Origin of the sequence: Epilithonimonas zeae, assembly GCF_900141765.1 — a bacterium.
Lineage (GTDB): Bacteria > Bacteroidota > Bacteroidia > Flavobacteriales > Weeksellaceae > Epilithonimonas > Epilithonimonas zeae.
Genome location: NZ_FSRK01000001.1, coordinates 1,730,143 through 1,787,813, shown reverse-complemented (window position 1 = coordinate 1,787,813; position 57,671 = coordinate 1,730,143). Strand labels below are relative to the sequence as shown.

General features: G+C 34.6%; 62 protein-coding genes (2 of these 62 only partly in view). 30 read left to right on the top strand and 32 right to left on the bottom strand.

Annotation, left to right across the window (positions count from 1 at the left end; translation table 11 throughout):
* A protein-coding gene (locus BUR19_RS08235) for an NUDIX domain-containing protein (protein ID WP_074234691.1) crosses the window boundary here: on the bottom strand, positions 1-400 show its 5' portion. The gene continues 17 nt to the left of window position 1, outside the view; the window shows 400 of its 417 coding nt (coding positions 1-400); its start codon is at positions 398-400; its stop codon lies off the left edge, out of view.
* Between the two features lie 33 nt (positions 401-433).
* Positions 434-1,108 (bottom strand): tRNA (5-methylaminomethyl-2-thiouridine)(34)-methyltransferase MnmD, encoded by a 675-nt coding sequence (gene mnmD, locus BUR19_RS08230; protein ID WP_074235603.1) that lies wholly within the window; start codon positions 1,106-1,108, stop codon positions 434-436.
* Between the two features lie 83 nt (positions 1,109-1,191).
* On the opposite strand from mnmD, the gene BUR19_RS08225 reads away from it, so the two are divergent.
* From BUR19_RS08225 to BUR19_RS08215, 3 genes are all read left to right on the top strand, one after another.
* The gene (locus BUR19_RS08225) at positions 1,192-2,262 is read left to right on the top strand and encodes a branched-chain amino acid aminotransferase (RefSeq protein ID WP_074234689.1); all 1,071 of its coding nucleotides are present in this window, start codon (positions 1,192-1,194) and stop codon (positions 2,260-2,262) included.
* A gap of 134 nt (positions 2,263-2,396) precedes the next feature.
* Positions 2,397-2,909 carry an FKBP-type peptidyl-prolyl cis-trans isomerase gene (locus BUR19_RS08220; RefSeq protein ID WP_074234687.1) on the top strand — a complete coding sequence of 171 codons (513 nt, stop codon included), beginning with the start codon at positions 2,397-2,399 and terminating at the stop codon, positions 2,907-2,909.
* A gap of 18 nt (positions 2,910-2,927) precedes the next feature.
* Positions 2,928-4,025: a peptidylprolyl isomerase gene (locus BUR19_RS08215; protein WP_074234685.1), complete on the top strand. Its 1,098-nt coding sequence runs from the start codon at positions 2,928-2,930 to the stop codon at positions 4,023-4,025.
* A 51-nt stretch (positions 4,026-4,076) separates the two neighbouring features.
* On the opposite strand, the gene BUR19_RS08210 is transcribed toward BUR19_RS08215, so the two are convergent.
* From BUR19_RS08210 to BUR19_RS08185, 6 genes are all read right to left on the bottom strand, one after another.
* A complete protein-coding gene (locus BUR19_RS08210) occupies positions 4,077-4,613 on the bottom strand; it encodes a biliverdin-producing heme oxygenase (protein ID WP_074234684.1) in 537 nt (178 codons plus the stop codon).
* On the bottom strand, positions 4,594-6,795 hold the full coding sequence (locus BUR19_RS08205; protein WP_074234682.1) for an ATP-binding protein: 2,202 nt from the start codon (positions 6,793-6,795) through the stop codon (positions 4,594-4,596). The genes BUR19_RS08210 and BUR19_RS08205 overlap by 20 nt, the downstream gene beginning before the upstream one ends.
* A 212-nt stretch (positions 6,796-7,007) precedes the next feature.
* Entirely contained in the window at positions 7,008-8,249 is a 1,242-nt protein-coding gene (locus BUR19_RS08200; RefSeq protein ID WP_074234679.1) for a DUF1015 domain-containing protein, read from the bottom strand.
* A gap of 3 nt (positions 8,250-8,252) precedes the next feature.
* Positions 8,253-9,209, bottom strand: coding sequence for a D-2-hydroxyacid dehydrogenase (locus BUR19_RS08195; RefSeq protein ID WP_074234677.1), 957 nt, complete (start codon positions 9,207-9,209; stop codon positions 8,253-8,255).
* 162 nt (positions 9,210-9,371) lie between these two features.
* Entirely contained in the window at positions 9,372-10,427 is a 1,056-nt protein-coding gene (gene serC / locus BUR19_RS08190) for a 3-phosphoserine/phosphohydroxythreonine transaminase (RefSeq protein ID WP_074234674.1), read from the bottom strand.
* 71 nt (positions 10,428-10,498) lie between these two features.
* Positions 10,499-10,849: a 4Fe-4S dicluster domain-containing protein gene (locus BUR19_RS08185; protein ID WP_074234673.1), complete on the bottom strand. Its 351-nt coding sequence runs from the start codon at positions 10,847-10,849 to the stop codon at positions 10,499-10,501.
* A gap of 49 nt (positions 10,850-10,898) precedes the next feature.
* Here BUR19_RS08185 and BUR19_RS08180 point away from each other — a divergent pair, with 49 nt between their 5' ends.
* Both BUR19_RS08180 and BUR19_RS08175 read left to right on the top strand, forming a co-directional pair.
* Positions 10,899-11,933 (top strand): acyl-CoA reductase, encoded by a 1,035-nt coding sequence (locus tag BUR19_RS08180; protein WP_074234671.1) that lies wholly within the window; start codon positions 10,899-10,901, stop codon positions 11,931-11,933.
* A 53-nt stretch (positions 11,934-11,986) separates the two neighbouring features.
* A complete protein-coding gene (locus BUR19_RS08175; protein WP_175565885.1) occupies positions 11,987-12,424 on the top strand; it encodes a lipocalin-like domain-containing protein in 438 nt (145 codons plus the stop codon).
* 45 nt (positions 12,425-12,469) lie between these two features.
* Here the strand turns inward: BUR19_RS08175 and BUR19_RS08170 are convergent, their stop codons facing one another.
* Together BUR19_RS08170 and BUR19_RS08165 are read right to left on the bottom strand one after the other, a co-directional pair.
* Positions 12,470-12,784, bottom strand: coding sequence for a DUF3817 domain-containing protein (locus BUR19_RS08170; protein WP_074234666.1), 315 nt, complete (start codon positions 12,782-12,784; stop codon positions 12,470-12,472).
* Positions 12,785-12,910: 126 nt separating this feature from the next.
* Positions 12,911-13,465, bottom strand: coding sequence for a hypothetical protein (locus BUR19_RS08165; protein ID WP_074234665.1), 555 nt, complete (start codon positions 13,463-13,465; stop codon positions 12,911-12,913).
* Positions 13,466-13,738: 273 nt separating this feature from the next.
* Here BUR19_RS08165 and BUR19_RS18945 point away from each other — a divergent pair, with 273 nt between their 5' ends.
* From BUR19_RS18945 to BUR19_RS08130, 8 genes are all read left to right on the top strand, one after another.
* Positions 13,739-13,879, top strand: coding sequence for a hypothetical protein (locus BUR19_RS18945; RefSeq protein WP_175565884.1), 141 nt, complete (start codon positions 13,739-13,741; stop codon positions 13,877-13,879).
* A 106-nt stretch (positions 13,880-13,985) separates the two neighbouring features.
* Entirely contained in the window at positions 13,986-14,474 is a 489-nt protein-coding gene (locus tag BUR19_RS08160) for a hypothetical protein (protein WP_074234663.1), read from the top strand.
* Between the two features lie 374 nt (positions 14,475-14,848).
* Positions 14,849-15,790 (top strand): AlbA family DNA-binding domain-containing protein, encoded by a 942-nt coding sequence (locus tag BUR19_RS08155; protein ID WP_074234661.1) that lies wholly within the window; start codon positions 14,849-14,851, stop codon positions 15,788-15,790.
* A gap of 117 nt (positions 15,791-15,907) precedes the next feature.
* Entirely contained in the window at positions 15,908-16,135 is a 228-nt protein-coding gene (locus BUR19_RS08150) for a hypothetical protein (RefSeq protein ID WP_074234659.1), read from the top strand.
* Between the two features lies 1 nt (position 16,136).
* Positions 16,137-16,514: a hypothetical protein gene (locus tag BUR19_RS08145; protein WP_074234657.1), complete on the top strand. Its 378-nt coding sequence runs from the start codon at positions 16,137-16,139 to the stop codon at positions 16,512-16,514.
* A 96-nt stretch (positions 16,515-16,610) separates the two neighbouring features.
* Complete coding sequence (locus BUR19_RS08140; protein WP_074234656.1) at positions 16,611-17,177, top strand: Crp/Fnr family transcriptional regulator; 567 nt, start codon at positions 16,611-16,613, stop codon at positions 17,175-17,177.
* A 93-nt stretch (positions 17,178-17,270) separates the two neighbouring features.
* On the top strand, positions 17,271-17,948 hold the full coding sequence (locus BUR19_RS08135; protein ID WP_083600767.1) for a type 1 glutamine amidotransferase domain-containing protein: 678 nt from the start codon (positions 17,271-17,273) through the stop codon (positions 17,946-17,948).
* A 135-nt stretch (positions 17,949-18,083) separates the two neighbouring features.
* Positions 18,084-20,996, top strand: coding sequence for a M16 family metallopeptidase (locus tag BUR19_RS08130; protein WP_074234651.1), 2,913 nt, complete (start codon positions 18,084-18,086; stop codon positions 20,994-20,996).
* 62 nt (positions 20,997-21,058) lie between these two features.
* Here BUR19_RS08130 and BUR19_RS08125 read toward each other — a convergent pair whose 3' ends face one another.
* From BUR19_RS08125 to BUR19_RS08095, 7 genes are all read right to left on the bottom strand, one after another.
* The gene (locus BUR19_RS08125) at positions 21,059-21,655 is read right to left on the bottom strand and encodes a hypothetical protein (protein ID WP_221407774.1); all 597 of its coding nucleotides are present in this window, start codon (positions 21,653-21,655) and stop codon (positions 21,059-21,061) included.
* Between the two features lie 22 nt (positions 21,656-21,677).
* Positions 21,678-22,274, bottom strand: a complete 597-nt coding sequence (locus BUR19_RS08120) for a hypothetical protein (RefSeq protein WP_139297289.1) — start codon at positions 22,272-22,274, stop codon at positions 21,678-21,680.
* Between the two features lie 82 nt (positions 22,275-22,356).
* Entirely contained in the window at positions 22,357-23,076 is a 720-nt protein-coding gene (locus BUR19_RS08115) for a DUF2071 domain-containing protein (protein ID WP_074234645.1), read from the bottom strand.
* Between the two features lie 107 nt (positions 23,077-23,183).
* Entirely contained in the window at positions 23,184-23,876 is a 693-nt protein-coding gene (locus BUR19_RS08110; RefSeq protein WP_074234642.1) for a T9SS type A sorting domain-containing protein, read from the bottom strand.
* A gap of 11 nt (positions 23,877-23,887) precedes the next feature.
* Entirely contained in the window at positions 23,888-24,472 is a 585-nt protein-coding gene (locus BUR19_RS08105; protein ID WP_083600706.1) for a phage tail protein, read from the bottom strand.
* Positions 24,473-24,488: 16 nt separating this feature from the next.
* Positions 24,489-25,076 (bottom strand): phage tail protein, encoded by a 588-nt coding sequence (locus BUR19_RS08100; protein WP_221407773.1) that lies wholly within the window; start codon positions 25,074-25,076, stop codon positions 24,489-24,491.
* 5 nt (positions 25,077-25,081) lie between these two features.
* Positions 25,082-25,663 (bottom strand): phage tail protein, encoded by a 582-nt coding sequence (locus BUR19_RS08095; protein ID WP_083600704.1) that lies wholly within the window; start codon positions 25,661-25,663, stop codon positions 25,082-25,084.
* A gap of 270 nt (positions 25,664-25,933) precedes the next feature.
* Between BUR19_RS08095 and BUR19_RS08090 the strand changes: the two genes are divergently transcribed.
* Complete coding sequence (locus BUR19_RS08090; protein ID WP_074234640.1) at positions 25,934-27,385, top strand: DUF5723 family protein; 1,452 nt, start codon at positions 25,934-25,936, stop codon at positions 27,383-27,385.
* A 4-nt stretch (positions 27,386-27,389) separates the two neighbouring features.
* Here the strand turns inward: BUR19_RS08090 and BUR19_RS08085 are convergent, their stop codons facing one another.
* From BUR19_RS08085 to BUR19_RS08075, 3 genes are all read right to left on the bottom strand, one after another.
* A complete protein-coding gene (locus BUR19_RS08085) occupies positions 27,390-27,887 on the bottom strand; it encodes a MepB family protein (RefSeq protein WP_074234638.1) in 498 nt (165 codons plus the stop codon).
* 58 nt (positions 27,888-27,945) lie between these two features.
* Positions 27,946-30,081 carry a S46 family peptidase gene (locus BUR19_RS08080; protein ID WP_074234635.1) on the bottom strand — a complete coding sequence of 712 codons (2,136 nt, stop codon included), beginning with the start codon at positions 30,079-30,081 and terminating at the stop codon, positions 27,946-27,948.
* A gap of 104 nt (positions 30,082-30,185) precedes the next feature.
* The gene (locus BUR19_RS08075) at positions 30,186-30,596 is read right to left on the bottom strand and encodes an acyl-CoA thioesterase (protein ID WP_074235599.1); all 411 of its coding nucleotides are present in this window, start codon (positions 30,594-30,596) and stop codon (positions 30,186-30,188) included.
* A 178-nt stretch (positions 30,597-30,774) separates the two neighbouring features.
* Here BUR19_RS08075 and BUR19_RS08070 point away from each other — a divergent pair, with 178 nt between their 5' ends.
* The 7 genes from BUR19_RS08070 (at position 30,775) to purU (ending at position 39,851) form a co-directional block, all read left to right on the top strand.
* Complete coding sequence (locus tag BUR19_RS08070) at positions 30,775-31,650, top strand: carbon-nitrogen hydrolase (protein WP_074234633.1); 876 nt, start codon at positions 30,775-30,777, stop codon at positions 31,648-31,650.
* Positions 31,650-32,708 carry an agmatine deiminase family protein gene (locus tag BUR19_RS08065; RefSeq protein WP_074234630.1) on the top strand — a complete coding sequence of 353 codons (1,059 nt, stop codon included), beginning with the start codon at positions 31,650-31,652 and terminating at the stop codon, positions 32,706-32,708. The genes BUR19_RS08070 and BUR19_RS08065 overlap by 1 nt, the downstream gene beginning before the upstream one ends.
* 41 nt (positions 32,709-32,749) lie before the next feature.
* Entirely contained in the window at positions 32,750-34,147 is a 1,398-nt protein-coding gene (locus tag BUR19_RS08060; RefSeq protein WP_074234628.1) for an MFS transporter, read from the top strand.
* An 84-nt stretch (positions 34,148-34,231) separates the two neighbouring features.
* The gene (locus tag BUR19_RS08055; protein WP_074234625.1) at positions 34,232-35,416 is read left to right on the top strand and encodes a class I SAM-dependent methyltransferase; all 1,185 of its coding nucleotides are present in this window, start codon (positions 34,232-34,234) and stop codon (positions 35,414-35,416) included.
* A 124-nt stretch (positions 35,417-35,540) separates the two neighbouring features.
* A complete protein-coding gene (gene typA, locus BUR19_RS08050; RefSeq protein WP_074235598.1) occupies positions 35,541-37,349 on the top strand; it encodes a translational GTPase TypA in 1,809 nt (602 codons plus the stop codon).
* 83 nt (positions 37,350-37,432) lie between these two features.
* Positions 37,433-38,998, top strand: coding sequence for a glycoside hydrolase family 10 protein (locus BUR19_RS08045; RefSeq protein WP_074234623.1), 1,566 nt, complete (start codon positions 37,433-37,435; stop codon positions 38,996-38,998).
* Between the two features lie 19 nt (positions 38,999-39,017).
* Positions 39,018-39,851: a formyltetrahydrofolate deformylase gene (purU, locus tag BUR19_RS08040; RefSeq protein WP_074234621.1), complete on the top strand. Its 834-nt coding sequence runs from the start codon at positions 39,018-39,020 to the stop codon at positions 39,849-39,851.
* A 15-nt stretch (positions 39,852-39,866) separates the two neighbouring features.
* Here purU and BUR19_RS08035 read toward each other — a convergent pair whose 3' ends face one another.
* From BUR19_RS08035 to BUR19_RS08015, 5 genes are read right to left on the bottom strand one after another with little or no spacing between them, the layout of a single operon-like run.
* Positions 39,867-40,247, bottom strand: a complete 381-nt coding sequence (locus tag BUR19_RS08035; protein WP_074234619.1) for a hypothetical protein — start codon at positions 40,245-40,247, stop codon at positions 39,867-39,869.
* A 21-nt stretch (positions 40,248-40,268) separates the two neighbouring features.
* The gene (locus tag BUR19_RS08030) at positions 40,269-40,976 is read right to left on the bottom strand and encodes a LytR/AlgR family response regulator transcription factor (RefSeq protein ID WP_074234617.1); all 708 of its coding nucleotides are present in this window, start codon (positions 40,974-40,976) and stop codon (positions 40,269-40,271) included.
* Positions 40,977-40,978: 2 nt separating this feature from the next.
* Positions 40,979-42,160 carry a sensor histidine kinase gene (locus BUR19_RS08025; RefSeq protein ID WP_245799043.1) on the bottom strand — a complete coding sequence of 394 codons (1,182 nt, stop codon included), beginning with the start codon at positions 42,158-42,160 and terminating at the stop codon, positions 40,979-40,981.
* 49 nt (positions 42,161-42,209) lie between these two features.
* Positions 42,210-43,052: a DUF5694 domain-containing protein gene (locus BUR19_RS08020; RefSeq protein ID WP_074234614.1), complete on the bottom strand. Its 843-nt coding sequence runs from the start codon at positions 43,050-43,052 to the stop codon at positions 42,210-42,212.
* Positions 43,053-43,071: 19 nt separating this feature from the next.
* Entirely contained in the window at positions 43,072-43,803 is a 732-nt protein-coding gene (locus BUR19_RS08015) for a CPBP family intramembrane glutamic endopeptidase (protein WP_074234611.1), read from the bottom strand.
* A gap of 168 nt (positions 43,804-43,971) precedes the next feature.
* Here BUR19_RS08015 and BUR19_RS08010 point away from each other — a divergent pair, with 168 nt between their 5' ends.
* A complete protein-coding gene (locus BUR19_RS08010; protein ID WP_074234609.1) occupies positions 43,972-45,075 on the top strand; it encodes a pyridoxal phosphate-dependent aminotransferase in 1,104 nt (367 codons plus the stop codon).
* Between the two features lie 17 nt (positions 45,076-45,092).
* Positions 45,093-45,431, top strand: a complete 339-nt coding sequence (locus BUR19_RS08005) for a hypothetical protein (RefSeq protein WP_074234606.1) — start codon at positions 45,093-45,095, stop codon at positions 45,429-45,431.
* Positions 45,432-45,437: 6 nt separating this feature from the next.
* Here the strand turns inward: BUR19_RS08005 and BUR19_RS08000 are convergent, their stop codons facing one another.
* Positions 45,438-46,310: an AraC family transcriptional regulator gene (locus BUR19_RS08000; protein WP_074235597.1), complete on the bottom strand. Its 873-nt coding sequence runs from the start codon at positions 46,308-46,310 to the stop codon at positions 45,438-45,440.
* Between the two features lie 201 nt (positions 46,311-46,511).
* Here BUR19_RS08000 and BUR19_RS07995 point away from each other — a divergent pair, with 201 nt between their 5' ends.
* Complete coding sequence (locus tag BUR19_RS07995; RefSeq protein WP_074234604.1) at positions 46,512-47,105, top strand: DUF3244 domain-containing protein; 594 nt, start codon at positions 46,512-46,514, stop codon at positions 47,103-47,105.
* Between the two features lie 110 nt (positions 47,106-47,215).
* Here the strand turns inward: BUR19_RS07995 and BUR19_RS07990 are convergent, their stop codons facing one another.
* The 4 genes from BUR19_RS07990 to BUR19_RS19205 all read right to left on the bottom strand — a co-directional run bounded on the left by BUR19_RS07990 (position 47,216) and on the right by BUR19_RS19205 (position 51,713).
* The gene (locus BUR19_RS07990; protein ID WP_074234601.1) at positions 47,216-48,952 is read right to left on the bottom strand and encodes a thiamine pyrophosphate-dependent enzyme; all 1,737 of its coding nucleotides are present in this window, start codon (positions 48,950-48,952) and stop codon (positions 47,216-47,218) included.
* Positions 48,953-49,035: 83 nt separating this feature from the next.
* Positions 49,036-50,031: a glycosyltransferase gene (locus BUR19_RS07985; protein ID WP_074234599.1), complete on the bottom strand. Its 996-nt coding sequence runs from the start codon at positions 50,029-50,031 to the stop codon at positions 49,036-49,038.
* A gap of 406 nt (positions 50,032-50,437) precedes the next feature.
* Entirely contained in the window at positions 50,438-51,604 is a 1,167-nt protein-coding gene (locus BUR19_RS07975; RefSeq protein WP_074234595.1) for a THUMP domain-containing class I SAM-dependent RNA methyltransferase, read from the bottom strand.
* Positions 51,591-51,713 carry a hypothetical protein gene (locus tag BUR19_RS19205; RefSeq protein WP_262494429.1) on the bottom strand — a complete coding sequence of 41 codons (123 nt, stop codon included), beginning with the start codon at positions 51,711-51,713 and terminating at the stop codon, positions 51,591-51,593. Before BUR19_RS19205 ends, BUR19_RS07975 begins: the two co-directional genes overlap by 14 nt.
* Before the next feature lie 12 nt (positions 51,714-51,725).
* On the opposite strand from BUR19_RS19205, the gene BUR19_RS07970 reads away from it, so the two are divergent.
* Genes BUR19_RS07970 through BUR19_RS07945 form a run of 6 tightly spaced genes read left to right on the top strand, consistent with a single transcriptional unit; the run spans position 51,726 to position 55,172 of the window.
* Entirely contained in the window at positions 51,726-52,454 is a 729-nt protein-coding gene (locus tag BUR19_RS07970) for a class I SAM-dependent methyltransferase (protein ID WP_074234593.1), read from the top strand.
* A 14-nt stretch (positions 52,455-52,468) separates the two neighbouring features.
* Positions 52,469-53,164, top strand: coding sequence for a ZIP family metal transporter (locus BUR19_RS07965; RefSeq protein WP_074234591.1), 696 nt, complete (start codon positions 52,469-52,471; stop codon positions 53,162-53,164).
* A gap of 55 nt (positions 53,165-53,219) precedes the next feature.
* Positions 53,220-53,597 (top strand): bacillithiol system redox-active protein YtxJ, encoded by a 378-nt coding sequence (gene ytxJ / locus BUR19_RS07960; RefSeq protein WP_074234588.1) that lies wholly within the window; start codon positions 53,220-53,222, stop codon positions 53,595-53,597.
* Positions 53,598-53,629: 32 nt separating this feature from the next.
* Positions 53,630-54,223, top strand: coding sequence for a Crp/Fnr family transcriptional regulator (locus BUR19_RS07955; protein ID WP_074234586.1), 594 nt, complete (start codon positions 53,630-53,632; stop codon positions 54,221-54,223).
* A gap of 5 nt (positions 54,224-54,228) precedes the next feature.
* A complete protein-coding gene (locus BUR19_RS07950) occupies positions 54,229-54,729 on the top strand; it encodes a thermonuclease family protein (protein ID WP_245799042.1) in 501 nt (166 codons plus the stop codon).
* Positions 54,726-55,172, top strand: coding sequence for a GNAT family N-acetyltransferase (locus BUR19_RS07945; RefSeq protein WP_074234582.1), 447 nt, complete (start codon positions 54,726-54,728; stop codon positions 55,170-55,172). The genes BUR19_RS07950 and BUR19_RS07945 overlap by 4 nt, the downstream gene beginning before the upstream one ends.
* Positions 55,173-55,430: 258 nt before the next feature.
* On the opposite strand, the gene BUR19_RS07940 is transcribed toward BUR19_RS07945, so the two are convergent.
* On the bottom strand, positions 55,431-57,416 hold the full coding sequence (locus BUR19_RS07940) for a PAS domain-containing sensor histidine kinase (RefSeq protein ID WP_074234580.1): 1,986 nt from the start codon (positions 57,414-57,416) through the stop codon (positions 55,431-55,433).
* Between the two features lie 82 nt (positions 57,417-57,498).
* Positions 57,499-57,671, bottom strand: the 3' end of a protein-coding gene (locus tag BUR19_RS07935; protein WP_074234577.1) for a glycosyltransferase family 39 protein. The gene runs 1,342 nt beyond the window's last position; only the last 173 of its 1,515 coding nucleotides appear in the window; its start codon lies off the right edge, out of view — the gene reads right to left on this strand; the stop codon is at positions 57,499-57,501.

Sequence of the window (57,671 nt, the reverse complement as noted above, 5' to 3'; positions counted from 1 at the left end):
GTTTTGCTATATCGAAAACGCGCTTGTCAATTGGTAAAGGAAAAGGATTTTCGCGTTCTAAAGGAATCCATTCTGTCTTTTCTATACAAGGATCAAGTATTAAAAGATCTTCTTCATTTAAGATTTCAGCAAGATAATAAATTGTAATCAGTTGCTCATTATCCCGGAATCTGGAAATCAGAAAGTCGTCTTGTGTGTAAAAATGGTCTTTAATTTCAATTTCAAGATTCAGTTCTTCCTGAAACTCTCTTTTAAGGCATTCCAAAGTACTTTCTCCAAACTCTAATCCGCCGCCAGGTAATTTTAGGAGGTGATCTCCGGCATATTCTTCATGAAGTGCAAGAACTTTGTTGTCTTTTATACAAAGTGCATACACCCGAATGTTGATTTTGTCTATCATATATTGTGATTTGCAGTGCCTAATTTAGGGAAATTATTTCTTCCAGGCATTGATCATTTCTCTTTTTCCGGGAGGACCTTGTTTTTTTTCAACTTCGAAACCTAATTCTATCAAAGTTCTTCTCACACTGCCTTTTGATGAATAAGTTGTTAATAAGCCTCCGGTTTTCATTTTATCAGCAACTATTTCAAATATCTCTTTTTCCCAGAGATCAGGCTGAACTCTAGCTCCGAAACAATCGAAATAAACTAGATCGATAGGAGGTAAATCCATATTTTTTATGTTGAAAAAGTCATCTTTAATTTTTTTAAGATGAAAATTAGAATCCAATTCAACTAATTTTTCCCATTGCTTTTCATGAATTTTTAGAGACAAATCTTTAACAATTTGGTTCGGAAATAATTCAGAATAAGACAATTCTGAAGCTTCATTAAAAAATATCGGATATTTTTCGACCCCAAAATAATTGATTTTATGATTTTTATCATTTCGCAAATATGCATCAAATGTTACCAAAACGTTAAGACCTGTTCCAAAACCTAACTCTAAAATATTAATTTCGTAACTATTTGTTAAATCCAGTCCATTTTTGATAAATACATGATTAGCTTCCTGTAAAGCACCGTGTTTGGAATGGTAAGTTTCTTCTAATTCGTTGATTAGTAAAGTTTTACTCCCGTCACTTGTCCTAATTAATTCTCTTTTCAAAGTATTTTTTTTCAAATTTAACATAAATTTTGATTATTAAAAAATTATTATATATTTGTAATACCTCAACAAAAAATTAAAAAATGATAATTCAAAAATCTACCAACCCAAGAATCTCAACCTTCGATCCTAATAATTTTTCATTCGGCAACACTTTCATAGATCATATGATTATTTGTGAGTATGAGAATGGAAAATGGGGGGATGTACAACTTGTTCCTTATGGTCCAATCGGTTTTACCCCAGCAATGATGGGGGTGAATTACGGACAAGCTTGTTTTGAGGGTATGAAAGCTTATAAAGATAATAACGGTCAAGTATTCCTTTTCCGTCCTGAAAAGAACTTCCAGAGGATTAACAAATCCGCAAAAAGATTGGCAATTCCTGAGATTTCCGAAGAGATCTTTATGGAAGGGTTGAAAGCCTTAGTTGATATCGATAGAGACTGGATTCCGCAAGGAGAAGGAACCTCACTTTATATAAGACCATTGTTGTTTGCAACAGAAGAGGCTCTTAAAGCTAGAATCTCTGAAAAATATATGTTTGCAATTGTAGCAACACCTGCAAAAAGTTATTACACTGCTCCGGTATCAGTTAAAATTTCTGATCATTATTCCAGAGCGGCAAGTGGAGGTGTAGGTGCTGCAAAAGCGGCTGGTAATTATGCTGCTTCTTTCTATCCAACTCAGTTGGCTATAGAAGAAGGTTATGAGCAAATCATCTGGACAGACGATTGTTCTCACGAATATTTTGAAGAAAGTGGAACAATGAACGTTTTTGTTAGAATCAACGATACTATTTATACCCCTAAAACATCGGATAAGATTTTGGATGGTGTTACCAGAGATAGTTTTATCCAGCTGGCTAAGAAAAGAGGAATTGAAGTGGTAATTGGAGATGTAAAAGTTTCTGATGTTATCGAAGCTCAGAAAAACGGAACTTTGAAAGAAGTTTGGGGCGTAGGGACAGCTGTTGTTACAAGTATCTTTGAAGCCCTAGGCTACCAAGGTGAACATCTTACTTTACCTAAACTGTCTGATGAAGAAAGTTTTGCTGCACAATTGAAGGCAGATCTTGTCAATATCCAAACTAATAATTCTGAAGATCCTTTCGGATGGAGATATTTGGTTGAAGAAAATGTATACAGTGTATAGAATTAAATAAAAAGTAAATTGAAAAGTGAAAACCGGAAATAATTTTCCGGTTTTTATTTTAATATCAATTAAGTCTTTGAAAATTCTTAATTTTGCAAAAGTTTTTTGAGATATTTCAAAGAACAATATTGGAAATGAAACAACTATTTTACATCTCAATTTTCGCATTAGCTGCATCTTGCGCAAAACAGGCACCTGCCCATCATTCGGAGGAGCAATATATGTCTGAAAGCGAAATGGAAGTTTCTAAGAACAGGACGAAAGAACTGAACAGTTTGGAAAGAGCTCAGATAGAAGACTGGATCAAAGCTCAGGATGTAAAATATTATCCAATGGGAATGAATTATTGGGTGAATATTGGAGATTTGGAAAAACAACCTCGCAAGAATAACGGTGAAAAGATTTCTTATCAATACGATATCTATGATTTTGACAGAACCAAATTGTATAATACTCCAATTCAAAATATGAATGTGGAATTCGGACATTTTGTAGAAATGGATGCTGTGGAAGATGTTATTCGGTATTTGAAAAAAGGCGAGGAAGCAGAGATCCTAGTACCTTCGGTTTTAGCTTATGGAACCTATGGCGATAACAAAAAAATAACCAACGATATGCCTTTAATCATTAAAGTAAAAGTATTATAACCAACGATATTATAAACTATGAAGAAAATTATAGCACTTTCTATAACATTATTAACACTATTAAATTGTAAAACATTGGAAATAGACAAAGAAGTTTATAAAAGCTTGCCAGACGGGCTTTATGGTAATTTTGTAACAAGTAAAGGTGATATCCTTGTAAAATTCGAAGATGAAAAATCTCCGGTAACTGTTGCTAATTTTGTTGGTCTTGCAGAAGGTAAGATCGAGAACAAATCTAAGAAAAAAGGAGAACCTTTCTATGACGGAACTATTTTCCACAGAGTGATCAAAGATTTTATGATCCAAGGTGGAGATCCGCAAGGAACAGGAATGGGAGATCCTGGATATAAATTTGCTGATGAGAAAAACGACCTTCAACACACTGGAAAAGGGATTTTGTCTATGGCGAATTCCGGACCTAACACCAACGGTTCTCAGTTCTTCATTACAGAGGTTGCAACACCTTGGTTAGATGGGAGACATACAATCTTTGGAAAAGTTGTGGGTGGTTTACCGGTTATCGATTCTATTGCTAATGTAGAAAAAGGTGCTCAGGACAAACCAAAAACTGATGTTGTTTTGACAAAGGTAGCAGTTTTCAGTAAAGGTGATGCATACAAGCATTACGATGCTGCAAAAATCTTCTCTGAAGGAAAAGAAAAAATCGAAGAAAAAAACAAAGCCTATTTGGCAAAAGCTGAAGAAGAGAAAGCTAAGAAATTGGCAGAGTTCGCAGCAAACCAAGAGAAGTTAGTCAACGAAATGAAAGCTGGAATGCAATCTACGCCTTCTGGTCTTTTTTACAAGATTACTAAAACTTCTACTGGCGTCAACCCAACTCCGGGACAAACAGTTGCTGTACATTATGCAGGGAAACTGATCAATGGAGAAGAGTTTGATAACTCTTTCAAAAGAGGACAGCCTATCGATATTCCAATTGGAGTTGGTCAGGTAATCAAAGGTTGGGATGAAGGTATTCTTTTACTGAAAGAAGGAGAAACTGCAACATTGTTGATTCCGCCAGCTTTAGGATATGGAGAGAGAGGAGCAGGAGGTGTTATTCCACCAAATTCTTGGTTAGTTTTCGATGTAGAATTAGTGAAAATCGAGAAATAATTTCGAAACAAATAAAAAGAAAACGGAGCGAATTAATTTCGCTCCGTTTTTTTATGCTAATAACTGATAAGCTTTCTTCGCTCCGGTAACACAATCATTGTATTGTTCTTCAGTAATTTTATCATCAATAATAGATTTGAATTCCTGCCAGTAAGGTCCCGTATTCTCACCATAAACTCCAAAATAATTGAATTCTACATTCTCAAATTCCGGATTCTTTTTAAGTTGTTTTGCAATGACATTTCCTCCAAGCGTAGAACCTTCCATTACGTACAAAGCACCAAACGCTTCTGCTTCGTTTTCCAGATTTTGAGTTGGATTTTCGTTTTCAGTTTCGATATTCAAATTGTTTAAATCAACTTTAAGTGCACCTATTTTACTTCTTAATTCCAATTTCAGCTCTGGATAAGCTTTCAATTGTTCCTGAATTTGAGGTTCGTATCTGCTGATTAATTTATAATTATGAATCAAAAGCGTTTTATAATCATCTAAAGTATAAGACTTATCAAAAATCTTTTGGGATTGCAATTTTGCTTCTGTGTCGTCGTGTTGCTGTTTCGTCTGTTCTTTAAGAAATACTGAAATCATAATTGGGTTTTTGAAAATTTAATATAAATGTTGTTCCTTTTCCGCTTTCACTTTCATAGCTTATTTTTCCGCCCATTTTTTCCATAAGATGATGAACGATACTTAAACCAACACCATTTCCTTTGAATTCCTTCGCATTATTCATTCTGCTGAAAATCTTGAACATTTTACTTGACTCTTTATTATCAATCCCAATTCCGTTATCTGTGATTTTGTAAGTTACTGTATCTTCATAGACTTCACCAACTATTTTCACTAATGGCTTTTCTGATCTGGAAGAATATTTCACCGCATTGCCGATGACATTGCCGAAGACTTGATAAATCATTGTTTTGTCACCCAAAACTTCCGGCGTATTTTCGATAATGATTTCTGTGTGAGGCGAGTTGAAACTTAGTTTAGAATCTTCTGCCAGAGTATTGATTAAGGCATCAACTTCAATACTTTTCAGTTCAATTTCAGATTTTTTGATTCTGCTTAATTCCAAAACATTTCGGATCATCTCGCTCATCATATCAACCTGAGTAATAATACTATCCAAAGATTTCTGAATATTCTCAGGATCAGGAATCTTTTTTGCCACTTGCGCATTGAGTTTGATGACAGTAAGCGGCGTATTGAGATCGTGCGAAATCGTATGAGAAAAAGAATCTAATTCCTGGTTCAGTTCTTTTAATTGATTGTTAAGGTCAACAATTTGGGAAGATTTGGTATGTGATGCTTTTAGAATCACAGAAGTAATCCATCTTGCAGATTCTATTTCTTTGATTTTCCAGGGCAGGGAAGTTCCTTTTACATATTCTTTCCAAACTTCAAAAGATTTTCTTGGCGAGAATTTGATGATTTCCACACCATCTTTGATTTCGGAAACTGTTCCTTTTTCAGGTTTTCCGGCCCATTTGATTTTCTGACCTTGTTCTTTTCTCAGCCAGATCAACATATCAGACGTGTTGCTTCCTAAAACACTAGTGATAATTCCACAACTGATTTCCGGATTGTCCAATTCTACATTGATATCTTGGCAAAGTGTGTTGGTGATGAAAATATTCTCTTCAAAATTATGATTGTTCTCTCTGCTCCAAATGATAATTTTCTCAATATCAGAATGATTGGGAACGTTACCGGCAGTTAAGATTTCATTATTTATTTTAATAATCATTCCGTCCGCGGCACAGCTGTCCATAATATCTTTGATATTAGTCTCCAGAGCTTTTCCAAAATCTTCCTCACTCAAAAGATTTTGACGAAGTGAAATATTATTAAGATTAATTCTCTGATATTCTTTCAGAGTCTCAAGAGATTTATAGGAAGCAAAAGCATTAGCAGAAGTTCTAGTCAATGTTTCTGCCAATAATCTGGATTGCAGATCAAGATGTTTGGGGGCTGCATTTTGACAGGCTACCATTCCCCACAATTCTCCATTCACAATAATTGATGTGCTGAAGCTTGATTCTACGTGTGCATTTTTGAGATATTCTCTGTGAACAGGAGAGGACGAACGTGTTACACTGTAAGTCAAATCCATTTGTTCTCTTGGAATCACACCAACTATTGGAAAGGTTTTTCCGGAAACGTGAGAAGTGATTCTTACCGGATTTTTAAGATATAGAGCTCTTGCCTGAGCGGGAATATCAGATTCCGGATAATGTAAATGCAGATAGCTTTCAAGATTTGGTTTTACCAACTCTTCTATAACCTGACCGCTGCCATCGTACAAGAATTGATAAATCATTGCTCTGTCAAAGTCAATAATATCCTGAATTTCTTTCAGAAGAACTTTCCAGATATTCTCGTCATTCGAGTTTCTAAGAATATGTTGAATTGCCGCATATTCTTTATTGATTTTATGAGTTGGGATTACCTTTTCTATCTCAAAAAAAGTGATTTCATTATTGGTGTGAATACTTAAAGTATATTCTTCATCTTTGAAATCAAAATGTTGAATAGCCAATTCTTGGTTATTGGAATAATTATTCCAATTGATATCAAGATTTAGTTCACTTAACAAAACTTTGATGTCTCTGCCAAGTATAGAAGAGTCGAGAGAAAAGAACGCTAGAATATTCTCGCTGTAGGAAACTATTTTAGAGTTTTGGGTACCTATCAGATAACCGTATTCCTGCACTTCTCCGCAGATATGAATAGGCTCTTGATCACAATTGATATATTCTTTTGGGTACATATTTGATTATTAATTAGATATACCTTTTGTGTTTTAAGAAGTAAAGATAAAGATAAAAATTAACAATTGTTAATTATATTTACATGTTGAGATTTTCATTAAAAATATATTGTTTAAGATATTGAATTTCAATTTAAAAAAGTTAAATTAACTAATATGAGCAAATAAAAAAGGTAACAAAACTGTCACCTTTATATTGATATAGTAGAAATCTATTTCATATCATACATCACTAGAGCCGTAATCAACTTTGGTTCAATCAAAGTACATTTTGGTGGCATTTTTATTTCCTTGTCAGAAATTTTCAGAAGGTCTGAGAAACTAATAGGATAGATTCCAAAACCTACTTTATAATCGCCACTGTCTACTTTATCTTTTAGTTCAGAAATTCCTGCTGTATCAGAGGTTCCTTTTAGATAAGTAATTTTATCGGTATGCTTCGCATTTTCGATTCCGATTATATTTTCGAAAATATATTTGTCAACCAGATGATGGTCTAGGTCATTACCATCTTTGTTTTCCTCACGGATATTGTGCTTCACGTGCAAACTGTAAAATTTGCCGCCAAGATACATACTGATGTGGAATTTTTGAGAAGGGAAATAAGGTGTTTCGCCTTTTTCGTGAATCTGGAAATCTTCTCTTAGTTTCTCAAGGAATTCTTCATCAGACAAACCATTGATATCCTTAAGAAGACGATTGTAATCGTTGATTTTTATAGATTGGTTGGAAACGATAAAACTGTAAACAAAGTTATAATGTTCCGTACCGTGAGACCTTTTGTACTTGTCTCTTTGCTTTTTAGCGTACTCTGCAACAGACCCAATTCTGTGGTGTCCATCGGCAATATAAAATGAATCGATTGGGTCTAGAACTTCTTTGAACTGTTGAAGCTTCAATCTGTTATCGATTCTCCAAATCTTGTGTCTTACTTTTTTGTCGTCGGTATAATTGATGATTGGAACATTCTTCTGTTCGTGATTCATCAATAATTCGACTTTGGAATTGGAATGATAAGTTAAAAGAACGGGCTCGGCTTGTACACCCACTTTTTCAAGGTAATGTGCCATTTTCATTCTTCTTTCTGTAATTGTAGATTCGTGCTTTTTGATTTTTCCTTCCCAGAAATCATCTACACTTACCAATCCCATCAATCCTCTGAAACTTGTTTTATCCGGCAGCGTCTGCTCGTATAAATAATAAGCAGAATCATCTTGAGTTAATTTTTTATCATCCAATAATTCTTCGAAGTTAGACCTTATCTTTCTCAGATTTCTATCAACATCTTTGGATTTACTTACGACCGCAGGCTTTATCATCTGGATATAAGAATCATCCTGCTGTGCTTTTTTATTGATTTCTTCCTGCGTAAAATTATCCAAAGAATAAGTAGGAAAGACATCAATAAAATCAGGATTTGGTCTGATTCCTCTAAATGGTTTAAATACTGGCATATATTATAGTTGAGCTTTTATTTTTATAATTTGTTGTGCTAATTCTTCTCCAATTCTGTTTTGGGCATCCATTGTGTTGCCACCAACGTGAGGGGAAAGGGATAGAGCAGGATTCATTAGGATTAATACTTCCGGAGTGGGTTCTTTTTCAAAAACATCCAATGCAGCGCCATAGACTTTTCCACTTTCAATAGCATCCAAAAGTGCTACTTCATTGATAACACCACCTCTTGCAGTATTAGCAATGAAAACACCTTCTTTCATTAGTTCCAATTCTTCAGAATCTATCAAATATTCATCTGTAAGACCTGTATTGAGGCTGATGAAATCCGAATTTTTTAAAACTTCATCTAAATTTACAGATTTAATTTCGAAATCCAAAGATTGACCATCGAAAAAGCTAAGCTGAATATTCTCAGTTTTTGGTGTTCTGTTGTAAGCTAAGATTTTCATTCCGAGAGAAATACCCATCTTAATCACTTCAATTCCGATATTTCCCATTCCGATTACGCCTAAAGTTTTACCCGAAAGTTCTGTCGCATTATTGAATGATTTTTTCAGTGCATTGAAGTTGGTTTCTCCTTCCAAGGGCATCAATCTGTTACTCTCGTGAAGGAATCTTGCTAATGAAAAGAAATGAGCGAAAACCAATTCTGCAACAGATTTGCAAGACGCTTTTGGTGTATTGATGATGTAGATACCTTTATCAATTGCATATTCTACATCAATGTTGTCCATCCCAATTCCGCCACGTCCGATAATCTTAAGATTGGGACATTTGTCAATCAGGTCTTTTCTAACCTGTGTGGCACTTCTTACCAAAAGAACATCAACTTGGTTGTCATTGATGAATTCGCTTAGATGTTCAGGAGATACTCTGGCTTCCAAAACCGAAATATCTGCTTCTTTCAAAAGTTGAATTCCCGTTTCGGAGAGTCCATCATTAGCTAATACAATCATTGTTTAATTCAAAAATCCTTTAGTTACTGAGTTTCCTTAACTTGTTTGAGTTAAAAATCAAGGTTGGCTAAGATACGACTTTTTCTTCTGATTAACATTATTTTAACAAAAAAACGTCCTGAATTAACAAGGACGTTTCTGATTTATAATGAGAAAAGTTGATTAAATACTTTTCATCACATCTACTAAAACCTGTACGCTTTCGATTGGCATTGCGTTGTAAATACTTGCTCTGTAACCGCCAACACTTCTGTGCCCATTCAGTCCGCTGATTCCTGCTGCTTTCCAAGCTGTATCAAAAGCTTCTTGCTTAGACTCGTCTGTCAAAGTGAAAGTCACATTCATAAAAGAACGGTCTTCTATAGCTGCTACACCTTTGAAGTTAGGATTGTTATCAATCTCGTCATAAAGCAATTTAGCTTTTGCATTATTTTTAGCTTCAGCAGCTGCAATTCCGCCGTTTTCTTCCAAATGTTTTAGAGTTAAATACGAAGCATAAACTGCAAAGACAGGAGGCGTATTAGACATAGATTCTTTATCGATATGAACCAAATAATCCAAATAAGTTGGAATCGTTCTTCCTGTTTTTCCAAGAATTGATTTTTTAACCACAACCAAAGTTGCTCCAGCCGGACCCATGTTTTTCTGAGCACCTGCATAAATCAAATCAAATTGAGAAAAATCCAACTCTCTGCTGAAAATATCGGAAGACATATCGCAAACCAAAAGCGTATCTACTTTTGGGAAAGATTTCATCTGAGTTCCAAAAATCGTATTGTTAGAAGTACAGTGGAAATAATCATATTCTGAACCAACAGTAAAATCTTTTGGAATATAATTATAATTAGATTCTTTGGAAGAAGCCACCACATCTACATTACCAATCATTTTAGCTTCCTTGATCGCACCAGATGCCCAAGTTCCTGTATTGGTATAAGCTGCTTTTCCGTCAACAGACAAAAGATTGTAAGGAACCATCAGGAATTGAAGACTTGCTCCACCTTGTAGATATAGAACTTCGTAATCATCACCAAGATTCATCAATCTTTTTACAATAGCACGAGCCTCGTCCATCACAGCAACAAAATCTTTGCTTCTATGTGAAATTTCCAAAAGAGACAAACCAATTCCGTTGAAATCAAGGATGGCTTCTGATGCTTTTTGAAAAACTTCCTGAGGAAGAATACTAGGGCCTGCGCTAAAATTATGTTTTTTCATTTATTATAAGTAATTAGGTGTTAGTGTATTTAATTTTAAAAAGCCACAAGCTTAGAGCTAATGGCTTTGATTTATTCATTATGAAGGAAAGCTTTCTTCGCCAACAATTCTTCTTCTGTTTCTACATTGTCTTCATCTGGAACACAACAGTCAACAGGACAAACAGCTGCACATTGAGGCTCCTCGTGGAAACCTTTACACTCGGTACATTTGTCGGTTACGATGAAGTAATAATCGTCTTCTACAGGCTGTTGTGCAGCATCTGCATTCACAGAAAGTCCGGAAGATAAAACCACCATACCTTTCAGTTCCGTCCCTTCGGACGCTTTCCAATCTACTGCTCCTTCATAGATGGCGGTGTTCGGACATTCCGGTTCACAAGCGCCACAATTGATACATTCGTCAGTTATCTTGATAGCCATTGCTATTTTATTTTTAATTTTGCACAAAATTACAAAAAAAAAGCCAGCTATGCTGAACGAATACAAAATTTCAGGACTTGAAAAGTTAGGAGAATTCATCCGAAATTTCCTTAAAAATGATGATGAGCATTACAATGAAAAAGAAGAGCGATTGGCTTATCTGATGAAGCGTTCTGAAATCGAAAACCCGTGGTTCACACAAGAGAATCAAAGATATAACTTACAACAATGGGCAAGTCTCTTTACTAAAGAAAATATTGAAAACTGGTTGTCCAAATATCAGTTATCAAATACATCTAAAAGAGTAGGATTGATATTAGCTGGGAACATCCCGCTGGTTGGGTTTCACGATATTATTTCTGTGGTTCTGAGTAATCATATTCCGGTTATCAAATTATCTTCAAAAGACCGATTGATGCTGCCTTATTTATTAGAATTGTGGAATGATTTTTCTAACAATGAAATCGAATATCATATTGTTGAAAGATTAGAAAAATATGACGCTGTGATTGCCACAGGGAGTAACAATACTGCAAGATATTTGGAATATTATTTCAAAAACAGTTTGAGTATCATCAGAAAAAACAGAACGTCTGTTGCAGTTTTGAAAGGCGATGAAACTAATGAAGAATTACAATTGTTAGCCGATGATATTTTCCGATATTATGGACTGGGCTGCAGAAATGTAACCCGAATCTTGATTCCAAAAGAAATGAAACTGGATGGTCTGTTTGAGAATTTTATCAATTATAAAGATATCATCAATCATAACAAATATGCGAATAATTACGATTATAACAGAGCTATTTATCTGTTGAATCAAGACCAGTTCTGGGATAATAATTTTGTAATGCTGAAAGAAGATGAGAAGTTGTTCAGTCCGTTGTCTGTGATCAATTTTTCACGTTATGAAACTTTGGAAGAAGTGAAGCAATTTGTAGAAACCAACAAAGACGAAATCCAAACGATTGTGGCTAAGCAAGAATTAGGTTTAGAATCTATTGGTTTTGGAGAAACGCAAAATCCTTCTTTGGACACTTATGCGGATAATGTGGATACGATGGCTTTTTTGAGTGTGATTTAAAATAATAATTTTATCAAAGAAAAAATCTTTATTTTAGTAAAAAAGTTATGAAAATGAAAAAGAATATCTTATTAGCATTGTGTTTCATAGGTCTTTTAGCAAGTTCTTGCTCTAAAGATGATGAGAATACTCAGGAGTTTTCCCTTGTTGGTATTTGGAATCCATCTAGGAAAATTGTAGTTGGCAGCAATGGTGTAACCATCTCTAATACAGCTTATTCTGATTGTTATAAAGCCAGTACTTTTGATTTCGGGTCTGACAATAAAATGACATCACACATTTATGATTTTGATTCAGCGGGAGACTGTAAAAATTATGGTATTGTAACAGTTCCGTACACTTATAATCATAATGAAAAGAAAATGACGATTGATGGAGAGAATGTAGAAATTGTCAGCAGAACCAACAATGAGTTTCAATTCGTATCGGATTATGATGATGTAGATGGCGATGGTAAAGATGATAAGATTATTACCGTTTTGGTCAAATAAAATCCAAATAAAAAAAAGACCAGCTTTATTGAAGCTGGTCTTTTTTTATTGAGCTGTCAGAGATTCCTGCTTCAATTTCTTATCAATCAGGAAAGGGAGAAAAGGAAGTACCGATGCTATAAGATAATAGACAATTCTTAAAATACTCCAACGGTATTTGAAAGCTGCAACAATCAGAACTGCAAAGTAGAAAAGAAACAACCAACCGTGTATCCATCCAAAATACTTGACAGCTTCCGGAATATCCCAAATATATTTTAAAGGCATCGCAATAAACAACAGTATCAAATAGGAGATGGCTTCCACCAAAGCCGTATGACGATATAAATTGATTAGTTTAAATGTTTTCCTTTCAGACATTGTATATTGATTTGAAGTAAATTGATATTAAAAAGACAAAGAAACGAATTACATCTTAGAATCTAAAGGCAAAATCCTGTTTCGAAGTTAATTTCCATCAATATTCATAAGCGCTTTCAAATTCTGTTAGTTCCCCCAATTAACATTAAGATTGTTTTCTTTGGCAAATGCTTTCCCGTCATCCATCAGATCGATATACATCTGTTCGAATTTCGTCGCATATTTTTGTTCAATAACACTGATGATTTCGTCTTTCTTGGCTTGGTCTGCTTTGCTGTCGCAGAGTTTAGCATAATTGGTGTATTCGTTTTTATAAACCGGGATGACGTATTTATACAGCGCTACAGACTTTTCTTTGATAGCTTTTCTATCATCAGAATTAGCATTCAGTGCTTTGATATCGTTCAAAGATTTTTCCAGATAAGCGATTTTGTTATTGACCATTGTTATGGCTTCGTCGCCTTTCTTCTTACTGGAAGGGATATCAGCAAATTCTACCGTTTCGTCATTGATATGTTTTGCCAAAGTTGGGGTTGCAAAATCATTGATGATATTGGTATTCAGAACTGCAATGCCAAAAAATTGGTCTGGAGATTCTGAACAAGATTGAAGAGAAAGCGAAAAGATAGCAACCATTGCCGCGGCAGAATACTTGGTAATAGTTTGTGTAATGTTTTGCATAATGATATATTTAAAATTTTAATTAATGAAGAATATTATTCAATTGAGACAATTATATCCAAAAAGCCGATGCCTACTGATAAAAGTCTCAACTTTCACAGCCCAGTCAGGTAGCAAATTTCAGACCCTTTAAAACAATTCAGATACAACATTGGCGTAAGGCTTTCATTCTCTGTTTCTTTAAATTTTTCTGGGATTGATAATATTTTTGATCCAATTATTGCTGAATTAATATTTTAAATATATTTGTCTTACACACAAATGATATTAAAAATGATTACAAAATCTCCTTTTTGCCGAGCTTTCACTTTGGTAAAATCTGCAAGAGCAAAACAATTCAACCTCAACATTACATCTCAGACAATCTTTGGAATATTTTCAAGGATTAATGATTTGATTAATGACAAGAATTAATTTCCCAATTACACTCTAGATAATTGATATACCTGCAAGCATTGTCACTTGGCTGTATATTCTTTATAATTCACTTTAATATTAATTTTTAAAAACAAAAAGACAAATGGCACTAGAAAATTTAATCAGTGTAGAGTTCACGAATGCTGAACTTACAAAACTAGACGACGCTATTAGCATTATCGAATCTGTATTGCTGGGCAAAACCATCAATCTGACGCCAGAACAGCGCCAGCAGTACGGCAGTATCGCCGAGCAGAACAAACTCTTTGTGAACAAAGCCAAAGGCTATATGGAGCAGTACCCACAGTATGTTCCGCCGTTTCTGGACAAGGCAGAGTATGACAAAGATTATGATGCGAGACAACAGATGGAAAGCCGTATGCAAAGACTTAACTCGCTGACCGAGCAGTTCTCTGACACCAAGATTCTGCTGGATTTTGACAACTACCACAACTCGCTCACGTTTTACCGAAATGTAAAATATGTGTCCAGCGAAAACGTTCCTGGCACCAATGTCATCTATGACGATATGAAGCAGTTTTTTATTGCGCCAACATCCACCATTCCTGGAGAATCTGAAAAACAAGATTAGTCCAGAGGGGGTGGTTCGGGAGGGGGTACCCCCGGTTCTCAACCACCCTTTACCCGGTTCGGAAATGGTCGCCACCGGTCTCGAAGTACCTGCGACCGGTTGTACAAGTGGTCACACCCACTTACCTAACCACCTTTGGGCAGTCAACAACCGCCCTAGACCACTTAGGTAACCACCTGCAACCGGTTATGGAAATCGTTACAGCCGGTTCTTAACCTGTTACAACCACTTGACCAACCACCTTTAGCCACTTGTGAAGTGGGTGAAGGTGGTTTTTTTGTGAATTATCTCACTAATAATTGTATTTTTAAAACAAGAAATGATGTAAATACTTTATTAATAATTAACCCAATAACTAGATTTAAAAAAAGCATATGGATAATTTTTATTTAAAAGAAGAATATACTTTTGAAGATATAGAAAATTTAATTTTAAATGAAGTTGAAGAATCTATTTATTTAGATTTTAAAGATGCCCCTGCTTTAGATAAATCTGATGGAAAAAGAAAAGAGATTGCTAAAGATATTTCCGCATTTGCAAATTCTGAAGGAGGCATAATAATTTATGGAATTCAAGAAAATAATCATAAAGCAAGTGCCATAAATTTTATTGATGGAAATATCTATACTAAAGAATGGATAGAACAAGTAATCAATTCTTCAATACAAAGAAGAATTTCAAATATAAATATATATCCAATTAGAAAATCCCAAAATATAAATGAAACGATTTACTTGATAAAAATTCCAAAGAGTTTGGATGCACCTCATTTATCTAAAGATAAACGATTCTATAAACGATTTAATTTTGAATCTGTTATGATGGAAGAATATGAAATTAGGAATTCATATGGTAGAAAACTTAAATCCAAACTACAAATCGATGATATTAAATTCCAACTTTTAGATCAAAACGAATCAGTTTTTACTTTACAAATCGAAATTTTCGCAGGAAATGATGGTGATATGGTCGAAAAGGATTATAAATTAAATTTATATTTTATAAATTGTCCTGATGTAAATCTTCATTGGGACATAAGAGATCCCAATAATTATCATTATACTGAAATAAATGATACGAAAATTAAAGTCTCTAGTAATTCAATATCGCCGATTTATCCTAATGAATCTGTCACTATACTGCGTATAAAATGGAAGATAAATAAATCCAATCTTGTAGAAATATTTGAAAAATTAAAGATTGAGACAATTCTTTATTTTAGTGCAGGTGAATTTAGAAAGGAAGTTGATGAGAATTACAAAATGAATATTTATGAATACCTCTGTAAAAATAATGAAAGTATTAATGGAAATTAAGATATAATAGAATTCAAAGCATTAAAAGTCGACACATTATTCTACGAAATTTAAGTTTTTAATATGTGAAATTAAAATTTATAATATTTACTTAAAAATTTTTAAACAAATATAAATATGGGAAAAACAACATCTAACATTATCGAAATTGTAAATACTGGTACAAATGTGATTATTGATGCAAAAGAAAAGACAACATCTAATATTATTGAAATAGTTAAAATTGTTGTAAAAAAGGGGATGCACATTACTTTAAAAAACGCATCATCAAAAACTACAACCAATCTAATTGAGATTGCGAAGATAGGTGGGAAAAATATAACAATTGATTTGACCGAAATTTAAAATGAGCTTTCAGACTGATCCAAAAAAAATACTAGGGTTTTGGGAAAATATCAATTTTCCACCTTTTGCATATAATGATGAAAAGATCATTACATTAAATCTTAAGGATGAACAGCATCTCTCAATGATAACAATTAAGAAGGGACAAGAGATTTCCAATTATGTTCTTAGATTTTCACGATTCGATTTTAATATGATAGATAAACTAACAATATTTTTCACTTTAGAAAATGGCGATAATATTGATTTTTCTAGAATTGGTGAAGAAATTTTTATTGATTGTTCTGGGTATTTCACAAGTGAAAATATTAAGGATAATATCATTTGCGAATGCGAACTATTTGAGAGAAGACTTTTTCAGAAATACGATAACAATTGAAAATATAATGTAAAAAGCACAGGTTTTAAGTCTGTGCTTTTTTCATATCAAACACAAACAATCCCTATCTTTGGCTATAAGCCTAAAACAATACTAATGAGTTTGGAACTAAGGAAACATTTTGAGGAATTGATAACGTTATCAGACGAGGAGTTTGCTACGCTTACTTCTTATTTTAAGTTGAGAAAACTGAAGAAACATCAATATCTAATTCAGGAGAACGAACCTATTACCAACATTTATTTTGTTACCAAAGGTTTGCTGAAAGCTTCTTATATTGATACTCACGGAAAAGAACATATCATCCAATTTGCGATGGAAAACTGGTGGATTTCGGATTTTCAGGCGTTTTATACGGGCGTGCCGTCGGTTACTAGCATCCATTGTCTGGAAGATGTTGAGCTGTATTCACTTTCCAAAGATGATTTGGAAAAGATTTGTTTAGAAAATCACAAAGTGGAGCATTTTTTCAGAGTCAAAAACAGTCTGGGGTATGTGGCTTTGCAGAAAAGAATTTTGTCTTTACTAATGACCGATGCCAAAGAACGGTTTGAACAGTTCTCGGCGCAATATCCAACGCTTATCCAACGGGTTCCTAAAACCATCATAGCCTCTTATCTAGGTGTTTCCAGAGAAACATTAAGCCGGATTACCCGAAAATAGTGACGTGTGTCACTATGATTTTGTGACTTATGTCCTGTGTTTTTAATGACGATTGGCTCAATTTTGTATTATCAAATTTTAAAAATCATCAAAATGAACAAGAAAATATTAATCGTGCTTACGAGCCACGAAGATCTGGGAAACACAGGTAAGAAAACAGGATTCTGGACAGAAGAATTAGCAGCACCTTATTACGCTTTACTTGATGAAGGCGCAGAAATCACATTAGCATCACCAAAAGGCGGACAGCCGCCCATCGACCCAAAAAGTGAAGATCCATCAGCACAAACGGATGCAACTCGCAGAATGGCGGAAGATAGAGAGTTATTGGCGCAACTGAGCAACACAAAAAAATTGTCAGAAATCAACCCTGCAGATTATGATGCGGTTTTCTATCCAGGTGGTCACGGACCATTGTGGGATTTGGCAGAAGATGAAACTTCTCAGCAATTAATCATAGATTTTTATAAGGCGGATAAGCCTGTAGCATTTGTATGCCACGCGCCAGGAGTTTTAAGACACGTAAAAATCGATGGAGAATATCTGGTTAAAGGTAAGAATGTAACGGGCTTTACCAATACAGAGGAAGATGCTGTACAATTGACTGACATTGTTCCGTTCCTTGTAGAAGATATGCTGAAAGAAAATGGAGGCGTGTACAGCAAAATAGAGGACTGGCATCCATACGCTGTGGTTGATGGCAAACTGATTACAGGGCAAAACCCGGCATCCTCCGAAAAAGTAGCGGAGGAATTGTTGAAGATGTTGTAAAGTTTTAAATAATTAAGTAGTAAAGCACAGATTAGTCTGTGCTTTTTTTGATTTCATCCAAAGTAACAAACCCCAACAATTGGCAACTAATAAAATGTTGCGTAAATTACGCTCCGAAAAAATAAAAGTATTAATATGAAGAAAATATTTATTTCGATTTCACTCTTATTTATGTTGAATGCAATGGCACAGAAATTTGAAACACAAACCAGCACCGACAAACAAGGTTACACTTACGAAACTGTAAAAAATGACCAATCGGGCGTTAGAGTTTACACCTTAAAAAACGGACTGAAAGTCTATCTTGCTAAAAATGATGACGCTCCCAGAATCCAAACTTATATTCCTGTAAGAACAGGTTCTAATAATGATCCAAGTGATAATACAGGATTGGCGCATTACCTGGAACATATGGTTTTCAAAGGAACTTCTAAATTGGGAACCAGCGACTGGGCAAAGGAAAAAAATTACCTGACGCAAATCTCCGACTTGTACGAGCAACATAAAGCAGAAAAAGATCCGGAAAAGAAAAAAGCATTATACAAGAAGATTGATGAGGTTTCTCAGGAAGCTTCCAAATATGCAATCGCTAACGAGTATGACAAAGCGATTTCTTCTCTTGGAGCAACCGGAACCAATGCTCACACTTGGTTAGACGAAACGGTTTACAAAAACAACATCCCATCCAACGAATTGGAAAAATGGTTGAAAGTTGAAAAAGAACGTTTCTCTGAATTGGTTTTGAGATTATTCCATACAGAATTGGAAGCGGTTTATGAAGAGTACAACCGTGCTCAGGATAATGACGGAAGATTGGTTAATTATGCCATGATGGAAGCTTTGTTTCCAAAACATCCAAACGGTCAGCAGACGACAATCGGTACTTCGGAGCATTTGAAGAGCCCTTCTATGGTAGCGATCCACAAGTATTTTGATACGTATTATGTGCCTAATAATATGGCAGTTGTTTTAGTAGGAGATTTGGACTTTGACAAGACTATTAAAATGGTCGATCAGTACTTCGGAACTTTCAAGTACAAAGAATTACCAATGAAAAAAATGGTTTCTGAAGAACCAATGACAAGCATCGTTTCCAGAACGGTGAAAAGTCCATCTACACCAAGAATGACAATGGCCTGGAGAACGGATTCGAACGGAACTCAGGAAGCTAGATTGGCAGACGTAGTTGCCGAAATCTTAAGTAACAGCGGAGATGCAGGTTTAATTGACCTTAACATCAACCAAAAACAAAAAACTCTTGGTGCTGGCGCTTACGAATCGCCTTTCAAAACTTATGGTGCATTTGTACTAAGTGTGGTTCCGAAAGATGGACAAAGCTTTGATGATGCTAAGAAATTGTTATTGGAACAAATTGATTTGGTTAAGAAAGGACAGTTCCCAGACTGGATGCTAAATGCGATTGTAAACGACCTGAAAGTTCAGAGAATGAAACGTTGGGAAACAGCTGACGGACTGGCTACAACATTATATTCAACTTACATTGGAAACAGAACTTGGGAGCAGGAATTAGACGAGATCAACCAATACGAAGCCATTACAAAAGCGGATGTTGTAAAGTTTGCTAATGATTTCTTTAAGGATAATTATGTTGTCGTTTACAAAGAAAAAGGTGTGAATGATAAATTGGTTCGTGTAGAAAATCCAGGAATCACGCCAATCAAATTGAACAGAGAAGCGCAATCGCCTTTCCTGAAAGAAATTATCAATACAAAATCTTCTGACATCAAGCCAGAGTTTATCGATTTCAAAACCGCCATCGCTACTTCTACAATCAAAGACAAAAAAATCAGCTTCATCAAGAATAAATACAATGAAGTGGCTCAGGTCAATTATGTTTTTCCTTTCGGAACAGATAATGACAAAGAGTTAGCGCTTGGTGTAACAGTTCTTCAATATCTTGGAACAGATAAATATACGCCTGAACAATTGAAAGAAGAATTCTACAAACTGGGAATTACGAATCAATTCAGAACGTCAAACGACCAGATGATTATTGCGTTAAGTGGATTGGAAAGTAATATGAAGAAAGGCGTGGAGCTGATGAACCATTGGATCAATAACGTGAAAGCAGATCAAGCTATCTACGACCAAACGGTAAACACCATTTTGGAATCCAGGGAAGTTGCTAAGAAAGACAAGAACAGAATAATGGCTGCGTTGGCTAACTATGCTAAATTTGGTAAAGACTCCAGAATGACGGATGTGATTTCTAAAGACCGTTTGAAAAGCATCAACGTGACAGAATTGATTTCTAAAATCAAAACACTTAACGAATATCCTTACGAAGTTTTCCTTTACGGTGAAGACCAAAAAGGATTAGAAAAAGCGGTGAAGCCTTACATTGTTAATACAAAACTACAACCTGCAGCTGCTAAAGAATATGCTGAACCTGCAACCGCTGGGAAAGTTTATTTCACGCCGTACGATATGGTGCAGATGGAAATGTCTAAGGTTGCAAAAGCTGGTAATGTGAATGTCGCGAACTTCGGAAAAGCGAGTGTTTTCAATGAGTATTTTGGACGTGGATTGTCTTCTATCGTGTTCCAGGAAATTAGAGAAAGTAAGTCTTTGGCTTATTCAGCTTATGTTTCTTATGCTAATGCGACTGAGAAAAACCATCCGAATTATGTAACTAACTACATCGGAACTCAAGCGAACAAATTACCTTTGGCAGTAGCTGCAATGAGTGATTTGATGGCAGAATTACCACAAATCCCGGCTCAGTTTGAGAATGCAAAAGGATCTGCTTTGAAACAAATCGCATCTAACAGAATCAACAGAACGGTAACTTATTACAATCAATTATCACTTAAAAAATTAGGAATTGATCACGATGTGAGAAAAGATATCTATGCAGAAATCCAATCTTTAACATTGCCTCAATTGACCGATTTCTACAATACCGAAATCAAACCATTGCAATACAATACAGCAATCATTGGTAAAAAAGAAAACCTGAATATGGATTCTATCAACAAGATGGGAACTTTCACAGAAGTAAGTCTTGAAGAGATTTTTGGATATTAATCTTAATTGATTTTTAAATAAGAAAAGTGGAGCAGAAGTGCTTCACTTTTTTGTTTTTGATGTTATGGTTTAGTTGCGCCAGGAACTGTATAATAATTATCAAAACTTGTATAGACTCTGGTTTTCTTCACTTCACCATTTTCGTAGATCTCGACTTTAGTGGTTGTTTCGGATTTTTTATGAATATATCGGACTTCATCCAGTTGTTCTTTTCTGTTATAAGATTCTGTTTTGACATTTCTGCCATCCTCCATATAGTGAACGCTTCTCAATTTGCCATTGTCTCTGTATCTGTAGGTTTTGGAATTGTAGAAATCGCCGTGCTCATTAGTGTGGCCTTCGTAGGTGTATTTCTTATCATAACGCCCTTCCATAAACAACTTTCCTTCATTATCATAGATATAGTAATATGCGCCGTCAACTGGAGCTTTCAATTCATAAATGGTAACTGGTTCTGGTCTTTGTCCAGGATTACCTGACATCACTTCTTTCTGACTAAAATCATTAGAATCATTTTGAGAAACCCAAAGTGTATCAATAATCTTTGAATTCGGTTTGTAATGAACTTTTGAGATGATAACATTCTTATGTTCTATTCCTTTGGTGTCACAGCTCATCAAAAATAACAATAGAAAGAATGGTAAAAGTTGCGTTTTCATTTTTAATTTTTTTAGAATTAAATTAATCTTCAATCCGGACATCATTGTTGTTAATCAGATGAGTATTTTGTTTCAAAAATTCTGCTTCTGCAGGATGGCTTTTGTGATAAGTTATTTTAGAGATCAAAGTTTTGTCCTGGTACAGATAAATCGAGCATTTTCTGAAGCGTCCAAAATTTACACGTTTGATCTTGATGAAATTAATTGTGCTAGGAGGAATTAATTGTGTTTTGAAATTCATAAATACCAATAATCCTTTCTGGGAAAACAGATACAAAGGAATGACTGTCATTAACCGTTGGATAAATCGGATATAATTCTGATAATGGAAGACAAATTCCTCATCAAGATGAGCAAGTTCATTAATAACACTTCTGAATCTTCTGTGGATGACGACGATGATTGGTACAAAGCCTAATGCTAAAACCAACTGTAGATATAAAACCGTTGGAAAGACATAACTGATAAAGTTTTCCTGAATGTCCCTGCTGACGTAAACCTGATAAAACAAGTAAACAAAACAGCCAATGATGGCACAATTGGTCAAAGCCAAAAAACCGATAGCTGTTAATCGTAGTTTTTTCAGATTCTTGATTTCCTTACTTATAAATTCATTCATCAATCCAATAATTTTGATTTGCTTGTCTGCTTTGGCATTGTTCAAAAATATTATATACTTTAAACTGGGTAAATTTAATAAATCATAAACTTTGTTTTATACTTCTTAGGGATTTCCATTCGTGTTCTATATTTTCCATCAAAACAGCATTGTCAAATTGAATAGAACCTTCTGGAAAAATATTCCGATTATCAAAAAAACTTGATTTTACATTTGAAACTTCCAAAGGTTTTATTTCCCAATGGTATGTTTCGAGTTTCAAACCTTCAAAACAATTACCATTAGGTGAATATCCAACCGATCCTTTCTCAAAAAAATCTGAAACATTATCTATAGATTTAAAGATAGAATTAGAACTAAATTCAGAGACTAGTTTGGCATCAATTTCTATCGTTGTATTATCCGAACTTTTAAAATCTAAATGATAATTATGATTCTCTTCTTTCACATTGAATTTTGCATAATAATGTCTACCTGAAAAAATTCTGCCACCAATTAGAGAATTTAGTCTTAAATTAGTATCTCTTCTTGGGATATAAACACCTTCTTTCATTTCTCCATTTTCATCCCATTCTACAGCAATTCTATGAGCGCCATTTTCTGAATTAATTCCAGTGAAATAAGGAAAGCCTTTTGGTTTAATATTTTTCAATCGTATCAAGCAAATTTCTACAATTGCTTTACCATTATAGAGTTTTGGTTTAAATGGCTTTGGCAAAATCTTCTCCACAAACTTGGGTTCAACAATATAATTGATGAGCATTCTTCTTTCAATAATTCCGTGGACTGTTGGTATTTTCATGGATTGCTTTCTGTCATTAGATTTAAATCAAATTTAAGTGTTTACATTTTGAAAAACAAAAAGCCGGAAGAAAACTCTCCCGACTTATAAAATTAAAGACATATAGTTTACTTTTTTATAAATCTAAACTGATGCGTTTTGGAATCGCCCGTGATAATTATCAATTGATAAACTCCGGATTCCAAATCCTTGACATTAATTTTATTTTCAAATTTTGAAGATCTTATTATTTGTCCACTCATACCTACTATTTGATATTCTTTTGCATTTCCAATACCTTGGATACCGATATTATCCACAACAGGATTAGGAAATAGAAGTGCTTTGCCACTATTGGTTTCATCAACGGCTAAAGTTGTTGTATGAACATCGCCTGAAAAATTGGAATTGGATGTTGTCAGATTTCCACCACAAGCACCTTCTGTTACCGATGTGTTTTCTACCCAAGTTCCAACATTATTACTTGGCGGATTAGGTGCTGTACTGTTTCCTGTGGAATTATAATATATGAGATATGGACTGGTAAAAGTTCCGTCACCTTCGTCAGCCAAAAATTCCCATCTGGAAAGCGAGTTGTTCCATTGTATTTTGAATTCGCAAGTTCCCAAACCTCCACAAGGTTGATCTCCCGTTACTGGTGACGTTACGTAGATTCTTTTGCCATAAGTATCGGGATTGGTTTCCTTGGTAAAAAGATAATTGGCAGTACCAAATAAATTTGTACATCCACTGAATGTTATATCCTGTGCGAGAACCACAGCAGACAGTAATATTGTTGATAATAAATATATTTTTTTCATAAGTTTAAATTTTAAGGTCTTGATGGATATATGCCCTGTAAAGCAATAATACATTTGAAAGTGATGTAAGGCTGGATGTTCGGATGTGGTTGGCTACCTCCTGTATTATTAAGCATATCATTTTTCATAAGAGCTGGACTGCTGAGGTCTGTGCTGTACTCTTTGTCCAGAGTTTTTGTATCTGCTGGTACACCCAAACTTGGATCACTGGTGTTACCATTGGCTTTAACAGCCAATAAGCTGTGATTATGTGTTGGCATCTCGTTCAAAGTAAGCGTGTGATTTTCTTCTCCTCCAATATCGCCTTGTAAATAATTGGGTAAACCAGGTCCCTGACCATTCCCTAAAATAACCCTACCCTGGATATTCGGCAACATAAAAGTAGTACTGCCATTCCCACCATAGGTAGTTCCCAAAAGTGAAAACAAAGCTACATTTTGATTAATTGGTAAGGTTTGACCATTACATTCAGCCCAACCTTTGGGTGCGTAGCCAAAAGTAACATAAGCTATCTGCCCAAGAAATGGGGTAGACTGAGCAAAACTTTTTAATGATAATAATATCAAACCGATGATAATTAAATTTTTATTTTTCATAATGTAAATATTAAAATTAAGGACGTTGAGGAAATACTCCGTTTAAAGCAATAATACATTTTAAAGTACCATAAGGCTGCATATTATTATGAGCCTGGCCAGATCCGCTAGGTTGGATAGCCTGCGCACTAAAAGTAGTGTCTGGTGTAGCAGTAGAATATTCCTGATCCTCATCTCCCGTGTTTGCAGGCAAATTGCTTCCTGGCATGTTTTTATTACCAACAGCTTTTACAGCTTTTGCAGAATGATTATGTGAAGGTAGATTAAGAATATTAAGAGTTGTTTGATTTTCTCCTGTCATTTCGCCATTAGATTGCGGTGTTAGTCCTGGTCCGTCTCCAGAACCTATAAGCGTTCGTCCTCGGAAATCGGGAAGTGCAAAATTGGTTGTACCATTACCGCCGTATTGTGTTCCTAGTAAGGCAAATAGAGCTGTGTTTTGTTGTATGGGAAGCAATGCACCATTGCACTCTGCCCAGCCTGTTGGTACAAATGTAAATGACACCCAGGCGATTTGCCCAACGTATTGTGAGCCATCTTGTGCGGAGAGTTTTGAGTTTATTGCAATCATAAACATCAAAAAAAATAGTTTACTTGTTTTCATAGTTTTTAGTTTTGTGATGGGAAAATGCCTTCTGTAGCGATTACACATTTCATTGCTGTTGTAGGCATCATATTGTTATGCGGTTGAGATCCACCATTGTTTGATACAGTATTGGTCTTCATAGTTGTATCGGAAGTTGCATCAGAATATTCTGGATCTAATATTCTTGTATTAGCCGGTACCGCATTGGTTGGCGAGCTGCTATTTCCGTTCAAATTAGATCCTACAACATTATGAGTGTGAGATGGCATTTGATTGACTGTTAATGTTACAGTTTCTGTACCTCCCTTTTGTCCAAGTACATATGGACTAAGACCAGCTCCATTTCCATCATCTATAACAACTCTGCCTCTCATATCCGGTAAAGCGAAAGTTGTCTGCCCATTTCCACCATAAGTTGTTCCGATTAGCTGAAATAAAGTAGAATACTCTGCAATACTGAGTATAGATCCATCGCAATCGCGCCAGCCAACTGGTGCAAAGTTGTACGGAACAAACATAATTTGTCCCACAAATGGTTCACTTTGTGCACTTATTTTTACTGTAATCATAAATGCTCCAATAATTAAAAGTTTAAATTTTTTCATAATACAATCAGATTAGTTGTATAAATCTAAATTTTATTATGAATTGTGCAATAAAACACAGGGGACAAATATTAGATATTTGATTTTACAAAAAAAAGTACTGACTATCAATGACTTAATTGATCATAAGGCTTTTCTTATTTACTATAATTAGTACAGTTTCTATATTAGTTTTCAGATTAAACACTCATTATTAATCTTACGTTTAACAATTTTATTATTCAACAATATTTTCTTTAAAAATTAGTTTATAATTAATTGGTTTGTAAAATGTTGAAATTATTTTGTTTGGGGTTGATTGTGTTCTGTATTGTAAAAATTACAGCCCAGAATAATTTTACTTTTACCAATGATAGTTACAGCGGCATTAATTCTGCTATTTTTTCGCCAACACAGCCTTTTCTCAATCCAAATCCTTGGGATGTAAATTTGGTTTCTGCAGATCTTTTTCTTCAGAATGATTACACTTACATTTCTAAACAAAGCCTTTTCGGTTTAGCAGGAACGCCAATACAATTAGCCAACCCAAAACGCGGAATTACCGGAGAAACTCAACCAGGTGTTTTTGATTTTTATAATAAAGAGAATGCCAGTCTAATGTTCAATTCAGATATTCTTGGACCTTCGTTTTCTATGACAGCTAATATCAAAGAAAAAAAATATGTGTTTGGATTCTTCAGTCGTTTGAGATCACAAGCTTCTGTTCTGGATTTGGACAACTATCTTCGATTTGGTAACGAAATGATTAAACAACCTGAGTTTTACGAAATGAAACCATTCTCTTCAATTGCTATGAACTGGAATGAAATTGGATTAAATGCGGCAACCACAATTTTCCCAACTTCTGACAAACAATGGATTCTAGGATTAAATTTGAAATACGAAATGGGATTAGACGCTGCTAATATCATCAGTCATCAGGATATAAAGCTAACTGCAACAGAACCTGCGATTGGCGACAATCCTGAATTAATGAATATCTATGCATCGGATTATAATGTTTCTGTCAATTACATTACAAATTATAATTCAGAAACAAAACGCTATGATTATAAACAAAATGGTTCTGGTTTGGGTTTGGATTTGGCACTTACAATGATTGATAAAAATCCGAGAGAAGATGAATATCAAACTAAATTTTCTTTTAATATTTTGGATTTAGGTTATGTCAATTTCAAACAAGGATCAAATCATAGTTTTGTCAATGGAAATACCGTGTGGTTGCAGAATAATCCCAATCTGGAGGATCAGGAATTTGAAAGTCCAGAACAATATTTAAAACTATTAAGCAAAGAAGCTTATGGTGACGAAAACAAATCTTTTGTAGGTAATGGCTTTAAAATTGGTTTGCCGACGAGTATTAATTTAAATTACAGTCAAAGAATTAAAGAAAATCATTTTGTTAATTTCAACTGGATACAACGTGTTCCGGTTTTTGAAAATTCTGTGAAACGGAATAATATTCTTAATGCCAATTATTCAGTTCAGAAAGCTGCTATTGGTTACGGAATTTCTACAACTTTGTCAGAGTATAAGAGTCTTCAGTTTGGTGGCTATTTCAGAATCGGACCATTGATTCTTGGAAGTGAGAATGCTTTTCCTTTATTATTCAAGCAGAAACATCTTCACGCTGCTAATTTTTATATTGCCATCAAGCTATATCCTTTTTGGGATAATGAAATGAAACGCCACAGGAGACAAGAGTGTGATTGTGAGAAATAGAGTATTAGAGCTTTGTAATTTTTCTAAATTGATTAAAAATTAATTCATCTGAATCAGAATAATTGATGAAATACTCGGTTTGCCAGAGTTTTGTTTTTTCAGCCTGCTTGCTATTCGGGAAATGCCAATCTGCATAAATTCTAAAACCCCTTTTACCAGTTTTTTGTTCGCCGGAAATTAAATTTTCTTTTTCTAGAATAACTTTCGGAAACACGAAAAACCCAGAGTTCTCGCTTTCTTCAATCGAAATTATATAAAAGTCAAAATCATCATTAACATCAAAAGGAACCGTTTTTCCATCCAAATCTCTTTTCCAAAAGGTTACAAATTGACCAATCTTCTTCGGTGTCAGTTTTGACTTTCGGAATTTAAACGTGGTTTGATTAATTTTAAAATTAAAACCAGAATATTCCTCACATTCCAAATCTGGAGTGATTTCCGAAAGTTGAAGATTTAATTCTTTTAAAATTAAATCATTTAAATGTTGTAGTTCTTTTATCATAAAAAACTTTGCCAAAGATAATCATCTTTGGCAAAGCTCTATTTAATTTAATATTTAATTACTTCACAACTTTCATCTCGTTGATTAACCATTTTGCGTCAGCATATTTGTCAATCACGAAAAGAATATATTTGGTATCCACCATAATATTTCTACATAGTTTGGGATCATAATTGATGTCACTCATTGTGCCTTCCCATTGTCTGTCGAAGTTAAGGCCGATAAGGTTTCCGTAAGCATCCAAAGCTGGGCTTCCGGAGTTTCCACCAGTAGTGTGATTGGTTGCTGTAAAGTTAACCGGAACATCACCAGATTTATCTTTATAGATTCCGTAATCTTTGGTGTTATAAAGATTGATTAGTTTTTTAGGCAAATCAAATTCATAATCTCCAGGAATATATTTTTCCATCACACCAGAAAGATGCGTTTGATAACCATAAGTAACGGCATCTCGTGGATTAGAACCTTTCACTTTTCCATACGTTACACGAAGCGTAGAATTGGCATCCGGAAAGAATTTTCGGTCTTTATCCGTTTCCATTTGCTGAGCCATAAATTGTTTCTGCAACGCATCGATTTCAGTTTGATAAGACGTCACTTTATCGTGCGTTGTTTTTAAATAAGTTCCTTTGATAGCTGCGTAAAGCTGAACAATTGGATCATTTTTAAGCGCTTGAATCAAAGTGTTTTGATCTGCAAAAACTTTATTAATATCAGAATAAACTGTTGCGCCGTTCACTTTTCCGCTTCCCATCACTACAGAATTTTTCGCCCAGTTTTCTATGGTAGAAACGTTTTGATTAACATCTTTATACTTTTCAAAACCAGCTGGTAAAAACTGCTGAGGCGTTTTGTTGGCATAAAGTGCAATCACTTTTGCAGTTACTTTTGCATCAAGACCGCTTTCATAATCTTTGTAAATTTCAGACAATCTGGATTTCAGATTATCCAGAGATTTCTGAGAAGACGTTCCGTTTTCTACAGCTTCTACATAACTCCCAAATAAACTTCCTAAAGCCAAAGTTTCCGCATTTCTCGGCAATTCACTGTAGTAAGCTCTGTTCAAGGCATAAGGCGCTTGCTCATTATAAAGTTTATTAAGTCCGTCGATTGTAGTTTTGATAGCAGGATTTTTTGAAATCAAAGATTGCTCATATTGCTGCTTTTTCCCAATAGCATTAGACTTTTTAAGACCTTCGATTTCACCTTGCCATTTTTTCCAAGCATTAGAGATTCTTGCATACTTAGATGCGTATTTTATTCTTGTAGCGTTGTCCACTCTCATCTTCTCATCAAGTGTTTTCAATGTAACATCACGCACAGAAATCATCGCCGGATCAATTTCCGTCATTATTTTTTCAACCGCTACAGCAGGAAGATATTCCGTTGTTCTTCCTGGGAATCCGAAAACAAAAGTGAAATCATCTTCTTTCTTGTCTTTGATAGAAATTGGCAAGAAATGTTTCGGCGTATAAGGAATATTATCTTTGGAATATTCTGCAGGTTTGTTGTTCTTATCGGCGTAGATTCTAAACATCGAGAAATCTCCCGTATGTCTTGGCCAAACCCAGTTATCTGTATCAGAACCGTATTTTCCAATCGCTGAAGGTGGTGCGCCAACCAAACGGATATCCTTGTAAGTTTCTATGACATAAGCATAATATTTATTACCATAATACATAGATCTTACGGATATTTTCTGATAGCTCTCAGGTTTTTGAGAAGCAATATAAGCGTCTGTATTTTGTTTGATTTTTGCATCCAGATCTTTTCCGGATATACCGTTAGTTCCTGCAAGAATGTCTTTTGTAACTTCTTTGATATCAGTAATGAAATCTACAGTCACTCCAGGATTTGGTAATTCTCCATTCATATCTTTTGCCCAGAATCCGTTGGTCAAAAGGTCATTTTCTACTGTTGAGTGGGACTGGATATTATCATAACCACAATGATGATTGGTTAATAACAATCCTTTTCCCGAAATAATTTCCGCAGTACAACCACCATCAAACTGAACTACAGCGTCTTTGATGCTCGCTTTTTCCGGATTGAAAATATCTTTTGCAGAGATTTTCATTCCAAGTTCTTTCATTTCTTTTTCATTAACTTCTGTCGGAATCCACATCCCTCCGTATTGCTGAGCAAATGTCATTACTGTTGACAATGCAAAAGCTGATAAGAGAATTTTTTTCATTTCAAATTTTTAAAATTTCACGAATTTAATTAAAATTTTTGGAAGAGATAATCCAGCCTTGCTGAAATATCGGACAAAAAAAATAGAATCTGGTTTAGATTCTATTATAATTCTGGATTTGTATTTTTAACATAAAGCCTATCCTCAACATATTCGATTTTTGTTTTTCCGTGCGGTTTGGGTAATCCATCTTCGCCAAGAGCCACGAAAACCAATTTATCAATCGTAATGATTTTCTGATGTGTCATTTTATTTCGAACTTCACATCGTAATGTCAGAGAAGTTCTACCAAATTCCACGGCTTCAATCCCGATTTCAATAATATCGCCTTGTTTTGCAGAGCTTACAAAATTGATTTCTGAAATATACTTTGTTACCGCCCTCGAATTTTCTAACTGAATAATGGCATAAAGTGCAGCTTCTTCATCAATCCACTGCAAAAGTCTTCCTCCAAAAAGTGAGTGATTTGGGTTAAGGTCTTCTGGTTTAATCCATTTTCTGGTATGATAATTCATCATAATTATTTTGCATTTTAATTTGGTGCAAAGGTAAAGTTTCCCAAGGAATTTAACAGTTTTAAATCATAGAAAGTATGGATGATTAAATTAATTTTTAGAAATATTCGTTTAAAATCTTTTGGTTGAATTTTTGATTCCCTAGAATCTTAGTATTTTTGTAAAAATTTTTTAAATAATGTCAAAGGTTAAAATCGGAACAGTTCAGATGTCTTGTGTTGCTGATAAGCAATCAAACCTGAACAAAGCCATTGAAAAGATAAAAGAAGCCGCCGCAAAAGGGGCTCAAATTGTTTGCTTGCAGGAACTTTTTACATCATTGTATTTTTGTGATGTAGAAGACTACGATAATTTCGAACTGGCAGAACCAATTCCTGGTCCTTCAACAGATGCACTTTCTCCGATTGCTAAAGAATTGGGTGTTGTAATCATCGCTTCATTATTCGAAAAAAGAGCACAAGGTCTTTATCATAATACAACGGCTGTTATAGATGCAGACGGAACTTATCTTGGAAAATACCGTAAAATGCACATTCCTGATGACCCTGCTTTTTATGAAAAATTCTATTTCACACCAGGTGACTTGGGTTACAAGGTTTTCCCTACGAAATTTGGAAAAGTTGGTGTTTTGATTTGTTGGGACCAATGGTATCCGGAAGCTTCCAGAATTACAGCGTTGATGGGCGCAGATATTATGTTCTATCCAACAGCTATTGGTTGGGCAACCGACCAGGATGAAGAAACCAATCAAGATCAATACAATGCCTGGCAGACGATTCAGCGTTCTCACTCAGTTGCTAATGGTGTTCCTGTAGTTTCTGTCAATAGAGTAGGTTTTGAACAAGATGGCGCAATGAAATTTTGGGGTGGAAGTTTTGTGACCAATGCTCAAGGAAAACTGTTATATCTTGGTTCTCACGATAAGGAAGAAGTTGTTGTCACAGAAGTTGACCTGTCTCAAACCGATTATATGAGAAAACACTGGCCATTCCTGAGAGACAGAAGAATCGAAACTTATTCGCCGATTACAAAACGTTTTATTGACGAGGATTAATGGTTATAGATAAAGATTTTAATCCGTTAGAAAATGGATACACTTTCCCTGCCGAATGGGAAGAACACGAAGCAACCTGGCTATCCTGGCCTCACAAGGAAGAATCTTGGCCGGAAAGAATCGATTTGATTTACCCTGCTTACGCACAATTCATTGCTGAATTGACGAAAGGCGAATTTGTTTGCATCAATGTCAAAGACCATGAAATGCAGGCTTTCGCAATGGAACATATTTCCAAAGCCGGAGCAGATATTTCTAAAGTTGAATTCTACTTTCACGAAACCAATGACGCTTGGTGCAGAGACCACGGACCTGCTTTTTTAGTGAATAAAAACGGAGAAGAACCTCAAAAAATCATTATTGATTGGGGTTTCAATGCTTGGGGAGGAAAATATCCGCCATTCGAATTGGATGATGTAATTCCAACTAAAATTGCTGAAGAAAAAGGTTTGCCTGTTTTGTATCCTGGAATTATTATGGAAGGAGGTTCTGTTGAGTTTAACGGTGCTGGAACAGTTTTAACTTCCAAATCTTGTCTGCTTAATGAAAACAGAAATCCACATCTTTCGCAGGAAGAAGTAGAAGAGTTTCTGAAAAAATATTACGGACAAAAGCAAGTTCTTTGGGTAGATGACGGAATTGTAGGTGACGATACAGACGGTCACGTGGATGACACCATCAGATTTGTGAATGAAAATACAGTTCTGACCGTAATCGAAGATAATAAAGAAGATGATAATTACGAAATTCTTCAAACCAACCTTCGTCAACTGCAAGAAATGACTTTGCTGAATGGCGAAAAACTGAATATTATTGAATTGCCAATGCCAGACCCAGTGTATTGTGACGGACAAAGATTACCGGCGTCTTACGCTAATTTTTACATCGCCAACAAATCGCTTATTGTTCCGACTTATAGATGCGATAAAGATGAAGTGGCATTAGAAATTATCCAAAAATGTTTTCCAGATAGAAAAGTCGTTGGAATAGATTCTACTGATATTATTTGGGGATTGGGAAGTTTCCACTGTTTAAGTCAGCAAGAACCTTTGGTATAGATTTAGGTCCGCATTATGCGGACTTTTTTTATTTGAAAATTATGAACGAAAATATTACTACGGATTCTGTCAAAAAATTTCTTCCTCTGATTCTGGGAACGGCGATTTTTATGCAAATGTTAGATTCCACAATTCTGAATACGTCTTTGCCTTCCATCGCCAGAGATTTGCAGGAATCGCCTTTGGATATGCAAAATGCCATCATCAGTTACGTTCTGACTTTGGCCCTGTTTATGCCGGTCAGTGGATTTTTGGCGGACAAATTCGGAACCAAAAAAATCTTCATTCTTTCGCTGGTTGTTTTTTCAGTAGGTTCATTGTTCTGTTCATTATCACAAAATCTTACCGAATTGGTAATCTCAAGAGTAATTCAAGGTGTTGGCGGTAGTTTGATGACGCCGGTTGGGAAATTAGCATTGATTCGGGCTTTCAATAAAAATGAACTTTTGAAAGCAATGAATTTCGCCATTATTCCTGCATTGATTGGTCCGGTAATGGGACCTTTAGTAGGCGGATATATGGTAGATTATTTAACTTGGCACTGGATTTTTTTGATTAATATTCCAATAGGGATTCTCGGAATTGTTCTCAGTTTAAAATATATGCCGAATTACAAATCGCCAGTCATAGACTTTGATTTGAAGGGGTTTCTGATTTTTGCTTTGGCTTCTTTATTACTTTCAAGTGCATTGGAATTACTGGGAAATGCCCAAAATATCACGCCCGTTCTGATGATATTTTTTCTGGGATTTTTGATGCTCTATTTCTATTATAAACACGCTAAAAAAGATAATAATCCAATTTTTCCTCTCAATCTTTTTAAAGTTCGAACGTTCCGGGTCGGGATTCTTGGAAATTTAGCAACAAGACTAGGAATCAGTTCCATTCCGCTTTTGGTTCCGTTGATGATTCAGATTGCTTATGGAAAATCGGCGCTCACTTCTGGTTGGATTATTGCACCGATGGCTCTTACGGCAATGTTCGGGAAATCTTTTGTCATTGGAATTTTAGATAGATTTGGTTATCGCAAAACTTTGATGGTCAATACATTTACCATCGGGATTTTGATTTGTTGTCTGGCAATTCCGAGTGTTCAAAGTTCGATTTATTGGTTTATTCCGATTTTGTTGATTCTTGGTTTTTTCAACTCGATTCAATTTACTTCGATGAACACGATTTCTATTGCTGATCTGCGACCTTACCAAAATAGCAGTGGCAATTCTCTAGTTTCTGTTAATCAGCAGTTTGCGGTTGGATTCGGGATTGCATTTGGTCTGATTGTTTTGAAATTGTTTGAAGGTGACACCACTTTAGTTAAAAATCAAGTTCACACAGCTTTTCGATATACTTTTTTGGTGGTTGGATTTCTAACGATACTTTCCGGTTTGGTTTTCAGAAGATTGAATTTCCGTGATGGGGAAAATATGAAATCGGTTTAAATAGAAATTATTTTTAATCAATTATCTTTGTAAATATTGGTATCAAAATTTTAAATTCTAACGATAGATTTCTGATAAAAATTAATGAATTTTTCTAAAATAATTTCTTCTGATATTCAAAACTATATCAAACAAAATCTCAATTCTGATTTAAATAAATTATTATTGAAAAAATCACCATTTTCTGATGTTTCGATGCAGGAAATTGTTCAACAAATCAAAGGAAAGAAAACAGCAGAAAAGAAGTTTCCGTTTTTATTAAAGGAAGGAATTATTTTCCCACCAAATCTCAATCTGGAACAAGCCTCATCCCAATCTACAGCAGAATATAAGGCTCAAAACTTAAAAGGAAAAACATTCCTCGACTTGACTTGTGGATTTGGAATTGACGCTTATTTTTTGTCTCAAAATTTTGATGAAATAACATTAATTGAACAAAATTTCGAACTGATTTCAATTGTTGAGAATAATTGGAAAATATTAAATCGGAAAGCCAAATTTGTTAATGAAAATCTGGAAGGGTTTTTAGATGGTCTTCGAGAACCTCAGATTGACAATTTTAATAAGTTTGATGTTATTTATCTCGACCCAGCAAGACGCGACCAGCAAAATAAAAAGAAATTTTTGCTCGAAGATTTATCGCCTAATCTATTAAAAATTGAGGAGAAATTAAATTCAATTTCTGATAAAATTATTGTCAAATTATCGCCTTTAATTGATATTTCATATTTAATTTCAGAATTGAAAAGCATTACAGAAATTCAAATTATTGCGGTTAGAAATGAAGTGAAAGAACTTTTATTAATTATTGAAAAACAAGATTCAGGAGCCAAAATTCAAGACACAAAAATAACTTGTATTAATCTTGAATCTGATGAACCCGTATTTTCTTTCAATTTCAATGACGAAAAATCTGCGGAATCAGAATTCTCAGAAAGTTTGAATTTCCTTTATATTCCAAATAATTCAATTCTGAAAGCCGGTGCGTTTAACATTATTTCAGATAAATTCGGATTGAAAAAACTTCATCCGAATACACATTTCTATACTTCAGAAAATAAAATCGAAAATTTCCCAGGACGTGTTTTGCAAATTGAAAAAATAGAAGCTAAAGATTTGAAAAAAGGGGAGAAGTATAATATTGTTTCCAAAAATTATCCTCTGAAACCAGAAGAAATCAAGAAAAAATACAAGTTGAATGACGGCGGAAATCAATACCTGATTTTTACGCAATCCGTTGATGGAAAAGAAATTCTGAAAAGCTTTTAATTAATCTACTGATTAACAAAGCTTTAATTAGATGTTAATTATTTAGCCTTATTTTTAAAAATAATTGAATCAGAGTTCATCATCCCATAAAAATTCACTACATTTGCACGCGTAAAAAATGGATATGCAAAACATTAGAAATATAGCGATTATCGCACACGTTGACCACGGAAAAACGACTTTGGTTGATAAGATTATTCACGCAACTAACATCTTCAGAGAGAATCAGGAGAGTGGTGAGTTGATTATGGATAACAACGATTTGGAAAGAGAAAGAGGAATTACGATTCTTTCAAAAAACATCTCAGTTAATTACAAAGACGTAAAAATCAATGTAATCGATACACCTGGTCACGCCGATTTTGGTGGTGAGGTAGAAAGAGTTTTGAAAATGGCAGATGGTGTGATCTTGTTGGTAGATGCGTTCGAAGGACCAATGCCACAAACGAGATTCGTACTTCAAAAAGCTTTGGAACTTGGTCTTAGACCTTTGGTGGTTATCAACAAAGTGGACAAACCAAACTGTCGTCCGGACGAAGTTCACGACCAGGTTTTTGACTTATTCTTCAACCTGGATGCAACTGAAGAGCAGTTGGATTTCCCAACATTCTATGGTTCATCTAAACAAGGCTGGTTCAACACTTCATTGGAACAAACGGACAATATTTTCCCATTACTAGACGGGATTTTACAATATGTTCCGGAACCTAAAGTATCTGAAGGTTCTTTGCAAATGCAAATTGTTTCTTTGGATTTCTCATCTTTCTTAGGAAGAATTGCAATCGGAAAAGTAATCAGGGGCGAAATCAAAGAATCTCAATGGATTGGTCTGGCACAAGCTGACGGAAAAATTGTGAAAGGAAAAGTAAAAGAACTTTACGTTTTCGAAGGTCTTGGAAAGAAAAAAGTAACTGAAGTTAAAGCTGGAGATATCTGTGCTGTAGTAGGTTTTGATGCTTTCCAGATTGGAGATTCTTTCGTAGATTTAGAAAATCCAGAACCATTGCCAAGAACTGCAATTGATGAGCCAACGTTGAATATGACGTTCTCTATCAACAACTCGCCTTTCTTTGGTAAAGATGGTAAATATGTAACTTCTAACCACCTGAAAGAAAGACTAACTAAGGAATTAGAGAAAAACTTGGCATTGAGAGTTCAACAAACTGATGATGCTAATACTTTCCTGGTTTTTGGTAGAGGTATTCTTCACTTGTCAGTTTTGATTGAAACGATGAGAAGGGAAGGTTACGAAATGACAATTGGTCAGCCACAAGTTATTTTGAAAGAAGGTGAGAATGGTGAAAAATTAGAGCCTTACGAATCTTTGGTTGTTGATGTTCCGGAAGAATTCGCTTCTAGAGTTATCGATTTGGCAACTCAAAGAAAAGGAGATCTTCACATCATGGAAACTAAAGGTGAAATGCAGCATATGGAATTCGAGATTCCTTCAAGAGGTCTCATCGGATTACGTTCTCAAATGTTGACTGCTACTGCTGGTGAAGCTATTATGGCACACCGTTTCACAGAATATAAGCCTTTCAAAGGAGCTATTCCTGGAAGAAATAATGGTGTATTAATCAGCAAAACTCAAGGTCCTGCAACTGAATATTCTATTGCTAAATTACAAGACAGAGGTAAGTTCTTTGTTGACCCGGGTGAGGAAATCTATGCTGGTATGGTTATCGGTGAGCAAAACAAGCCAGGAGATTTGGTTGTAAATATCGTTGAAGCTAAACAGCTAAACAATATGCGTGCTTCCGGAAAAGATAAAGATACCGGAGTTGCTCCAAAAATCTTGTTTTCATTGGAAGAATGTATGGAATATATTCAAGCTGATGAAGCAATCGAGGTTACGCCTAACTTCATCCGTATGAGAAAGAAGCTTCTTTCTGAAGAAGACAGAAAAAGAGTGGAAAGACAAGCTAAAGCTTAATTTTTCCCAAATATTATATCAAAAGCATCCATTATTGGATGCTTTTTTTGTTATTCTGATTTTATCGTTTAGTTTTGCAAACTATGCGTTTCAGATTATCATTTTTCCAAATCATTTTATTGGCAATCTTTGTAGTTTCTTGTGCAACAAAGACTAAAAAAACACCAACTAAATCTGGTGTTAAAAAACCAATTACAAAAATAGAAATTAAACTTCCTCCAAAACCGGTGGTTCAGTTGAATAATATCAAATTACCGGAAATCAAAAGGGAATTCCGAGCAGTTTGGATTGCATCGGTTGCAAATATCAATTGGCCTTCCAGAAATAATCTGTCTGTAGATCAGCAAAAACAAGAAGCCATTCAAATGTTGGATATGTTGGTAGATCTCAATTTCAATGCGGTTATTTTACAAGTTCGTCCTTCTGCGGATGCTTTGTACAAAAGCCCTCACGAACCTTGGTCTCATTTTTTGACAGGACAAATTGGCTTAGCACCTTATCCGGAATATGATCCTTTGGAATTTTGGATTGAAGAATGCCATAAACGTGGTTTAGAATTTCACGCTTGGCTGAATCCATTTAGAGCACATCACTCCAACGGTGGTGCAATCTCATCAGAATCGATGGTTAGAAAATCACCTGACAATATTTTGAAGCTGAAAAACGGAATGTATTGGTTTGATCCCGCTGATGACAGAACGCAAGATCAGGCTTCAAAAGTGATTAAAGATATCATTTCAAGATACGATGTTGATGGAATTCATCTGGATGATTATTTCTATCCTTATGCCGAATATAACGGCGGAAAGGATTTCCCCGATTTCAAAACGTGGTCGGTTTATCAACAATCTGGCGGAACGCTTTCCAGAGGTGATTGGCGAAGAGGAAATGTCAACAAATTTGTAAAAAGAATCTATGACGAAATCAAAGCTCAAAAAAATGATGTGAAATTTGGAATCAGTCCGTTTGGGATTTGGAAACCTGGTTTTCCTGCTGGAATCAAAGGTTCTTCTCAGTATGATGAATTGTATGCGGATGCCAAATTATGGCTGAACCAAGGTTGGGTAGATTATTTTACGCCTCAGTTGTATTGGCCTGTAGATTCACCGGGACAGAGCTTTCCGCTTCTTTTACAATGGTGGAATGATGAGAATACGAAAAGTCGACATCTTTGGCCAGGTCTTAACACCGTTGCTGTAAAATCTCCGAATAAAGCGACAGAAATTGCCCGAGAAATAGAGGTTACCAGACAAATCCTAAAAAATAATGCCGGAGAAGTCCATTACAGCATCGCAGGAATTAGTAAAAATTATGAAATGCAGCAGGAATTAAAAAACAATTCTTACAAAGAAAAAGTTTTGATTCCCGAAACAACTTGGCTGACTTCAAAACCTTTATCAGAACTGAATGTAGATTTGAAAAAACAAGATCGTAATGTTATGATTAATTGGACGAAAAATAACGATGCTTTGTCTTATGTGATCTATTTAAAATACGGTGATAATTGGCAAACAGAAATTGTTTCTCCACAAATTAATACCAAAACAGTTTCTTCATTTTCGAATGGAAAAAAGTTGACAAATGTTGTGGTTAGGTATGCTGATAAATTGGGGAAATTGAGTTCTTACAAAGCTATTTCTACCAATTAAAAAAAACTCAAAAACACCAATGGAAACTATTCTAAGAATCAATTGTACCGATGAAAAAGGTTTGGTCTATAAAATCTCCGAACTGCTTTTCAAAAACGATTTCAACATCACGAAAAATGATGAATTTGTTGATGAAGATAACGGACGTTTTTTTATGCGAACAACTTTCGAAGGCGATTGTGACAGAGAACAGATTGCCAAAGAAGTTTTAGTAATGTTGCCACCAAATTCTAAAGTGGATTGTGTGGATGGACGGAAAAAAGATGTCGTGATTCTCGTTACCAAGGAACACCATTGTCTCGCAGATTTGTTGATTAGAAACCAGTTCAAAGATTTGAATTTCAATATTTTGGCTGTTGTTGGAAACTATGAAACTTTACGAGAATTGACGGAGAAATTTGATGTTCCGTTTATTTATATTCCGGCGGAAAATATCACTAGAGAAGAACACGAAAACCAAATTAAAGAAACTTTGAAAAATTATCAATTCGATTATTTGGTTTTGGCGAAGTTTATGCGGATTCTGTCGCCCAATTTTATTCATGATTTGGAAGGGAAAATTATCAATATCCATCATTCATTTTTACCAGCATTTATTGGTGCGAATCCTTACAAACAGGCTTTCAAAAGAGGTGTGAAAATTATCGGCGCAACAGCTCATTTCGTGACGAATGATTTGGATGAAGGTCCGATTATTTATCAGGACATCATCAAAGTCAGTCATTCCAAAACGGCAAAAGACCTTGCGAAAATAGGAAAAGATGTGGAACGAATTGTTCTAGCAAATGCCTTGAAATTGGTCTTTGATGATAAGGTTTTTATTGATGGGAATAAGACGATTATTTTTGAGTAGGGTTATTTTTATTTTCTAATCTTTAGAAGTTAAAGTGTTGATTATCCTTTCAAACTTTCCATTTTTGAAAACTAAAATGTAAACAGAATTCTTTTGTTTGATTATACTATCATTTAAATTAAGTGTTGCAAATTTCTTTTCTAAAGGAAAATACACATAAATAATTTTTCCATTAGTTAGTTTTGCTTTATAACTACTGTGGTCATTTTTATCGTGAAATAAATCAATTACTTTTCCAGAATATTCTTCTTTTAAAACTTGTTCTCTCTTTGCATTATCAAAATATCCGAAAGCGCCAAGAATTCCAATCAATCCAAAAATGAATAGAAAAAAAATTAAGATAATTATTTTATCTTGTTTTCTTAATTCTAAACCTTCGTTATATTTTATTTTCATCTAAGTAAACTTACCAAAAAATCACCTGATTCCCAACAACTGAAACAATTCCTCCTTCTTATTCAGCGCAATCGAAATACTTTTTCCATTTATTAGTTCCACTATATTTCCATTCAGACTTCGGATGGCTTCCAGATTGATGATAAATGAACGTTGAACTCGGAAAAACTTTGGTAAAGTGAGAACTTCATCCATAGATTTCAAAGTGGCTAGAGTGGTGTAAGTTTCATTATTAATCACGATTTTCAGATAATCGCCTTGTGCTTCTACGTAGAGGATTTCTTCCAAAAGAATCTTCGTGAGTTTTCCATCAGACTTGATGAAAATTCGGTCAGAATTGACTTGATGAACCGTTGATTTTTGCTTCAGTTCGATGTAATCTTTGGCTTTGTTGACCGCTTTCAAGAATCTATCAAAACGAACAGGTTTTACCAGATAATCTGTTGCTCCGGTTTCGAATCCGTCCAAAGCAAAATCTCTGTGAGCCGTTATGAAAATAATAACCGGCGGATTTTCCAAAGCTCGAACCAATTCCAATCCGTTGATTTTCGGCATCTGAATATCACTGAAAATCAAATCAATCTTGTTGTTTTGAAGAAAAGTCATCGCTTCCAAAGGGTCGCCAAAAGAAGAAACCAGTTTCAGAAAAGGAATTTCTTTGATAAAATTCTCAATGATTTCTCTTCCGATTGGTTCGTCGTCCAAAACCAGACATTTTAGTTTTTCCATTGTTATAGATTGATTTTTAGTTCGATTCTGAAGCTATTTTCAAGGTTATTAATTTCCAATTGATGTTGATTTGGATATAACAATTGTAACCTTTTTTTGATATTCTCGATTCCAATTCCTCCGAATTTATTTCTCTCACTTATCCTTTCTTTATCATTTTCAACAATGAATAAGAACTGATTGTCATTCATAATAACTTCTTGTTTGATGAAAGGATTTTGGCTTTTCAACCCATATTTAAAAGCATTTTCAATAAACGTAAATGTCAGAAGTGGCGCAATATAAAGTCCTGAAATTTCATCTTCTCCAAAGATTTCCAATTGAATATTTTTGTCTTTCGGATAACGCATTTTTTCAAGTTCAAAATAATTTTTGATAAAGTCTATTTCCTTTTCCAGAGGCACTTTCTCGGAATTGGATTCGTAGAGCGTGTAACTCATTATATCGGAAAGATTTAGGATAACTTCCGGCGCAGAATCATCTTTTTTGACACTCAAACCATAAAGATTATTCAGTGTATTGAAGAGAAAATGTGGATTGAGTTGCGATTTTAAAAAGTCTTTTTCAATATTGATATTCTGGATTTCGACTTCCAGTTTTTGTTGTTGTAATTCTGTGGTTCTGTTATATATTTTGATGATTTCAAACAAAATCTTAATGAAGAAAAAAGGCAACATTGTAAAAATCACAAGAACTGCATTTCCAATAACAGCCTTGAGAGGAATTGCTTCCATCAAGCTTATGGAGCCATTTTTTTTAATGATGTCTTTATAAACCGGAACGTTGATTTCGTAGCCTAAATGATAATAAATCACATACATAAAATGATTGACAATCATCCAGATATAAACCAAAACCGGAATGCTCAGAATCAATAATATAATGGATGTTTTTCTCTTTAACAAGAATATTTTCGGAACTAATAAGTAGAAGAAAATATAGAAAACCACCATATTGTTGACCGCATTTCTTAATGTTAAAATTAAACCTTCAAAAACAGTTAGTTTGAGTTCGATATAATAATTGAGAAATAATAAAACTGAAAATACAAACCACATCAAAAAATGGAAAATTATTTTCGGGCTTTTGTTATAGAATTTTTCGAATTCTATTAAGATATTTTGACTGGGTTGAAGTTCTGCTATCGTCGGTTCTGTCTGCATTTTGCTAATGTAAAAAGGCATTTCAAAAATAAGCTTTTGAGATTAGAATTAATGATGAGATTGAAGTTTTCTACAAAACTTCATCAACTTCAATCAGATTAAAATTCTCATCATTTTCAAAAAACTCTCTGAAAATTGCGGCGTGACCAGTCCCAACCAAAATAAAAATATTCTTTGTTTTTGGCTCTATCTGATTTTGAATATTAGAATACATAATTAGATTTCTTTTATAAAAATCCGCAACGAGATTTGAACCAAAATATTTACCATCAGGATTGACTTTGTTAGCGATAGAAATATAAAAACCTTTATTCTCAGCTAGCTGGGCTTTTTGGTTCAAACAAATAAAGACATCTTTTAATAAATCTTTGGACATACATTTGTCGCCCGATTGAGTCATTTTAACGGCCTTTTTTTCTAAAATACTTTTCGTTACAGGATTAGAATTCAATTCTTTTTGAAGAATATCAAATCTCATTTCGATAAGACTATCAATTGGATAAATCTGTCCAATGTTTGCTCTTTTAGCTAATCTGAAAGCCAGCTGAAAAGTTTCCCCTTCTGTGTAAAACCGCTTCATTCTTGGCTTTTTTATGGTGTCAGTAAATCGACTGTACTGATTTTTAAGATACAATTGATATTGATTATTTAAGTCTTCTTTTTCATTAAAATTGCTTTCTACAAAAATCTGGTCTGGTTTAAATTTAGAAATAATTGAATTGGTAATTTCATCCAAGCCTTTTTGATTGTCAGGCGTTAGAATATTTCTTTCCATACCTTTAATAGCATCATTTCCTGGATTATTGAAGTGATAAGTTCCTAATAACAGAACGTTGATTTTTTCCTGAGAAAAACTAAAGTTGAAAACTAATAAAACAATAAGTAATAAAACTTTTTTAGATTTGATAAACATAATTATTTATATTAAAAAATTAAAGAATTCTGATAATGGCATTCATCACATTGATGACATTATGACCAACAATAGAATAGATAAGGTTTCCGGAGAACTTCCTTAAAATTCCCAAACTTAAAGAAGATATCAAAGTCAGATAAACGATTGTAATAATGTCAAATTTGAATTGATAATCCGAAGTCAAAACAGCGCCGTGAGCAACTCCGAAAAGTAGTGTCACAATCACAAATGACCAACCAAACGTGATTCCTTTGTAATTCCAATTCGGTAAAAAGACCTTGTCAAAAATCCAAAGGTAGATTCCGCGGAAAAGTATTTCTTCTGTCAAACCTGGCATTGTTGCCTGGAAAGCAAATGTCTCTAAATCAAATTCTCCACCTTTTGGAAATAGAACGAACTTGAATATGAAATCAAATGTCAAAAATCCAAGAAAAACCAAAACTCCGAATTTGATTTGTTTTTTCGAGTTAGTAGAAGTTGTGAAACCAATTTCTTTTCTGTCGTTCTTATTAACAAAATAAATTGCTGATAATGAAATTGCCAAGCTCAATAATTTTCCTAACCAAGAGAATTTGAGCCCAAAATCTGGTAAATATTGTTTGGTTAAAATCTGAATATAATTGTCTGCTAAAAAGAGAACTATGAATAACAAAAGGAATTTCAAATTTCCTTTTTTAGAGTTGAAAAAAGCGATAATGAAAATCGGAAACATTATCAGAAGCCAGATGAGAGGAGTGAGTAATGACATTTTTTTATTTGTTTTTAATTGATGATTCAAAAGTATTGCTGAATGAAAACTAAATCAATTATACCCGATGAAAATGGTATTTTCCAAGATATAAATCAGAAAAAATCGGTTAAAAGAAATTGAATAATAAAGAATAAACTTTAATTTTATTCAAAATTTGAAATAACTATGTCTATCAACAGAAGAGACTGGCTGAAAACCGCTTTTTTAGGAAGTGCTGCTTTTACGCTTTCGCCACTGGAATTTTTAGCAAAAGAAACCCCGAATTTCAACTTACTAAAAAAAGATAACGAAACCATCCGACTCTGCTTCAACGAAAATCCTTTTGGAACTTCGCCGAAAGCTTTGGAAGCGATGCAAAACAGTCTTAGATTTTCATCTCTTTATGATTTCAAATTTGCTGATATTCTTTGTGAGAAGTTGGCGGAAATCAACCAGTCTAAAAAAGAAAATCTTTTGGTTTCCGCAGGTTCATCTTTTCTGTTGGAATTGATTACCAAATATGTTTCGATTAATAAAGGACATTTCATCATTCCGGACCCGTCTTTCACGATTTTTGAACCGATTGCTGAGTTTCTCGGAATGTCAAAAACGATAATTCCTCTGAACGATAAGAAGAAAATCGATCTGGAAAAGATGAAAAGTTCTATTCAAAAAGATACGAAACTTATCTATATCTGCAATCCGAATAATCCAACCGGAGATTTGCTTTCAAGACAGGAAATTGAGAATTTTATCAAATCAATTCCAGACAATATCATTGTTTTGGTGGATGAAGCTTATATTGAATTTACGACTCAGAAATCTCTCAGCGATTTGGTTGATGTTTATAAAAACTTGATTATTACGAGAACATTTTCCAAACTTTATGGATTTGCTGGCGCAAGATTAGGTTACGCTATCGGAAATCCAAAATTGATTGTTGAATTGAAAAAACTGCAAAGCTGGAGTGGTGCGGAAATCAGTGTTGTGACAATGGCTGGTGCAATTGCAGGAATGGAAGACAAGGAATTTATTTCCAAGGTTCTTCATAACAATCAGAAAGTGAAAGATTTTACAATTTCAGAATTTAATAAACGAGGAATTAAAACCATTCCGTCTTCTGCGAATTTTATTTATTTTTCTTTGGAGAATTATAAAGGTGAATATTTCAAAAAACTGAAAGAAGCTAAAATCCTTGGCGGAAAAACGTATGAGGAAGAAGGGAAGTGGACGAGAATTAGTTTGGGGACGATGGAGGAGATGAAGAAGTATTTTAGTGTTATCTCTTAATATTAGACAAATAAATTATGATTTTTAACGAAATTTCTTTTCACGACTCCAAAATATTAAAAGTCATAGAAAATCTAGATGGGCAAATAATTGATTTTTTCATTGACTTTCCAACTGATTGGGAAAATAACATTTTTGAACAAAAAATTTTAAGATTTGAAAATGTAACTTTTTATAGTTTGGAAGAAATCCCATTTGTTGGCTTACCTACAATTTTAGATATTATCAATTTGGAACAAACCTCGCACGATTATTCAGCGTTACAAGATAATTTTTTTGTTATAAGGAATAAAGTGAAAATAGAAACTAATTCTGGAAGTAGAATTGTTGAATTTTCAGATTGCAGAATGCTTTAAAATAAATCAAGCCAAAATATTACTAAACTCCTTTCTATACTGCGACGGACTTTTCTGTGTATGTTCTTTGAAAGTTTTGTTGAAGTAACTGAAATTATTAAATCCACTATCAAAGCAAACTTCCGTGATGCTCATCGGCTGTTCCGCCAAGAGTTTTAGAGAATGCGTGATTCGATATTCATTCACAAACTGAGTGAAGGTTTTATTGGTAATTTTTTTGAAATAGCGACAAAAAGAAGGAACTGTCATATTGGATAATTCCGCAACGGTTTCCAGAGTTATTTGCTCCTTAAAATGGTCTTTTACATAATTGAAAATCACACTGATTCGGTCATTATCTTCTTTCTGAGTTTGCAGATAATATTTTGAAGCATTTAGGATTTTATAATCTTGAGTGTGGGAAAGTTCGTCCAAAATCTCAATTAGAATCATCAATTTGGCCAAAGATGTTGCTTCTGCCAAAGCTTCCATTTTTGTTTTCAAAGCATTTTTAACTTCATCACCGAAAACAATTCCGCTTTTCGCAGCCTCTAAAAGCACGGCAATTTTGTTCATTTCCTTAGCCTGCCAAAATTCGGAGCCAAGAAAATCCATAGGAAACTGAATCACAACTTCATAGTCATTATTGGTATTTTCATTGGTCATTCCACAATGTGGGAGATTACTGCCAATCAGAATCAAGTCGCCATCTGAAAAGTAAGAAATATTACTTCCAATCTGCCTTTTTCCAGAACCGCCACAAACGAAAATCAGCTCAATCTCAGGATGATAATGCCAAATGTGCGATTTGATATTTTCATTCCGATTAAACTTCAGACAAGTAAAACTACTTCCAATATCAGGACTTACCGCTTCAAAAGTTGGACTGTTATGTTTCATATGCAGATTTGATTGTTTTTTATCATTTTCCAATCACGGGGATTTCATAATGCAAATTTATTTATTATGTTTTAAATTACCTTATTTTATTAATTAACATTTAGTTAATGTTAATATAGAACATATAAATGAAAATTGTATTGTATTATTTGAGGTTTATCCATGATACATTTGCATAGTAAAACAATTAAAGATAGTAATATGAAAAGTATATTAAAATTTGGTTTTCTTGTGGCAAGTATTTTTGTTTCTACAAGTGCAATGGCTAAGGATAAAGATTTTTCTGTATCAATAGGAGAGGTAAGTCAAAAGACACTACATTTTGAAGTTTCTAATGCGAAGAATGTTTCTCTATATGTTTATAACAGTGACAAAGGTGAGATATATTCTGAAAAAATCATTAACAGTGACAGTATAGAAAAGTCTTACAATATGAGCGAAATGGCTTCTGGAACTTATTTTTTGGTTGCAGAATCTGATGCTAAAATTGAAAAATACAAAATTGTAGTAGATGGTGACCAGGTTTCTTTGGAAAAATCTCCGGTTTCTACACTTTCAAAACCAGAATATACCATCAACAAAAATTTGGTTAAATTAAAAATGACTAATGTTATCGGGGATGTGAAAGTGTCAATTTTCGATACAGCAAACAACACCTATTACAGTAAAAATAACGTTGCGAAAGATGGATTGATTGATTTAACTTTTGATCTGAATCCTGCAAACCCTGAAACTTACATCATCAATGTTGAAAAAGACGGCGATAGTTTCAGCAGAATGATTTCTCTAAAATAGTTTTTTTAAACTAAGGTTATATATATTATTTTCTAAAAGCTTCACATTGTGTGAAGCTTTTTTTGCTTTAAAATCAATAAAAAAGCCCAATTATAGAATTGGGTCAAGATTTATAAAATTTCTTTAATGTGTCTGTAATTGCTGGAGATCGTGTCCGCCACTTCTTTGAAATTACCATCCAACATCATTCTCGTCATTGCGATTCCCATTCCTTTCATCTGATCCCAACCAACTTTTGGTGGCATTGCCAACGCATTTGGATCTGTAAAAACATTGACCAAAACTGGACCGTTTGTTTGCAAAGCATCATCAATCGCTTCTTCCACTTTTTCCGGATCTGTCACATTGATGCCTTTGATTCCGAAAGCCTGAGCTAAAAGTCCGAAATCCGGATTGATCATATCCGTCTCGTTGTCCGGAATTCCGTTTACTTCCATTTCCAGTTTTACCATTCCCAAGGAGCGGTTATTGAAAACAATGATTTTGATTGGTAAATTATATTGTTTGATCGTTGCGATATCGCCCAACAACATAGAAAGTCCGCCGTCTCCGCAAAGTGCGATTACTTGTTTGTCCGGATTGGATAATTGCGCTCCGATAGCCATTGGCATTGCGTTCGCCATTGTTCCGTGACTGAAAGATCCCAGAAGTTTTCGCTCGCCTGTCGCTTGCAAATATCTTGCACCCCAAACGCAGCACATTCCAGTATCTACGGTGAAGATTGTGTCTTTATTAGCTTTAATATTCAAAGTTTCGGCAACGAATTCAGGTGAGATGTGATTCTCTTTTCCTTTGTCTTCAACGTAGGATCTGAGATTATTTTTTACAGTTTGGTAGAACTCCAATTGCTTCTCAAGGAATTTTCTGTCATCATTAATTTTAATTAAAGGCAGAAGACCGATTAATGAATCTTTGATCTTTCCTGCAAAACCTCTCGTTAATTGTGCTCTTCTTCCCAAACGTTCAGGTTTATCATCAATCTGAATAATTATTTTATCAACCGGCATAAATTTCACGTAAGGAAAATCTGTTCCGAGCAATAAAATTACATCTGCTTCGTGCATTGCTTTGAAGGCAGAAGGCAATCCCAAAAGTCCAGTCATTCCAACTTCGTAATGATTACTGTACTGGATTCCCATTTTTCCTCGGAAAGAATATCCGATTGGTGCTTTCAGTTTTTCTGCCAAAGCAATGACTTCAGAATGTGCTTCAGAAGCTCCGATTCCACAATAGATTGCCACTTTTTTTCCTGAATTGAGATGTTCTGCAATCCAATTGGTTTCTTCTTCAGAAGGAATAATTCTTGGATTAGTTTTGAAAACTAAATCGGAACTAATATTTTTCACAGAATCGGCTTCGAAAAGATCACCTGGCATTCCTAAAACTGCCACACCTTTTTGAGAAATGGCATGTTGCAAAGCTGCCTGTAACATTCTTGGCGCTTGTTCAGGTGTTGTTGCAATTTGGTTATAAACAGAACAGTCATCAAACAATTTGATCGTATTCGTTTCCTGAAAATAAGAAGTTCCAAACTCTGAACTTTCGCAAGTCGAAGCAATTGCCAGAACGGGAACATTTCCACGGTTAGCTTCGTAAAGTCCGTTGATGAGATGAACGTGACCTGGACCCGAACTTCCCGCACAAACAGCAAGACCTTCCAATTCAGCTTCAGCAGCTGCAGCGAAAGCACCAACTTCCTCGTGTCGTACGTGAATCCATTTGATGGAACCTTCACGTTTTATGGCGTCATTTAAAAAATTAAGGCTGTCACCAGTGACAGCATATATGCGTTTAACTCCCGTTTTTACTAGGATTTCTACAAATTGATCGGCGATATTTTTTGACATAGTTTTATAAATTTAATTCCTATAAAATTTACAAAAAATATTCCAAGCAAAGATTTATAACTGATAATTAAATGTTAATTAAATTAATGAAAATGTTTTGGAAAAGCTTCTTTCGGAGTTTGCTTCATAATATTGAGAAGAAACCAGGATTTCAGAAAGCCGTAACCGTAAGAGAACATTTGAATATAAGTAGAAATTATCGCCATTCCGGCAATGCTGATATTTTTCGTAACCATCAAAGCGTGGAAGAAAACAAGAAATGTATAAAGTCCGTACAAAGCGAGAATCAATCCATTTCCCCAAACGAAATAATGAATAACTCCAACCAAATAACCCAACAGAAAAATGCTCGGAAACCAAAACGTAGGTTTCACATAATTTGGATGTCTTTGATTCAGAATTGGTCTTGCACAGCCGAATTGGTACACTTGTTTGGAGAATTTGCCAAAGTCGGTTCTTCTTTTGTGATAAACGCCAATATTATCATAGAACAAAGTTGTGTAGCCATTTTCCCAAAACGTCATCGATAGATCTGGATCTTCGCCAATTCTCATTTCAGAAAATCCACCGATGCTCAAGAATTTCTCTTTATTCACGCCCATATTGAAACTTCTAGGCTGAAATTTCGTTACTGCTTTTTTACTTCCTCGAATTCCGCCAGTTGTGAAAACAGAAGTCATAGAATAAGAAATAGCTTTCTGCATCAGATTGAAACCTCTGTGCGCTTTATCTGCACCACCAAAAGCATCACAAGGATTTTCGGTAAGATTTTTCTTGATATTTTCGATGTAATCTGTTTCTACAATCACGTCCGAATCTACAAAAACCAGCCAATCATTTTTCGCGCGTTTTGCGCCGTAGTTTCGGCTCAGTCCTGGACCAGAATTTTCTTTTCGAAAAAACTGGATATCCAATTGTTCTTGAAATAATTCAACCGTTGGGAGAAGTGCTATTTTGGAACCATCATCCACAATTATGACTTCAAAATCCTTATCAGTTTGATGAGACAAAGAATTAAGAAGTTCGAACAATTCGTCTTTTCTGTTGAAAATTGCAATGATGATGGAGATTGTTGTCAATGTGAATTATGAAATTATTTTCAAAAATATTGAAAAAGGTTTTAAATTTGAGAAAAAGTGTCAATGGATTTTAATATTTTCGAAAAAGAACATTTCAAAACGTTGATTCAATTCAAAGATTATGTGCAATTTGAAAATCTTGTTTCGCAAAATAGAATTTCTTTTTTTGCTGAAGATATAAGCAACACAAATATTTCTAATTATTGCAGATATTATTTTCTTGAAGAAAATCGTGAGCAGATTAATTTGATATTAAAAGAAAACGCCATAATTCCTGTGAATGAAAATTATGGCGTTTCTGATTTGCAACAATCCAAAAAGATTTATAAAATTTATGGAGTCACTTTGTTGTCAATTTTTCTAATACTATTCGGAATATTTTATCTAATAAAGATAATAAGGTAAATTATGATTGCTTATCCATATATTTCCCTTTCTTCGATCCATCATACATCTCATACTGCAAAAATCTCGTTTCCAATTTTCCGTTGAATAACTTGATTTTTCTGGAAGGTCTCAATCCTATTTTTTTTGGCGCGTCAAGGTCTGCAGAAATCAACCAAGCCAAAGTATTTGGATAATGTTGTTTGAAAGTATCACCAATTTTTTTGTAGAAATCATCATCATTAATAGAAATTCTCTCGTCATAAGGTGGATTGAAAACCATCAGCAACGGGAACATATCTTTCTCAGAATCGAAGAAGTTTTTATTTCTAACTGTAATAACATCTTCCATCTCGGCAGATTCTATATTAGCTCTTGCTGCATCCAAAGCGCTATAATCGATGTCGTAACCTACAATTTTCCCGGTGAATTCCTTCACCCGATTCAGTCGAACTTCTTTGATGGTTTTGAATAATTCAGAATCATAGTTTTTCCAATTCTGGAAAGCAAAATTCCTTCTAAAAGTCTGCGCCGGCAAATCCATTGCAATCATCGCTGCTTCTATCAACAAAGTTCCTGAACCACACATTGGGTCTAGAAAATTACCTTTTCCATCCCAGCCGGCAAGTTGCAACATTCCGCTTGCCAAAACTTCATTGATTGGTGCAACTGTTTGTTCCTTTCTGTAACCACGTTTGAAAAGCGGATCTCCCGAACTGTCAAGAGAGATTGAAACCAATTCTCTGTCAATATGAAGATGGAATTTGATATCCGGATTATCTTTATTAATATTAGGTCTTACCTTATGTTTTTCCTGAAAATAATCAACAATGGCGTCTTTCATTTTCAAAGTCATAAACTGCGAATGACTGAATCTCTCTGAGTTTACAGTTGCATCAATAGCAAAGGTCTGGTTCGGTTCCAAGAACTGGTCCCACTCAAACTTGTATAATTTATCGTAATATTTGGTCTCGTTAAAAGCTTTGAATTCCATTATCGGAACCAAAATTTTAAGAGCTGTTCTGCAAGAATAATTGAGTTTGTAAAGAAAACCAAGGTCGCCTTCACAAGTTACCGCACGGTTTTTAACTTCTACATTTTTACCGCCCAGTTTTTTAATCTCTTCCGCTAAGACTTGTTCCAGACCAAAAAAAGTTTTGACCTGTATCTTTAGATTATTTATATCCATTTTGCAAAAGTAGAGTTTTTTGCTCGATGTTAGAAGAAGGAAGCTGGATGATTTTCAATACGATGTTAACTTCAATCATAAAACTTCCATCATCCAACCAAAATTTCACTATTTTTGCAAGATGCAATGGTTCGAAGAATGGTTTGATACACCATATTATCATATTCTTTACAAAAATCACGATTATAAGGAAGCAGAAGATTTTCTGAATCTTTTAACGGATTATGTGAAACTCGAGAAAAACTCAAAAATAATTGATCTGGCTTGCGGAAAGGGCAGACATTCTGTTTATCTAAACAAATTGGGTTACGATGTTTTAGGATTGGATTTATCTGAACAAAGTATCCGTTTTGATAAGCAATTTGAGACAGAAACTTTGAAGTTTCAGGTTCACGATATGCGAAATAAAATAGAAAGTGAGCCTGTAGATGCGGTTTTCAATCTGTTTACAAGTTTTGGATATTTTGAAACAGAAGAAGAGGATAAAAGTGTTTTCCAATCTGTTTCTGATGTTTTGAAGGATGATGGCTTTTTTGTTTTGGATTTTCTGAATGCAGAATATGTAAAAAAAGTCATTACCCCGAGCTCTTCAATCGTGAGAGAAAATATCGTTTTCAATATCAAAAAACATATTGAAGATGAGTGTATTATGAAGGAAATTGATTTTGAAGCGGATGATAAAAAACACCACTTTTTCGAAAGAGTAAAGCTGACTTCTCCTGAAAAAATCCTGAAATTTGCATATGAATTTGGTTTCGAATTAATCCAACGTTGGGGCGATTATCAACTGAATGATTTTGATGAAAGCAAATCACAAAGATGTATTAATTTGTTTAGAAAGATTAAATAGATTTAAGTTTTAAGATGATTATACTTCTATTAATTTTAAGTGTTCTGATTGGTGTTTTTCTCGGGAAGTATTTCGGAAGCAAACAACAATTCGCCAAAAATCTTCTCATTCTAAGTGCCGGTTTCTTGATAACGATTTGCTTGAATGAAGTTTTTCCAGAAGTTTATCATTCAGAAGACCATAATATTGGGATTTTTGTCATTCTCGGGGTTTTGATTCAGATGTTGCTGGAAAGTTTGACCAAAGGTTTTGAACACGGGCATCTTCATCATCATTCCGATGAACATTCTATTATTCCTGTTGCGTTGATTATCGGACTGTTTGTTCACGCTTTTATAGAAGGAATTCCTTTATCACACGAGAAAGAGACGTTTTCTCCTTACTTATTAGGGATTTTGTTTCATAATATCCCGATTTCATTTGTCTTGGGAAGTTTCTTGGCTCACAGCAAAAATTTCTCTACCAAATTCTGGCTGATTGTCCTCGTTTTTGCTTTGGCTTCACCTCTGGGAATGCTTTTAGGGAAGTACTTTGACGAGAATTTGAAAGTCTATTTCTTGGCTGTAGTTGGCGGAATTTTCCTTCATATTTCGTCCGTAATTATTTTTGAAAGTAACAAGAATCACAAGATGGACTGGCAAAAGATTATTCTGGTCATTTGCGGAATTGTTTTGGCTTTAGGCGGACATTTGTTTCATCATCACCATTAGTCAAAATTTTTTTTCTATTTCGATATAAAATCATAATTTTACTCAAATCGATTTTATGGGATTTTTAGATCAAATATTTGGTAAAAAAGAAGAGCAGGATCAGACCAAAAGTCTTTGGAGAAAAATTGAATCTGAAAAAGATTTGGATTCTGCTGTTGAGAAATCTTCTCAGCAAAAAGTCTTGATTTTCAAACATTCTACACGTTGTTTCATCAGTAAAACTGTGTTGAAAAACTTCGAAAAGCAAATGCAGAATTCGGATAAAGATTACTCGTATTATTTTTTGGATTTGTTAGCTCACAGAAACTTATCAAACGAAATTGAATCCCGTTTTGATATTGTTCACCAGAGTCCACAGCTTATCGTTCTGGAAAATGGAAAATCAACGTACAACGCATCTCACCAAAATATCGATTTGCATACAGTTAATTAATCATCCTTGCTCATTAAATACAATCAACACAAATGGAATATCAGAATTTCCGCAATCATCTTTCTAAAATACTAGGTGTTCCGATTGGAAGCTTAGAACTATGTTCATCTTTTTATGAAATCAAAGAAGTTAAAAAAAACGAAATCATCCTGAGAGAAGGCGAGATTTCTGACTGTACATTTTTTGTGGAAAAAGGCTTATTGAGAATGTATTCTATTGATAAAGCTGGGAAAGAACACGTGATACAATTTGCGCCGGAAAACTGGATTATTTCTGATACAACCAGTCAGTTGCTTAACGAAAAATCGAGATTCTACATAGAAGCCATCGAGGAAAGTACGATTGTGGTGACAAGAGAAGGTTTCTTTGAGAATCTTTCAAAAATCTATCCTGATGTTGCCGAAAAAAATCAACGATTGATGTTTAACCATATCAAGAATCTTCAGAATAGAGTAAATGCTTTGATTAGCACAACTGCGGAAGAACGTTATCTGGATTTCCTGAAAAAATACCCGAATCTGATGCTTCGTGCGCCACAATGGATGGTAGCTTCTTACCTTGGAATTACTCCGGAAAGTTTGAGCCGTGTAAGAAAAGAATTGGCTAAAAAGAAATTTGAGATTTAATTATTTTGAATAGATTTTTAGTATTAATCTTTATCTCGATTCTCTGTTTTGGGCAAAGTCAATTTAAGGAAAATCTTAGTCATAAAACATTTTCTGCGAAAGTCATTGGGATTTCTGATGGTGATACAATGGAAGTTCTTTACAAGAAAAATCCCATTAAAATTCGTCTCGCACACATAGATTCGCCGGAGAAAAGAGGAACGCAGCCCTTTGGAAATCAGGCGAAACAAACTTTATCCAATCTTTGTTTCGGAAAAATTGTCATAGTTCAAGCAGAAAAATACGACCGATATAAACGATTAATTGCAGTTGTCATCAATGATAAAAATCAAAATGTGAATAAGCAAATGCTAAAACAAGGAATGGCTTGGCATTATAAAAAATATTCCAAAGATTCTTCTTATGCAAAACTGGAAAACGAAGCTCGAAAAAATAGAGTAGGACTCTGGAAAGATAATGTTCCAGTTGCGCCTTGGCTCTGGAGAGAAAATAAAAAGAAAAAATGAATCACGAATTTTTAAAAGCAAACATCTCTGATATTCCTGAATTATGCGAAATGATGAAGGATTTTTATGCGATTGATTTATATCCTTTTGATGAAAAATTAACGACTGATAATTTTGTAAAATTCATCAATAATGACAATTACGGAGATTGTTTTAAAATTATTTTTGAAGAGGAAATTGTAGGTTACATTATTTTGGCTAAATATTTCAGTTTTGAATTTGGTGGCGAGATTCTGTTCTTGGATGAATTATTTGTAAAACCGGAATTTCAAGGGAAATCATTGGGAAAAAAGGCTCTGGAATTTGTGAAGGATTTTTCTGTTGAAAATAATTTCAAAATTGTCTTATTGGAAATAGAAAATCATAATGAGAAAGCTAAAAAACTTTATGAACATTATGGTTTCCAAAATCATAAGAGGAGTTTGATGATTCTTAAAAACTAATTGGATTACAGACTAAAATTCTAATCTTTCAGTTTGCAGCTGTTGCTAATCCATAAAATATAGGTAATGTTTTTATTCGTTTTGCAAATTGGACAAATCGAACCATTATTTACATCACGGTTACAATTTAGTGTGTCTTTTTTCTATTTGCGGTTGTTGGCCATTGATTATTATGATTATTTTAGTGTAATATTGAAAAATCTCGACACCTTCCAAGAAACCAATTACCAAATACTTTGCCTTTCAGAAATAGTTTAATCAATTTTTTTCTCCAAGAGGTAAATAGAAGTTAAACACAGTGCCACTTCCTAGTTTACTTTGGACTTCTACGCTGCCATTGTGAAGTTCAACAATTTCTTTACAAAGATAAAGTCCAATCCCAAAACCTGCTATTGAACCACTGTTGCTGTCCTTAATTCTGTAATAGCGTTCAAAGATCCGGTGTTGATCATCTTCAGAGATACCTTTGCCCTGATCCTCTACACTGACTTTTAAACTGTCATTCCCAGTAGGCTCATAGGCTATAGTGATTACACTTTCATTAGGAGAATATTTTATTGCATTGCCAATCAGGTTATGAAGAACCTGCGATATCTTTTCTCGGTCTGCACATACCAAAATGGGTTCGGATGCCTTAAAATCGAAATGATGTGTTGTTATGGTTGACTGTAACTCGTCCTCAATTTCAGAGAACAATGAATGAAAATCAAATGATGTTTTTTCCAGATGCAACTGCCCAGAATCCAGCCTTGAAACATTAAGAAATCCGTTAATCATACCGGTCATATTATCAACCTGCTTTAAAGATTTCTCAAGCATGTTTTGTTGAGAAATATTTTCTGTTCTTGCGGCTTCCCGTTGTAAAACCTGAAGATAAATCTTAAGTGACGTAATAGGTGTCTTAAGTTCATGACTTACCATTCCCATAAAATCGTCTTTCCTTTGTTCCTCTTTTTTCTGTTCTGTAATATCCCTCAGTGTGCCATTGAGGCTCAAAGGATTGCCTTGCTGATCATAAAAAACCCTGCCATTGGCCTGAAGCAGCCTTGGCTTTTGGTCTGTACTGTTTTGGATTCGGTATTCAATAAAATAATGACCATCAGATTTTTTGCTAAGTGCAGACGAAATGGCTTCAACCACGCGCTCACGGTCTTCCGGTACAATCACTGACAATGCGAGAGACAGATCCAGATTTTCATCTAAAGATAAACCAAACCATTTTTTCAGAAGTGGATTCCCTGAAAATAGGTTGGTTGTAGGCTGGTAATAAAAAGTAGCCAGCTCACCAGCATCAATAGCCAAAGCCAACATCTGCTGGTCATTCTCATTTTTTCTCCGCGCTAAAACCTGTTCTGTAATTTCTTCAAGTATAACCAAAACCCCAGAAATACTTCCATCACCAGAAAAAATAGGCTGATAGATAGAATTAACAACGGCCTCCCTCAGACCTTCCTGATGACGAAGTTTAACCAAAAATTCTTTATTGACCTGAGGTTTTCCACTCTGGTAAACTTCTCTGAGCCATCGGTTCACAGGCTGGCCGATTAATTCTGGGCGTGCCAGTTCGTGTGCAAAACCTATAACTTCTGACTCTTCACGCCCCCATATGTTCAGAATTCTCGGATTAGCAATTTCTATGATATGATTAGGTCCTTTCAACATAGCGATGCCTACAGGAGCCTGTTCAATAATAGTACGGATATACTCCCTGCTTTGTGCTAGCTGACTCAGAGAACTGCCGAGTTCTTCATTGGTAGAAGTCAGTTCCTCCAATGTAGCAGCTAGTTCTTCATTAAAAACTTTTTCCCGTTCCTCTTTCTCTTTGATCTGCTGCAGGAAATCACGGCGAGCTGTTACGTTTAATGCAGTATTCAAGATACACCAGGTCTTATTATCAGCATCCAAGAGTGCCTTATACTCATAATCGAAATAATCCAGCGTTTCCTTACCGTTCTTAATTAGTCTAGCAGGCGCTTCTGAAATTGAAAAACTATTGCCGGTACGCCAGACTTCCTGCAACAAACCGAAAAAAGGCTGACCTTCCAATTCGGGAATTGCCTCCATCAATGGTTTGCCTATTACGGACGCATCTTTGCCCCAAAGCGCAAGCATTCCCTCATTAGCAAACCGTATCACAATATTTTCACCTGAATAAATGGCCGTGGGAGCAGGAGAAGCACTTAAGGCCTCAATAACAAGTTCAGCGCTAAAGCTGTGGTTTAATGGATTTTCTGAGCTGTTCATAATAAAAGCAAAGATATGTATTAGCCATTAAATCGTTTATGATTCAGCAAAACAATTAAATTTAATGTGAAATGTAAAAAGTTTATCTAGCATCATCAATCTCAGCCTTAAGACGGTCTCTGATATCCATTTTTGCCCCCATAAAACTAAATATCATTGTTCCTCTTTCTCTTGCGTACGGATTTACAATAGAATCCACTAATTCAGCTTTTTTAAAATATGGACCTGTTTCAATCAGTTCATCAGGCTCAGAAT

Excerpts from the sequence above, each read along its gene's own strand:
- BUR19_RS08125 (WP_221407774.1), bottom strand. The coding sequence starts at position 21,655 with ATGAAAACGCAACTTTTACCATTCTTTCTATTGTTATTTTTGATGAGC.
- BUR19_RS07940 (WP_074234580.1), bottom strand. The coding sequence starts at position 57,416 with ATGAACAGCTCAGAAAATCCATTAAACCACAGCTTTAGCGCTGAACTT.
- BUR19_RS08020 (WP_074234614.1), bottom strand. The coding sequence starts at position 43,052 with ATGTTTATCAAATCTAAAAAAGTTTTATTACTTATTGTTTTATTAGTT.
- BUR19_RS08170 (WP_074234666.1), bottom strand. The coding sequence starts at position 12,784 with ATGTCTGAAAGGAAAACATTTAAACTAATCAATTTATATCGTCATACG.
- BUR19_RS08100 (WP_221407773.1), bottom strand. The coding sequence starts at position 25,076 with ATGAAAACAAGTAAACTATTTTTTTTGATGTTTATGATTGCAATAAAC.
- BUR19_RS08215 (WP_074234685.1), top strand. The coding sequence starts at position 2,928 with ATGAAGAAAATTATAGCACTTTCTATAACATTATTAACACTATTAAAT.
- BUR19_RS07970 (WP_074234593.1), top strand. The coding sequence starts at position 51,726 with ATGCAATGGTTCGAAGAATGGTTTGATACACCATATTATCATATTCTT.
- BUR19_RS08005 (WP_074234606.1), top strand. The coding sequence starts at position 45,093 with ATGATTTTTAACGAAATTTCTTTTCACGACTCCAAAATATTAAAAGTC.
- BUR19_RS08095 (WP_083600704.1), bottom strand. The coding sequence starts at position 25,663 with ATGAAAAAATTTAAACTTTTAATTATTGGAGCATTTATGATTACAGTA.
- BUR19_RS08150 (WP_074234659.1), top strand. The coding sequence starts at position 15,908 with ATGGGAAAAACAACATCTAACATTATCGAAATTGTAAATACTGGTACA.
- BUR19_RS08015 (WP_074234611.1), bottom strand. The coding sequence starts at position 43,803 with ATGTCATTACTCACTCCTCTCATCTGGCTTCTGATAATGTTTCCGATT.
- BUR19_RS08115 (WP_074234645.1), bottom strand. The coding sequence starts at position 23,076 with ATGAAAATACCAACAGTCCACGGAATTATTGAAAGAAGAATGCTCATC.
- BUR19_RS07975 (WP_074234595.1), bottom strand. The coding sequence starts at position 51,604 with ATGGATATAAATAATCTAAAGATACAGGTCAAAACTTTTTTTGGTCTG.
- BUR19_RS07990 (WP_074234601.1), bottom strand. The coding sequence starts at position 48,952 with ATGTCAAAAAATATCGCCGATCAATTTGTAGAAATCCTAGTAAAAACG.
- BUR19_RS08025 (WP_245799043.1), bottom strand. The coding sequence starts at position 42,160 with ATGCCTTTTTACATTAGCAAAATGCAGACAGAACCGACGATAGCAGAA.
- BUR19_RS08055 (WP_074234625.1), top strand. The coding sequence starts at position 34,232 with ATGAATTTTTCTAAAATAATTTCTTCTGATATTCAAAACTATATCAAA.
- BUR19_RS08030 (WP_074234617.1), bottom strand. The coding sequence starts at position 40,976 with ATGGAAAAACTAAAATGTCTGGTTTTGGACGACGAACCAATCGGAAGA.
- BUR19_RS07945 (WP_074234582.1), top strand. The coding sequence starts at position 54,726 with ATGAATCACGAATTTTTAAAAGCAAACATCTCTGATATTCCTGAATTA.
- BUR19_RS08075 (WP_074235599.1), bottom strand. The coding sequence starts at position 30,596 with ATGAATTATCATACCAGAAAATGGATTAAACCAGAAGACCTTAACCCA.
- BUR19_RS08140 (WP_074234656.1), top strand. The coding sequence starts at position 16,611 with ATGAGTTTGGAACTAAGGAAACATTTTGAGGAATTGATAACGTTATCA.
- BUR19_RS07965 (WP_074234591.1), top strand. The coding sequence starts at position 52,469 with ATGATTATACTTCTATTAATTTTAAGTGTTCTGATTGGTGTTTTTCTC.
- BUR19_RS08200 (WP_074234679.1), bottom strand. The coding sequence starts at position 8,249 with ATGCCAGTATTTAAACCATTTAGAGGAATCAGACCAAATCCTGATTTT.
- BUR19_RS08085 (WP_074234638.1), bottom strand. The coding sequence starts at position 27,887 with ATGATAAAAGAACTACAACATTTAAATGATTTAATTTTAAAAGAATTA.
- BUR19_RS08000 (WP_074235597.1), bottom strand. The coding sequence starts at position 46,310 with ATGAAACATAACAGTCCAACTTTTGAAGCGGTAAGTCCTGATATTGGA.
- BUR19_RS08220 (WP_074234687.1), top strand. The coding sequence starts at position 2,397 with ATGAAACAACTATTTTACATCTCAATTTTCGCATTAGCTGCATCTTGC.
- BUR19_RS08110 (WP_074234642.1), bottom strand. The coding sequence starts at position 23,876 with ATGAAAAAAATATATTTATTATCAACAATATTACTGTCTGCTGTGGTT.
- BUR19_RS08105 (WP_083600706.1), bottom strand. The coding sequence starts at position 24,472 with ATGAAAAATAAAAATTTAATTATCATCGGTTTGATATTATTATCATTA.
- BUR19_RS08090 (WP_074234640.1), top strand. The coding sequence starts at position 25,934 with ATGTTGAAATTATTTTGTTTGGGGTTGATTGTGTTCTGTATTGTAAAA.
- BUR19_RS08010 (WP_074234609.1), top strand. The coding sequence starts at position 43,972 with ATGTCTATCAACAGAAGAGACTGGCTGAAAACCGCTTTTTTAGGAAGT.
- BUR19_RS07995 (WP_074234604.1), top strand. The coding sequence starts at position 46,512 with ATGAAAAGTATATTAAAATTTGGTTTTCTTGTGGCAAGTATTTTTGTT.
- BUR19_RS08155 (WP_074234661.1), top strand. The coding sequence starts at position 14,849 with ATGGATAATTTTTATTTAAAAGAAGAATATACTTTTGAAGATATAGAA.
- BUR19_RS08080 (WP_074234635.1), bottom strand. The coding sequence starts at position 30,081 with ATGAAAAAAATTCTCTTATCAGCTTTTGCATTGTCAACAGTAATGACA.
- BUR19_RS08035 (WP_074234619.1), bottom strand. The coding sequence starts at position 40,247 with ATGAAAATAAAATATAACGAAGGTTTAGAATTAAGAAAACAAGATAAA.
- BUR19_RS08060 (WP_074234628.1), top strand. The coding sequence starts at position 32,750 with ATGAACGAAAATATTACTACGGATTCTGTCAAAAAATTTCTTCCTCTG.
- BUR19_RS08185 (WP_074234673.1), bottom strand. The coding sequence starts at position 10,849 with ATGGCTATCAAGATAACTGACGAATGTATCAATTGTGGCGCTTGTGAA.
- BUR19_RS18945 (WP_175565884.1), top strand. The coding sequence starts at position 13,739 with ATGATTACAAAATCTCCTTTTTGCCGAGCTTTCACTTTGGTAAAATCT.
- typA (WP_074235598.1), top strand. The coding sequence starts at position 35,541 with ATGCAAAACATTAGAAATATAGCGATTATCGCACACGTTGACCACGGA.
- BUR19_RS08195 (WP_074234677.1), bottom strand. The coding sequence starts at position 9,209 with ATGATTGTATTAGCTAATGATGGACTCTCCGAAACGGGAATTCAACTT.
- BUR19_RS08160 (WP_074234663.1), top strand. The coding sequence starts at position 13,986 with ATGGCACTAGAAAATTTAATCAGTGTAGAGTTCACGAATGCTGAACTT.
- BUR19_RS08205 (WP_074234682.1), bottom strand. The coding sequence starts at position 6,795 with ATGTACCCAAAAGAATATATCAATTGTGATCAAGAGCCTATTCATATC.
- purU (WP_074234621.1), top strand. The coding sequence starts at position 39,018 with ATGGAAACTATTCTAAGAATCAATTGTACCGATGAAAAAGGTTTGGTC.
- BUR19_RS08145 (WP_074234657.1), top strand. The coding sequence starts at position 16,137 with ATGAGCTTTCAGACTGATCCAAAAAAAATACTAGGGTTTTGGGAAAAT.
- BUR19_RS08130 (WP_074234651.1), top strand. The coding sequence starts at position 18,084 with ATGAAGAAAATATTTATTTCGATTTCACTCTTATTTATGTTGAATGCA.
- BUR19_RS07955 (WP_074234586.1), top strand. The coding sequence starts at position 53,630 with ATGGAATATCAGAATTTCCGCAATCATCTTTCTAAAATACTAGGTGTT.
- BUR19_RS08225 (WP_074234689.1), top strand. The coding sequence starts at position 1,192 with ATGATAATTCAAAAATCTACCAACCCAAGAATCTCAACCTTCGATCCT.
- BUR19_RS08065 (WP_074234630.1), top strand. The coding sequence starts at position 31,650 with ATGGTTATAGATAAAGATTTTAATCCGTTAGAAAATGGATACACTTTC.
- BUR19_RS08135 (WP_083600767.1), top strand. The coding sequence starts at position 17,271 with ATGAACAAGAAAATATTAATCGTGCTTACGAGCCACGAAGATCTGGGA.
- BUR19_RS08120 (WP_139297289.1), bottom strand. The coding sequence starts at position 22,274 with ATGAATGAATTTATAAGTAAGGAAATCAAGAATCTGAAAAAACTACGA.
- BUR19_RS08045 (WP_074234623.1), top strand. The coding sequence starts at position 37,433 with ATGCGTTTCAGATTATCATTTTTCCAAATCATTTTATTGGCAATCTTT.
- BUR19_RS08175 (WP_175565885.1), top strand. The coding sequence starts at position 11,987 with ATGAAAAAGAATATCTTATTAGCATTGTGTTTCATAGGTCTTTTAGCA.
- BUR19_RS08165 (WP_074234665.1), bottom strand. The coding sequence starts at position 13,465 with ATGCAAAACATTACACAAACTATTACCAAGTATTCTGCCGCGGCAATG.
- ytxJ (WP_074234588.1), top strand. The coding sequence starts at position 53,220 with ATGGGATTTTTAGATCAAATATTTGGTAAAAAAGAAGAGCAGGATCAG.
- BUR19_RS08180 (WP_074234671.1), top strand. The coding sequence starts at position 10,899 with ATGCTGAACGAATACAAAATTTCAGGACTTGAAAAGTTAGGAGAATTC.
- serC (WP_074234674.1), bottom strand. The coding sequence starts at position 10,427 with ATGAAAAAACATAATTTTAGCGCAGGCCCTAGTATTCTTCCTCAGGAA.
- BUR19_RS08070 (WP_074234633.1), top strand. The coding sequence starts at position 30,775 with ATGTCAAAGGTTAAAATCGGAACAGTTCAGATGTCTTGTGTTGCTGAT.
- BUR19_RS08210 (WP_074234684.1), bottom strand. The coding sequence starts at position 4,613 with ATGATTTCAGTATTTCTTAAAGAACAGACGAAACAGCAACACGACGAC.